The organism is Emticicia sp. BO119, assembly GCF_013912375.1.
Classification (GTDB): domain Bacteria; phylum Bacteroidota; class Bacteroidia; order Cytophagales; family Spirosomataceae; genus Emticicia.
In genome coordinates this window covers 403,701-461,371 of the sequence record NZ_JACETV010000001.1, presented here as the reverse complement: position 1 = coordinate 461,371, position 57,671 = coordinate 403,701, and the positions used below count along the sequence as shown (strand labels likewise).

The 57,671-nt window shown below is 38.2% G+C and carries 53 protein-coding genes (1 of these 53 only partly in view); 29 read left to right on the top strand and 24 right to left on the bottom strand.

Features of this window, described 5'->3' with window-relative positions:
• Window positions 1–197: 197 nt before the first annotated feature.
• On the top strand, window positions 198–761 hold the full coding sequence (locus tag H1R81_RS02020) for a DUF3575 domain-containing protein (protein ID WP_181839005.1): 564 nt from the start codon (window positions 198–200) through the stop codon (window positions 759–761).
• A gap of 71 nt (window positions 762–832) precedes the next feature.
• Here H1R81_RS02020 and H1R81_RS02015 read toward each other — a convergent pair whose 3' ends face one another.
• The 3 genes from H1R81_RS02015 to H1R81_RS02005 all read right to left on the bottom strand — a co-directional run bounded on the left by H1R81_RS02015 (window position 833) and on the right by H1R81_RS02005 (window position 3,499).
• Window positions 833–1,573 carry a LytTR family DNA-binding domain-containing protein gene (locus H1R81_RS02015; RefSeq protein WP_181839004.1) on the bottom strand — a complete coding sequence of 247 codons (741 nt, stop codon included), beginning with the start codon at window positions 1,571–1,573 and terminating at the stop codon, window positions 833–835.
• 53 nt (window positions 1,574–1,626) lie between these two features.
• A complete protein-coding gene (locus tag H1R81_RS02010) occupies window positions 1,627–2,721 on the bottom strand; it encodes a sensor histidine kinase (RefSeq protein ID WP_181839003.1) in 1,095 nt (364 codons plus the stop codon).
• Between the two features lie 142 nt (window positions 2,722–2,863).
• Complete coding sequence (locus H1R81_RS02005; RefSeq protein ID WP_181839002.1) at window positions 2,864–3,499, bottom strand: histidine phosphatase family protein; 636 nt, start codon at window positions 3,497–3,499, stop codon at window positions 2,864–2,866.
• Window positions 3,500–3,665: 166 nt separating this feature from the next.
• Here H1R81_RS02005 and H1R81_RS02000 point away from each other — a divergent pair, with 166 nt between their 5' ends.
• From H1R81_RS02000 to H1R81_RS01990, 3 genes are all read left to right on the top strand, one after another.
• Window positions 3,666–4,091: a hotdog fold thioesterase gene (locus tag H1R81_RS02000; RefSeq protein WP_181839001.1), complete on the top strand. Its 426-nt coding sequence runs from the start codon at window positions 3,666–3,668 to the stop codon at window positions 4,089–4,091.
• An 86-nt stretch (window positions 4,092–4,177) separates the two neighbouring features.
• On the top strand, window positions 4,178–5,023 hold the full coding sequence (locus tag H1R81_RS01995; protein ID WP_181839000.1) for an outer membrane beta-barrel protein: 846 nt from the start codon (window positions 4,178–4,180) through the stop codon (window positions 5,021–5,023).
• 116 nt (window positions 5,024–5,139) lie between these two features.
• Window positions 5,140–5,883: an ankyrin repeat domain-containing protein gene (locus H1R81_RS01990; protein WP_181838999.1), complete on the top strand. Its 744-nt coding sequence runs from the start codon at window positions 5,140–5,142 to the stop codon at window positions 5,881–5,883.
• A gap of 117 nt (window positions 5,884–6,000) precedes the next feature.
• Here H1R81_RS01990 and ftsH read toward each other — a convergent pair whose 3' ends face one another.
• A complete protein-coding gene (ftsH, locus tag H1R81_RS01985; protein ID WP_181838998.1) occupies window positions 6,001–8,055 on the bottom strand; it encodes an ATP-dependent zinc metalloprotease FtsH in 2,055 nt (684 codons plus the stop codon).
• Between the two features lie 95 nt (window positions 8,056–8,150).
• On the bottom strand, window positions 8,151–8,561 hold the full coding sequence (gene rsfS / locus H1R81_RS01980; protein ID WP_181838997.1) for a ribosome silencing factor: 411 nt from the start codon (window positions 8,559–8,561) through the stop codon (window positions 8,151–8,153).
• Between the two features lie 159 nt (window positions 8,562–8,720).
• Between rsfS and H1R81_RS01975 the strand changes: the two genes are divergently transcribed.
• Window positions 8,721–9,479, top strand: a complete 759-nt coding sequence (locus tag H1R81_RS01975; protein ID WP_181838996.1) for a biotin--[acetyl-CoA-carboxylase] ligase — start codon at window positions 8,721–8,723, stop codon at window positions 9,477–9,479.
• Window positions 9,480–9,614: 135 nt separating this feature from the next.
• Here the strand turns inward: H1R81_RS01975 and H1R81_RS01970 are convergent, their stop codons facing one another.
• The 3 genes from H1R81_RS01970 to hisS are packed head-to-tail and all read right to left on the bottom strand — an operon-like array spanning window position 9,615 to window position 12,425.
• Window positions 9,615–10,022 carry a thioesterase family protein gene (locus H1R81_RS01970; RefSeq protein ID WP_181838995.1) on the bottom strand — a complete coding sequence of 136 codons (408 nt, stop codon included), beginning with the start codon at window positions 10,020–10,022 and terminating at the stop codon, window positions 9,615–9,617.
• On the bottom strand, window positions 10,022–11,059 hold the full coding sequence (gene mltG, locus H1R81_RS01965; protein ID WP_181838994.1) for an endolytic transglycosylase MltG: 1,038 nt from the start codon (window positions 11,057–11,059) through the stop codon (window positions 10,022–10,024). Before mltG ends, H1R81_RS01970 begins: the two co-directional genes overlap by 1 nt.
• Before the next feature lie 4 nt (window positions 11,060–11,063).
• Complete coding sequence (hisS, locus tag H1R81_RS01960) at window positions 11,064–12,425, bottom strand: histidine--tRNA ligase (RefSeq protein WP_181838993.1); 1,362 nt, start codon at window positions 12,423–12,425, stop codon at window positions 11,064–11,066.
• Between the two features lie 211 nt (window positions 12,426–12,636).
• Here hisS and H1R81_RS01955 point away from each other — a divergent pair, with 211 nt between their 5' ends.
• Entirely contained in the window at window positions 12,637–12,780 is a 144-nt protein-coding gene (locus H1R81_RS01955; protein ID WP_181838992.1) for a hypothetical protein, read from the top strand.
• Window positions 12,781–12,841: 61 nt separating this feature from the next.
• Here H1R81_RS01955 and H1R81_RS01950 read toward each other — a convergent pair whose 3' ends face one another.
• Together H1R81_RS01950 and H1R81_RS01945 are read right to left on the bottom strand one after the other, a co-directional pair.
• Window positions 12,842–13,693, bottom strand: coding sequence for a hypothetical protein (locus H1R81_RS01950; RefSeq protein ID WP_181838991.1), 852 nt, complete (start codon window positions 13,691–13,693; stop codon window positions 12,842–12,844).
• 174 nt (window positions 13,694–13,867) lie between these two features.
• Window positions 13,868–14,221: a hypothetical protein gene (locus tag H1R81_RS01945; RefSeq protein WP_181838990.1), complete on the bottom strand. Its 354-nt coding sequence runs from the start codon at window positions 14,219–14,221 to the stop codon at window positions 13,868–13,870.
• Window positions 14,222–14,319: 98 nt separating this feature from the next.
• On the opposite strand from H1R81_RS01945, the gene H1R81_RS01940 reads away from it, so the two are divergent.
• The 7 genes from H1R81_RS01940 (at window position 14,320) to H1R81_RS01910 (ending at window position 23,093) form a co-directional block, all read left to right on the top strand.
• Window positions 14,320–15,087, top strand: a complete 768-nt coding sequence (locus tag H1R81_RS01940; protein WP_181838989.1) for a class I SAM-dependent methyltransferase — start codon at window positions 14,320–14,322, stop codon at window positions 15,085–15,087.
• 173 nt (window positions 15,088–15,260) lie between these two features.
• Complete coding sequence (locus tag H1R81_RS01935; RefSeq protein ID WP_181838988.1) at window positions 15,261–16,013, top strand: SDR family NAD(P)-dependent oxidoreductase; 753 nt, start codon at window positions 15,261–15,263, stop codon at window positions 16,011–16,013.
• Between the two features lie 29 nt (window positions 16,014–16,042).
• Complete coding sequence (locus tag H1R81_RS01930; protein WP_181838987.1) at window positions 16,043–16,804, top strand: SDR family NAD(P)-dependent oxidoreductase; 762 nt, start codon at window positions 16,043–16,045, stop codon at window positions 16,802–16,804.
• 31 nt (window positions 16,805–16,835) lie between these two features.
• Window positions 16,836–17,660, top strand: a complete 825-nt coding sequence (locus tag H1R81_RS01925; protein WP_181838986.1) for a DUF5672 family protein — start codon at window positions 16,836–16,838, stop codon at window positions 17,658–17,660.
• 96 nt (window positions 17,661–17,756) lie between these two features.
• A complete protein-coding gene (locus tag H1R81_RS01920) occupies window positions 17,757–18,935 on the top strand; it encodes a glycosyltransferase family 9 protein (protein ID WP_181838985.1) in 1,179 nt (392 codons plus the stop codon).
• On the top strand, window positions 18,928–20,184 hold the full coding sequence (locus tag H1R81_RS01915; protein WP_181838984.1) for a glycosyltransferase family 1 protein: 1,257 nt from the start codon (window positions 18,928–18,930) through the stop codon (window positions 20,182–20,184). The genes H1R81_RS01920 and H1R81_RS01915 overlap by 8 nt, the downstream gene beginning before the upstream one ends.
• A 47-nt stretch (window positions 20,185–20,231) precedes the next feature.
• Complete coding sequence (locus H1R81_RS01910) at window positions 20,232–23,093, top strand: PVC-type heme-binding CxxCH protein (protein ID WP_181838983.1); 2,862 nt, start codon at window positions 20,232–20,234, stop codon at window positions 23,091–23,093.
• Window positions 23,094–23,144: 51 nt separating this feature from the next.
• Here H1R81_RS01910 and H1R81_RS01905 read toward each other — a convergent pair whose 3' ends face one another.
• On the bottom strand, window positions 23,145–23,555 hold the full coding sequence (locus tag H1R81_RS01905; RefSeq protein ID WP_181838982.1) for an OsmC family protein: 411 nt from the start codon (window positions 23,553–23,555) through the stop codon (window positions 23,145–23,147).
• Window positions 23,556–23,747: 192 nt separating this feature from the next.
• Here H1R81_RS01905 and H1R81_RS01900 point away from each other — a divergent pair, with 192 nt between their 5' ends.
• The 3 genes from H1R81_RS01900 (at window position 23,748) to H1R81_RS01890 (ending at window position 26,109) form a co-directional block, all read left to right on the top strand.
• Entirely contained in the window at window positions 23,748–24,428 is a 681-nt protein-coding gene (locus H1R81_RS01900; protein ID WP_220275153.1) for a lysoplasmalogenase family protein, read from the top strand.
• Between the two features lie 143 nt (window positions 24,429–24,571).
• The gene (locus H1R81_RS01895) at window positions 24,572–25,246 is read left to right on the top strand and encodes a lysoplasmalogenase family protein (RefSeq protein ID WP_181838980.1); all 675 of its coding nucleotides are present in this window, start codon (window positions 24,572–24,574) and stop codon (window positions 25,244–25,246) included.
• A 188-nt stretch (window positions 25,247–25,434) separates the two neighbouring features.
• The gene (locus tag H1R81_RS01890) at window positions 25,435–26,109 is read left to right on the top strand and encodes a lysoplasmalogenase family protein (RefSeq protein ID WP_181838979.1); all 675 of its coding nucleotides are present in this window, start codon (window positions 25,435–25,437) and stop codon (window positions 26,107–26,109) included.
• On the opposite strand, the gene H1R81_RS01885 is transcribed toward H1R81_RS01890, so the two are convergent.
• Both H1R81_RS01885 and H1R81_RS01880 read right to left on the bottom strand, forming a co-directional pair.
• The gene (locus tag H1R81_RS01885; protein ID WP_181838978.1) at window positions 26,088–26,462 is read right to left on the bottom strand and encodes a VOC family protein; all 375 of its coding nucleotides are present in this window, start codon (window positions 26,460–26,462) and stop codon (window positions 26,088–26,090) included. The two genes, H1R81_RS01890 and H1R81_RS01885, sit on opposite strands and share 22 nt — an antisense overlap.
• 111 nt (window positions 26,463–26,573) lie before the next feature.
• On the bottom strand, window positions 26,574–27,062 hold the full coding sequence (locus tag H1R81_RS01880; RefSeq protein ID WP_181838977.1) for a cytochrome c: 489 nt from the start codon (window positions 27,060–27,062) through the stop codon (window positions 26,574–26,576).
• A gap of 145 nt (window positions 27,063–27,207) precedes the next feature.
• Here H1R81_RS01880 and nuoL point away from each other — a divergent pair, with 145 nt between their 5' ends.
• The 3 genes from nuoL (at window position 27,208) to H1R81_RS01865 (ending at window position 32,419) form a co-directional block, all read left to right on the top strand.
• Entirely contained in the window at window positions 27,208–29,268 is a 2,061-nt protein-coding gene (gene nuoL, locus H1R81_RS01875) for an NADH-quinone oxidoreductase subunit L (protein WP_181838976.1), read from the top strand.
• Between the two features lie 33 nt (window positions 29,269–29,301).
• A complete protein-coding gene (locus H1R81_RS01870; RefSeq protein WP_181838975.1) occupies window positions 29,302–30,879 on the top strand; it encodes a NuoM family protein in 1,578 nt (525 codons plus the stop codon).
• 76 nt (window positions 30,880–30,955) lie between these two features.
• Window positions 30,956–32,419: an NADH-quinone oxidoreductase subunit N gene (locus H1R81_RS01865; RefSeq protein WP_181838974.1), complete on the top strand. Its 1,464-nt coding sequence runs from the start codon at window positions 30,956–30,958 to the stop codon at window positions 32,417–32,419.
• A gap of 2 nt (window positions 32,420–32,421) precedes the next feature.
• Here the strand turns inward: H1R81_RS01865 and H1R81_RS01860 are convergent, their stop codons facing one another.
• Window positions 32,422–33,501, bottom strand: a complete 1,080-nt coding sequence (locus tag H1R81_RS01860; protein WP_181838973.1) for a hypothetical protein — start codon at window positions 33,499–33,501, stop codon at window positions 32,422–32,424.
• A 209-nt stretch (window positions 33,502–33,710) separates the two neighbouring features.
• On the opposite strand from H1R81_RS01860, the gene H1R81_RS01855 reads away from it, so the two are divergent.
• The 5 genes from H1R81_RS01855 to H1R81_RS01835 all read left to right on the top strand — a co-directional run bounded on the left by H1R81_RS01855 (window position 33,711) and on the right by H1R81_RS01835 (window position 39,165).
• On the top strand, window positions 33,711–35,069 hold the full coding sequence (locus tag H1R81_RS01855) for an amidohydrolase family protein (RefSeq protein ID WP_181838972.1): 1,359 nt from the start codon (window positions 33,711–33,713) through the stop codon (window positions 35,067–35,069).
• Window positions 35,069–35,422, top strand: coding sequence for an antibiotic biosynthesis monooxygenase (locus tag H1R81_RS01850; protein ID WP_181838971.1), 354 nt, complete (start codon window positions 35,069–35,071; stop codon window positions 35,420–35,422). The genes H1R81_RS01855 and H1R81_RS01850 overlap by 1 nt, the downstream gene beginning before the upstream one ends.
• 147 nt (window positions 35,423–35,569) lie before the next feature.
• Window positions 35,570–37,129, top strand: a complete 1,560-nt coding sequence (locus H1R81_RS01845; protein WP_181838970.1) for an acyl-CoA carboxylase subunit beta — start codon at window positions 35,570–35,572, stop codon at window positions 37,127–37,129.
• 128 nt (window positions 37,130–37,257) lie between these two features.
• A complete protein-coding gene (gene hemH / locus H1R81_RS01840) occupies window positions 37,258–38,283 on the top strand; it encodes a ferrochelatase (RefSeq protein ID WP_181838969.1) in 1,026 nt (341 codons plus the stop codon).
• 93 nt (window positions 38,284–38,376) lie between these two features.
• Complete coding sequence (locus tag H1R81_RS01835) at window positions 38,377–39,165, top strand: hypothetical protein (protein WP_181838968.1); 789 nt, start codon at window positions 38,377–38,379, stop codon at window positions 39,163–39,165.
• A gap of 60 nt (window positions 39,166–39,225) precedes the next feature.
• Here the strand turns inward: H1R81_RS01835 and ggt are convergent, their stop codons facing one another.
• A complete protein-coding gene (gene ggt / locus H1R81_RS01830; RefSeq protein WP_181838967.1) occupies window positions 39,226–40,920 on the bottom strand; it encodes a gamma-glutamyltransferase in 1,695 nt (564 codons plus the stop codon).
• Window positions 40,921–41,239: 319 nt separating this feature from the next.
• Here ggt and H1R81_RS01825 point away from each other — a divergent pair, with 319 nt between their 5' ends.
• Window positions 41,240–42,022, top strand: a complete 783-nt coding sequence (locus H1R81_RS01825) for a DUF4344 domain-containing metallopeptidase (protein ID WP_181838966.1) — start codon at window positions 41,240–41,242, stop codon at window positions 42,020–42,022.
• Window positions 42,023–42,066: 44 nt separating this feature from the next.
• On the opposite strand, the gene H1R81_RS01820 is transcribed toward H1R81_RS01825, so the two are convergent.
• Window positions 42,067–43,263 (bottom strand): DUF6515 family protein, encoded by a 1,197-nt coding sequence (locus tag H1R81_RS01820; protein WP_181838965.1) that lies wholly within the window; start codon window positions 43,261–43,263, stop codon window positions 42,067–42,069.
• Between the two features lie 1,101 nt (window positions 43,264–44,364).
• Between H1R81_RS01820 and H1R81_RS01815 the strand changes: the two genes are divergently transcribed.
• A complete protein-coding gene (locus tag H1R81_RS01815) occupies window positions 44,365–45,606 on the top strand; it encodes a dicarboxylate/amino acid:cation symporter (protein ID WP_181838964.1) in 1,242 nt (413 codons plus the stop codon).
• A 100-nt stretch (window positions 45,607–45,706) separates the two neighbouring features.
• Here H1R81_RS01815 and H1R81_RS01810 read toward each other — a convergent pair whose 3' ends face one another.
• Genes H1R81_RS01810 through H1R81_RS01795 form a run of 4 tightly spaced genes read right to left on the bottom strand, consistent with a single transcriptional unit; the run spans window position 45,707 to window position 50,082 of the window.
• A complete protein-coding gene (locus H1R81_RS01810) occupies window positions 45,707–46,876 on the bottom strand; it encodes an aminotransferase class V-fold PLP-dependent enzyme (protein ID WP_181838963.1) in 1,170 nt (389 codons plus the stop codon).
• The gene (locus tag H1R81_RS01805) at window positions 46,869–48,143 is read right to left on the bottom strand and encodes an FAD-binding oxidoreductase (RefSeq protein WP_181838962.1); all 1,275 of its coding nucleotides are present in this window, start codon (window positions 48,141–48,143) and stop codon (window positions 46,869–46,871) included. Before H1R81_RS01805 ends, H1R81_RS01810 begins: the two co-directional genes overlap by 8 nt.
• Before the next feature lie 23 nt (window positions 48,144–48,166).
• Window positions 48,167–49,168 carry a 4-hydroxyproline epimerase gene (locus H1R81_RS01800; protein ID WP_181838961.1) on the bottom strand — a complete coding sequence of 334 codons (1,002 nt, stop codon included), beginning with the start codon at window positions 49,166–49,168 and terminating at the stop codon, window positions 48,167–48,169.
• An 8-nt stretch (window positions 49,169–49,176) separates the two neighbouring features.
• On the bottom strand, window positions 49,177–50,082 hold the full coding sequence (locus tag H1R81_RS01795; protein ID WP_181838960.1) for a dihydrodipicolinate synthase family protein: 906 nt from the start codon (window positions 50,080–50,082) through the stop codon (window positions 49,177–49,179).
• A 390-nt stretch (window positions 50,083–50,472) separates the two neighbouring features.
• On the opposite strand from H1R81_RS01795, the gene H1R81_RS01790 reads away from it, so the two are divergent.
• The 3 genes from H1R81_RS01790 (at window position 50,473) to H1R81_RS01780 (ending at window position 54,567) form a co-directional block, all read left to right on the top strand.
• Window positions 50,473–51,339: an AraC family transcriptional regulator gene (locus H1R81_RS01790; RefSeq protein WP_181838959.1), complete on the top strand. Its 867-nt coding sequence runs from the start codon at window positions 50,473–50,475 to the stop codon at window positions 51,337–51,339.
• 172 nt (window positions 51,340–51,511) lie between these two features.
• Window positions 51,512–51,877, top strand: coding sequence for an Hpt domain-containing protein (locus tag H1R81_RS01785; protein ID WP_181838958.1), 366 nt, complete (start codon window positions 51,512–51,514; stop codon window positions 51,875–51,877).
• Window positions 51,878–52,095: 218 nt separating this feature from the next.
• Window positions 52,096–54,567, top strand: coding sequence for a PAS domain-containing hybrid sensor histidine kinase/response regulator (locus tag H1R81_RS01780; RefSeq protein ID WP_181838957.1), 2,472 nt, complete (start codon window positions 52,096–52,098; stop codon window positions 54,565–54,567).
• Here H1R81_RS01780 and H1R81_RS01775 read toward each other — a convergent pair.
• The 4 genes from H1R81_RS01775 to sufC all read right to left on the bottom strand — a co-directional run.
• The gene (locus H1R81_RS01775) at window positions 54,552–55,247 is read right to left on the bottom strand and encodes a DUF4412 domain-containing protein (protein ID WP_181838956.1); all 696 of its coding nucleotides are present in this window, start codon (window positions 55,245–55,247) and stop codon (window positions 54,552–54,554) included. The genes H1R81_RS01780 and H1R81_RS01775 overlap by 16 nt on opposite strands.
• A gap of 146 nt (window positions 55,248–55,393) precedes the next feature.
• Window positions 55,394–56,722, bottom strand: coding sequence for a Fe-S cluster assembly protein SufD (gene sufD, locus H1R81_RS01770; RefSeq protein WP_181838955.1), 1,329 nt, complete (start codon window positions 56,720–56,722; stop codon window positions 55,394–55,396).
• Window position 56,723: 1 nt separating this feature from the next.
• On the bottom strand, window positions 56,724–57,104 hold the full coding sequence (locus tag H1R81_RS01765; protein ID WP_181838954.1) for a RidA family protein: 381 nt from the start codon (window positions 57,102–57,104) through the stop codon (window positions 56,724–56,726).
• Between the two features lie 15 nt (window positions 57,105–57,119).
• Window positions 57,120–57,671 carry the 3' portion of a Fe-S cluster assembly ATPase SufC gene (gene sufC / locus H1R81_RS01760; protein ID WP_181838953.1) on the bottom strand. It continues 213 nt past the right edge of the window, so the window shows 552 of its 765 coding nt (coding positions 214–765); its start codon lies off the right edge, out of view; its stop codon occupies window positions 57,120–57,122.

Sequence of the window (57,671 nt, the reverse complement as noted above, 5' to 3'; positions counted from 1 at the left end):
TTTCAAAATTGGAATAATCCAAAAAATTCAAACCAGTTATTGAAAATTCTACCAGAATTGTATCAGAAATATCAAATAATCTGTGTAGATACATTTGTTTAAAAGATTGTTTGGTTATTCTTCTTAAAGTCCAATTTTACTTGATTTATGATTATTTTTCTATCTTTATGATATATCCCCATTGAAAATGCTGTGATATGAGAAAATTGTATATTATCCCTATTCTACTATTTATATTATTGCAAAACAACCTGGGCTTTGCTCAAGAAAAAGGATTTATTCTCAAAACCAACCTGCCCAATTACTTTCTGGCAGGAGGTGCAAATATTGCATTTGAAAGAGCTATAACAGCTACTCAATCCTACGTAATTGATATTGGCTATGGAGATTACCGTTATCTGGATTTTGATAACGTAAAAGATAAATATTATCAGATAACTCTTCAATTAAGAAGATACTATACCAATGAAAGTTTGAAAGGCTTTTTCGTATCCCCATACTTAAGATACCGAATCAAGGATATAGATCAAAATCGGATTGAATTTTTATTTGTACAAATACAAGAAGGAAAAGACTTTGTAGCCCACAGTCTGAATGGTGGATGCTCCATTGGTTATCAGAATTTTATATTCAAGAAAATATCACTTGAGTTAAATCTCGGTGCCGGCTTAGGAGTTTATATATTTTCTAAAGGTTATAACTATCCTTCCCTGATTCGAGCCGATGGATTGGCCGCAATCTCGGCTGGGTATAAATTTTAATGCGCATATCTACAAACAAAACAGCCCCCATCTTCAAAAAAATGGTAGCTGTCTTTCATTTATAAAGTCCCCTACAAACTCATCAAATCCTTAAACTTAATAGCCTGACGGCGGGAGATCTCTATTTTTTCGGGGTTTGATGTTTTTTCGGCATGTTTCAGTGTAACCAATAAACCGCCCGAGAACCACGGTTCTATTTTATCAATCCATGCCAGATTAATAATATGTTTGCGATTGGCTCTGAAATAAATTTTAGGATCAAGACGCTCCTCAAGGCTATTCAACGATTTCAGAATCATCGGTTTCTGATCATCAAAATGCAAACGCACATAATTGCCCATCGACTCAAACAAACGTACTTTGCCCAATTTTACAAACCAGCACTTTTCGCCGTCTTTCACAAATACCTGATCGCTCTCCCCTAATAGTTTAACACCTTCTTTACGCTCTATTTCATGCAATTGTTCTTCTTCTACACGTTGAATAGCTTCTGCTAAGCGTTGCGTATCAATTGGCTTCAATAAATAATCAAGCGCATTAAACTCAAAAGCTTTCAGGGCATATTCGTCATAAGCAGTAGTAAAGATTACCTCAGGTACTTTTCCCTCAATTGCCTCCAGGAGTTCAAAACCATTTTTACCAGGCATCTGAATATCCAGAAACAACAACTCCGGTTGCAATTCATCAATCATATTAAGGGCTTCTTCGGCATTTGCTGCCTCTCCTATTATATTAATTTTAGGAAAGTTTTCTAACAAACGACGCAATTCATTACGTGCTAAACGTTCATCATCTATAATAAGTGCTTTCATCGTAAATTTTGACCGGGTCGCCGGTGCGATGAGTATTTAATTGGTGAATAAAATTAGTTGGCAGTTAAGGCTGGTGCAGCATTTTTTGTTTCCGATACGCTCCGCGCCTCAGCACTACTGAGTGGAATCATAATTTCAGCACAAACTGTCAGGCTATCTTCCTGATAGATTTTAAATGATGCCTCGCTTCCATAGAGCAAATCTAAGCGTTGTGCTGTATTTTTCAAACCAAACCCCCCGGATTCCGACTTCGATTCTGTACCTTGCAATTGACCGGTATTCCGTATTTTAATGTATAGCTTGTTATCCGTTATACTGGTATTGATTTCAACAAAACCCCAGTTAATGGCTTTTTGTACGCCATGTTTAATCGCATTCTCGACCAATGTCTGTAGCATCATAGGAGGTACCTGAATATTCTGGGTTTCAGGAGCTATATCCCATTTCATCTGTAAACGTTCTTCATAACGTACTTTCTCCAAAGCCAGATAGTCTTCAATAGTCCTTAGTTCTTCCTTAAGGGCTACTGTCTTGCGTCTGTCTGCCAAAAGCGAACTCCTGAGAATATTAGATAACTGGGTAATCCCTTGCTGAGCTCTTGTGGGGTCTTCAAGCACCAAGGCCCTGATACTATTAAGAGCATTGAACATAAAATGTGGATTCATCTGTGCCCGCAGAACCTTCGCTTCTGTTTCTTTGATCGAAGATTTTAATTTTATTTCTTCAACCTCACGCTGCCTGCGTTCTTCTGAGTAATTATAGAACATATATATCAATGCCCAAACTAAAATAGGCTTGGCTAAATTGATAAAATATTCAATCACCAGTACAGGTTTTTCGTTCAGGAGCTCTCCAACGTATTTAACATCTAAAGGAACATTAAGGGCTACAAGAATAACCGTCATAGCAAAGACACTTAATCCTACCCTTATTGCCAGTTGGGGCAGGTGAAGTACACCCCAATTAAATCTTTTTACAACTAACCTGAAAAGGTGTGTAAGAATAATAGATAAAACAGTATTGGCCAAGGCATTCGAAATCATAGAACTGTCGTAACCAAACTGAAGAGTATATTGAAATATCTCATTAATATTATACAACGACCAGCCTACAATCTGAAAAAACCAGTATAATTTATTTTTATTCATTAGAAATTAGGCTCTGTTTTAAAAGATTCATTAGTATTTTAAAACTGAATAGCTTTTCAAATAACATAAAAATAAAGCAAAAAGAAGCGACACATGTTTTTTCTACATCAATGGAAATATGCTTCTATAAACGGAAGTATCTTTATTCAGCTAATACCATCAGGTGTGCAACATCATTACTTACCTCTACAGTAAAGGCTTTAGTTTCGTAAGAATAATTAAGTTTATACAAACATAGATTGCTATGCTCAAAATCATCCATAGATGAAAGCGGAAGACCAAGCAGATGTGTTAGTAATATCCTGATAGCCCTTCCATGCATAGCTACTAATATCAACTCTTCCTCTGGCCTGGATAATATCACTTCAAATGCAAGTCTTTGTCTGGCAGCTACTTCCTCTGGAGTTTCTCCACCTGCCGCAGCCGGAATATTGGTTTCGCCTTTTTTCCACCGCTGCAAAACATCTAAATAAAACTCATCTTCCTGATAATCCGGAGCTTTTCCCTCTTTCTCTCCCCAGCTTATTTCGTTCAATCCTTCAAGGCTCTCAAAAACAATACCTGAGTCAATAAAATGCTGCACACTCTGAACCGTGCGGCGAAGCCTCGAAGTGTAGATTTTATGAAACGATAGATGTTGATAAGCATCAAAAAAAGCCCGTGCCTGTGAAAGCCCTAACTCGTTAAGGTCTGAATCTACGCCACTTCCTTGTACAATTCCCATGCGGTTATATTCAGTTTCCCCATGACGAATCAGATAAATTGTTTTTGTCGACAAAATGGTAATCTTTAGTTTAATCAAATAAAATATTGAATTATCTAAAACAAAACTTAGTTTTATCATTCAATAAAAAAAGGTCTTCAAATTTACGAAAATTCCTAACCAAATATTGCACTTTTTCAGGATTTTTTAAGAAAACCAAATACCCTTAAAACTTATTATCATGTTCAAAAAGCATCTTGATTTCGAAAAATTGAAAACATTAGGCACAGATTCGATGAGTGACCACCTCGGAATTGAATTTGTAGAAATCGGAGAAGATTTCATAACTGCCAAAATGCCTGTCAACAATCGTACAACCCAACCTTTTGGCATTTTACATGGTGGTGCATCAGTTGCCCTTGCCGAAACATTAGGTAGTATTGCCTCATTCCTTACCTTGGATGACCCTGTCAGGCAACAGGCGGTAGGTCTTGAAATTAATGCCAATCATATTCGTTCTGTTAGTAGTGGGGGCTGGGTATATGCCCGTGCTATTCCGTTGCACTTAGGCAGAACTACACATATCTGGGATATAAAGATTACAAATGAAGAACAAAAATTGGTGTGTGTGGTCCGGTTTACTGTAGCAATTATAGGTGGTAAATAGCCAGCCTTATGGCTTGATTTTTGCGCAATTTGGTTTATTGCAAGCAACTGTTACATATTTATTATTTTCACTACTCCCATTCATTTATGAAATTACGCTTATTAGCTCTATTGAGTTTATTATCTACCTCTCTATTGGCACAAGTACCCAAAGATACAGTAGTAGTGCCTAAAGACTCATTGAAAGTTACACCTTTTGTGATTAACGATGAAAAACCCGAGAAAAAACGTAAGAAAAAACCACAGCCAGACACAACCCGTAATTATACTGAAGAGTATAACCGAGATAATCTTGGGTTTCAATGGGGTATGAGAGCCGGTATTAATTTTAATAGTTTTACAACCAAAGAAATAACAGTAACGAGAGTGGGTGCCAACGGCAACCCGACAGTACCTTTTAATAATGACAATATATTATCGAATAGTGAAATGGTAATGGGTTACCTGGGAGGAATCTTTATTCGTACCACTCGGGGGTCATTCTACCTGCAACCAGAAGTATTTTATAATAGAAAGGGAGGCAAATTCGATATTCTGCAAAGCGATGGTAAATTATTTAAACGTGTAAATTCCACATACTCGGTGATCGATATACCCGTTCTCCTTGGAATACGATTCAGACAAGGACGTATCTTTGCTGGTCCGATGCTTGAGTTTCCGGTTAACTTTAATAATGAACTGTTATCCGCTGTAAAAACCTATAGAATAAAAGATGAACAAAATAATGAAATTGACTTCAAAAAAGAATTATTTAAACGACCTTCACTGGGTGTAAGTGCCGGAATAGGTTTTGAATTCAATCATTTCTTTATTGAGGGCCGCTTTGAAATTACAAGCCCTGTTAATTATAATATCAGCTATAACAACGATGCCTCAAAAAATCTCCAGGTTTCTTCACGCTCTTTAGTGTTAGCTATTGGATTTATAAAATAAAATCATTGAGTTTGCTCAGTTTTTAAATACATTTTGTATATTAAAAATTTATTATCAGACTATTAATGGTTATCATGCAATCTGTCTTTTATTAGTTCCACATAAATGCAGAACCTATGAACTACTTAGAAAAAACAGTAAATGCTATTGAAGAACACTCCATTGTGGATTTAAGGGACTGCTTTAAGAATGGAATCAACCCCAATGATTATTTTGGAAACGACCCGCTTATTTTTGAGTTAACAAGCGAATATCTGAGAAGCCCCAGATTTAAAGAATGTGTAAGGGTATTTGTAGATTTTGGATTAATTTTTGACGACCAACTCTTATTAACAGTTTTATTAGACGATGCACCTGCACTTGAAGATTTATTAAACGAAAATCCTGCATTAGTTAATAGCCGATATACGCTACGCTGTGCTTTTACACCATTACACGAAGTAACTCTTCTTCATATTTGTGCCGAATTTAATCATGTAGACTGTGCAACAATACTTATTGGCAGAGATGCAGATATAAATGCCCGGGCAGGTTTTGACGAAAATGGTTTCGGAGGTCAGACCCCCGTTTTTCATACTGTAAACCAGATTCACAATCAATCGTCAGAAATGTTAGCCTTACTTCTTTCTCATTCAGCCGATTTAGAAGTCACATTAAAAGGATTGATATGGGGAAAAGATTATCCTTGGGAAACATTCATACCTGGTATTAATCCCTTGAGTTATGCTATGATGGGGTTGCTTCCACAAATGCATCGAAATGAATCAGACATAGCCGAAACTGTATCCCTGTTAATGAAATCAGCCTTTAACATTGATTATACCTTACCCAATATTCCAAATCATTACCTGAGAAGTTAAGGATCATTTAAGAAAGATTTTGAAGATGAACAAAAAAAATCTCCCTTCAAATAACAGTCTGTTCGTCAAAGAACTTCCATTATCTGAAGGGAGAATACAGGTTCAGAAAGACCAGCTTTAAACTTCTTCTTCTACTTTCTTTTCGTTTTTGCCACTCTTTTTCTCCTTGGCTTTCTCAGCCTCTTTTTCCTTGATATGATTATCGCTGTCGCTATCCATAAATTCCTGATAGCTGGTTAGTTTCTCAAAAGGCCTTTTACCAATCAGTTCTACTAAATCAGACTGATAAATAATTTCTTTTTTCAACAATTCCTGAGCGATTTTTTCTAATTCTTCACGCTTCTCAATCAAGAGGTCTTTTGTGCGCAAATAAGCTGTATCAATCAGTTTTTTCACCTCTTCATCAATAATTTTGGCCGTTTCTTCTGAATAAGGCTTTGTAAATGAGTATTCACCTTGCCCCTTAGAATCATAGAAAGATACATTTCCTATACGGTCGTTCATACCATAAACGGTTGTCATGCCATAAGCACTTTTGGTTACTCTTTCAAGATCACTTAATGCTCCGGTAGAGATTTTACCAAAAACCACATCTTCTGCCGCACGGCCACCCAAAGTCATACACATCTCGTCAAACAGTTGTTCAGTACGATATAAATATTGCTCTTTTGGCAAGTATTGAGCATATCCTAAAGCGGCAATACCACGAGGAACTATACTTACTTTTACCAGAGGATTAGCATGTTCCAGAAACCAGCCCGCCACTGCATGACCTGCTTCATGGTAAGCCACAATTTCTTTCTCTTCCGGCGAAATCAATTTGTTCTTCTTCTCCAATCCACCTATCTCACGGTCAATCGCATCATGGAAGTCAGTCATATCAATCGCAGTTTTACCACGTCTGGCAGCTAACAGTGCGGCTTCATTACAAACATTGGCAATTTCGGCTCCTGCAAAACCCGGAGTTTGTGCTGCTAATTTTTTAATATCTATAGAGTCAGATAGTTTCAAAGGTCTCATATGAACTTTGAAGATAGCTTCACGACCTACCAGATCAGGAGTATCAACACTTATCTGACGGTCAAAACGACCCGGACGCATCAATGCTGAGTCTAATACATCAGGACGGTTAGTAGCTGCAAGAATAATAATACCGGCATCAGAACCAAAACCATCCATTTCAACAAGCAATGAGTTCAGGGTATTTTCACGTTCATCATTGGCACCCGGCATTGCTCCACGTCCGCGCGAACGGCCTACGGCATCAATCTCATCTATAAAGATAATACAAGGTGCCTTCTCTTTAGCTTGCTTGAATAGGTCACGCACACGAGCCGCACCAACCCCAACAAACATTTCAACGAAATCAGAGCCTGACAACGAAAAGAAAGGCACACTGGCTTCTCCTGCTACGGCTTTTGCCAGAAGGGTTTTACCAGTACCCGGAGGGCCTACTAACAAAGCCCCTTTCGGGATTTTACCCCCCAGTTCAGTATATTTTTTAGGAGTCTTCAGGAAATCAACAATCTCCTGTAATTCTTCTTTCGCTTCTTCCAGACCAGCCACATCTGTAAAGGTAATTTTTACTTTACTGTCGGCATCAAATAAGGCGGCTCTTGATTTACCTATATTAAAGATAGCCCCACCAGGGCCACCGCCACCGGCCATACGGCTCATTAAGAAATACATCAGACCCAAAACCACAATAAATGGCAACAACTGCCATACCATTGTCATAATATCCTGACGCTCAATACTTTCTGGATATAGAGTCTGGCGATAATTATCATCTACTTGTGGAGATTTTAAAAATTCTGTATAATCTCTCATAAAAGACTCAACAGATACTACGTCGAGTTTAAGGTGTGGGCCTGTTAAAGTAAAACGGTTATTACCTAATTCTTTTCTGTATTCAGGTTTTTGGAGTGCTTCACGGGTAAGGGTGATTTCAACTGTTCGGTTTCCTTCAACAACTGCTACACTTTGTACATCTTTCTGCAAAATCATCTGTTCAAGCTCTTTATACTTGATTGTGGCAAGCGTTGCCTGCCTTGAATAAAGTAAAAAGCCTACAATACCAATAATAATAGCCGCTACAATCCACCCCTGCAAACCTCCTCCACCACTATTTTGTGGTTTTCTTCTTGGAGAGTCATTACTGTTTTCTGCCATGTTTTTATTTTTTCAAAGTTTAACGCAATTATTATTAATACAGAAAACCTTTACATAAAATTGCTTAAACTGTAAAGGTTAACGATGTTCAAACATCAATCTATCAGTATTTGTTTTAGGGGTTCCGGTTCCATACTTTCAGCTATTTCGGTCAGTTCAGCATCACCCCATAGAGACTCCAGGTCATAAAATTTACGACGGTCTTTTCTGAAAACGTGAGCAACCACATCAACATAATCTAACAAAATCCATTCTTTATTCTGTTTCCCCTCCTGATGCCAAGGGTGTAATTTTGAAGCTTTAAATATTTCCTCGTCTATTGAAGTAGCAATCGCATCAATTTGTGTATCAGTATTTCCTGAACAGATAACAAAAAAATCAGTAATTGCATTTTTTACATTTCTTAAATCCATCACTACAATATTGGCCGCCTTTTTTTCTAACATCCCATGTACTACTAAGCGACATAATTCTTCACCTGAAAGTTCTTTATTTTTTTCTGCCATCTTTTAATTTTGCACGAAATATGCCATTTTTAGACACCTTTAACAGGATATATTGATAGCATATTTCAGAATAGTATTATTATTTAATTAGCTAAATATAGATATTAATTACTATAATTTAATATTATTTTATAGTGAAACCGCTAAATTAATAAAAAGTTGAACAATTTTCAGCCCAAAACCTTATTTATTGGCAAAAATCTCATTTATCTGCCAAGTTGTCATTCTACTAACGATATAGCTGCCGAAAAAATTCAAAAAGAACCAGTTTTTGACGGCACTCTTGTCATAACTTCTGACCAAACTGCCGGACGTGGACAACGAGGTAATGGCTGGGAGGCTCTTCCTGGCCAAAATATTACGATGTCTGTCATTCTGAAACCCGGTTTCCTGAATGTCAGTTCACAATTTAATCTGAACATTGCTGTTTCCTTAGGAGTGAACGAGTTTTTGACAAAATATGCTGTTGATGGTTTAAGCATCAAGTGGCCAAATGATATTTATATAGGTAACCGAAAATTGGGTGGCATTCTGATAGAAAATACGTTGTCGGGTAGTCGGTTGAGCTATTCAATTATTGGTATCGGGCTGAATATCAATCAATTAAATTTCAATAACGATAAAGCCATCTCTTTAAGATTAGCTACCCGGCACGACGAATTTGATTTGGATTATCTCGTAGAAGAATTATGTATTTGCCTTGAAAAATATTACCTGCAATTAAAAAATGGTCAGGCAGCCAATCAGAAAAAACAATACCTGCAAAATCTTTATCGCTATCAAGAACCACACTATTTCAGTAAAAATGGTAGCAAATTTATGGGTAAGATTGTAGATATTGCCAACAGCGGTCAGTTGATGCTTGAAGTGGAGGGAGAAATACAGTATTTTGATTTTAAAGAAGTGGCGTTTGTCTGAACTTTGATATACCCGATTTTAAATGATTTACTGAATCCTGCTCTTCAAATGATAAAATCAGCATCACAAGAATAAATTGAAACTTAATATCACACAAGAATCAGAACAATCAGGTAAATCAAAGTTCAGACACAATTACCCAAAATAAGGCTTTAGCAAATCAGTAATGGCATCCGGACAAGTAGTAATTCGGTTATTTGCCATCTTTACAAATACCAGCGTAGTTTCTCCCGTGTTTAGCAGTACTTTTTCTTCATTATAGATTTCATAATAGAAAACGATGCGTGCCCGTGGCATTTCTCTGATAATGACACGAATCGTCACCAGATCATCATATTTTGCTGGTTGAATATACCTTGACTTGCATTCATACACGGGCATCATGACACCCATCTCTTCTAAAGTACGATACCGCAAGCCCAAAGAACGAAGTGCTTCTACCCTACCGATTTCATACAAACGTGGATAATTTCCATAGTACATATACCCCATCTGGTCGATGTCGGCATAACGAATGCGATACTGCCAGTCAAACTGATACATTAGTGAATCTTAGCTTTATTGAGTGCTTCCTGATACATACGGGCATAATTCAAATGCTCACTGTAGGTCTCTGCAAAATTATGATAACCCGAAAAATCTTCCTTAGCACAAAAATAGATGTATTTATGATGCTCATAATTCAATACAGCATCTAATGCAACCGGCTCTGGTAAAGCAATTGGCCCCGGAGGTAAACCCGGATTCCGATAGGTATTATAGGGAGAATTAATTGTCAGGTGCTTTTCCATGATGCGCTTAATACTGAAATCACCTACGGCAAATTTCACAGTCGGATCCGCCTGCAAAGGCATACCAATCGCCAGACGATTGATATAAGAACCCGCAACCCGAGGCATCTCATCTTTCTTATTGGTTTCAGACTGCACAATAGATGCCATAACAGCCACCTGAACAGGTGTCATATTAATTGCCCTGGCCTGTTGCAGTTTTTCAGGTGTCCAGTATTTCTTATATTCATCATGCATTCTATCCAGAAACTTATCTGGCGTTGTTGTCCAGCGCACAAAGTAAGTGTTAGGCAAAAACATACACATAATAGTGGTAGTATCAAAGCCATACTTGGCACAGACTTCCTCGTCTTTCAGCCTTTTCAATAACTCTTCATTGTTGAACTCAAAACGACTTCCGATTTTCTTGATTAAATCTGATTTCAGTCGGATATTATTAAAAGTCAATCTCACATCATCTTGCAGTCCTCTTTTTAGCTTCGAAAGTGTTTCTTTATTTCCTGCATTAGGTTTAATTTCATAACGACCCGGTTTCACGTTTTCAGGATACTTAGTCCATTTAGATAAAAACTGAAACGAAATCTCGTCATGTATCATGTTATATTTATGCAGCGAGTCTACCACATTTTTGTAAGTTCCTCCGGTTGGTATATATAATACAAAAGTTTTTTCACCTTTTACGTTCAGGTTGGCACTACTGGCCACCTGCCAGAAGTAAAAAGATAAGGTTGCCACAACAGTTGTTACAATGACAAGTGTGTAAGCAATGATTTTTCTGTTTTTAAGCATATCGCTATTTCAAATTTTGTACAATATTTTCTATGGTATATTTGTTCTGGTCGCCCGATTGCATATTTTTTAAAGTAAGTTCTCCTGTCAACATTTCTTCAGAACCAACTACGCAAACATACGGAATTTTCTTACGGTCGGCATATTCAAATTGTTTTCTTAATTTGGCATGGTCAGGATAAATCTCGGCATTGATACCTGCATCACGTAGTTTTTTCAACAACGGCAACGAATATGCTTCAGCTTCTGCATCAAAGTTAGTCAAAAGTACCTTTGTCGTAACCCCATTATTATCAGCAAATAAGTCAAGCTCCTCCATGACATCATAAATACGGTCGACACCTAAAGAAATGCCTACACCTGAAAGACCCGGCAATCCAAATGTACCTGTCAGGTTGTCATAACGCCCACCACCCGAAATACTGCCCATCTGCACATGGTTTGCTTTTACTTCAAAAATTGCTCCGGTATAATAGCTCAATCCACGTGCCAGAGTAATATCCAACTGGATTTTAGGATTCTGGAGGCCAAACGCTCCTACCAGATTCCATACTTTGTCTATTTCTTCTATGCCCTTTAAGCCTGTTTCAGAATCTTTTAGCCATAATTTCAAGCCATTAATAACCTCAGTAGTATTGCCCTGTAAATTAAAAATTGGTTGCAATTTCTCAATTACCTCTTCTGAAAAACCTCTTTCCCGCAATTCATCTTCTACTTTTTCCTTACCTATTTTATCTAATTTATCAATCGCTACGGTCAAAGGTACTTCACTGCCTTTCATACCAATAGTTTCGGCAATGCCAGATAAAACCTTACGATTATTGATTTTTATAGTAAAATCTGAAATACCCAGATTCTGAAAAATTTCGTGCAACATCAATACGATTTCAGCCTCGCAAATCAATGAATCCGTTCCCACCACGTCAGCATCACACTGATAAAACTCCCGGTAACGTCCTCTCTGCGGACGGTCAGCGCGCCAGACTGGCTGTATCTGATACCGTTTAAACGGAATAGCCAGTTCATTACGATTCATTACCACATAGCGTGCAAACGGCACAGTTAAATCATAACGTAATCCTTTTTCTGAAATTTTATGAGTAAGTTTCTTTGAACCTTCGTCTAAATCCTTTTGTGATAAGTCCTTCGAGAAATCGCCTGAGTTTAAAACCTTAAAAAGCAATTGGTCTCCCTCATCGCCGTATTTACCCATCAGTACATTCAGGGTTTCAAGACTTGGGGTTTCTAAAGGTTGGAAGCCAAATTTTTGGAAAGTATATTTGATGGTATCAAAAATAAAGTTTCGCTTTACCATCACTGATGGCCCGAAATCACGTGTTCCTCTAACTAAACTGGGTTTACTCATTTGTAATATATCGCTTTGTAATAAATCTCAGAAAATTTTCGCCACAAAATTAGTGGAAAAAACTTATTGTTAATTGTTAAATATTAATTGAATTTCTTAACTTTGCACCCTGATTCGAAATCACAGCCTGAAAAGGCGATTGTATCATATAATCTTTTAAATACCTCTCGGCTCTTTTCGCAGGGCGTTAGAGAACAAAATACCTAAAAAAATGGCAGTAACAAGATTAAAACGCAAAGCAAAGAGAAATCAAGCGATAGCAAAAAACAGAATAGCCGAAATCAAACGTCTATCTTTAAAAACAGATGTTCAGGCAGTTGATGTTGAAGCATTAAAAGCAGAATTTGCAAAATAATTTATATTGATTCTTGCTAAAAAAGAAAGAAACTGCTTTTTTGAGGCAGTTTCTTTCTTTTTTATATCTCTTTAAATAACACCTGATCTTTGTCTGGAATGGTCTTCTTCTTGATATACAGAATCGGTAGTTTGGGGCTGCAATAAATAATACCCGTTTGCTTGGCTGATAAAAATGCTGTCGTAGTTTCATGCCATGCCATTACGGCCGCTTCGCAGTGAATACCTTCTATATACCTTAAGAAATTAATATGAGTCTGCTCCTGCTCAACAATAAAATTAAAGGTAATAGTAGAATCAAAAAAATCCTGATATTCTTCAATCAGCCTCCGTTCTTCTTCCAATTCTTGTTTGTCTTTGGCAAATAAAACAAAATTCAGAAAAATACCGTAGTGAGATACAAACTCATGAAAAGTATGAAGAAAAGAAAAACTTGATTTCTGAACCTTTTCAACCAAAATACTAATATTACTCGGAAAGCTCAGATCTACGTTAGGTGGAACAATAACAATCCCGGCAGAAATATTCATCATAATAGCTTGAGCATTTGGCCCCAACCGCCAGGAATCAGGCTTGTTTGTTGCCCCCGTAAACACAGTGCCAAAATTTTCTTTGGCATGCAAAAGCTGTAATTCTTCCAAAAGATCGTTATGAGCAATATGAATTTTAATTGAACTCTTAACACTTTTGTTCAGGTAGTTACGAGCCTGAACTAAAATCTTATCGATCTTTTCTCGTGCCTGTTTTTCATCAATTGTGCCTTCAAGGCAGTGAAAAATGGTATATTCGCTTAAAATATCCCTGGTCAGAAGAAACAGATAAGAGATGACTTTTTCAGAAAACTCACCTAAGTCAACCGCCACAAGTGTTCTCCTCGGTTGGGTATCAGGCAATTCAGATTGAGATAAATTCATTAGTAGCAAACTTCACTTAATCTGACTGATAAAACTTTATGAGCCAGACTTTTTAAAATTTTTTGTGCAAACGTAAGGATAAATACTAAAAATAAAAGTTTTGAGTACTAAAATACCCAAAACTTGTTAATTTACTTCAATAAAATGTTAAAATAGCACAATAAGTGCCAAATATTATTCTGTTTTGGGGCTTTCTATTTTCGTGATAGTCAATACCTTTCTATTCTTTCTGTTTCTATCTTTCAATATATTCTTAATCAGTTTACGGTTTTCAATTTTCATTCTGAAAATAATGGCCTGCCCAAATAAAGCCAAACCCGAATTAACCATAATAAGGCTATACGTACCTAACAAAAACCATTGCAGAAAAGGTGCATTAGTATGCTTCAGATGACCTGCTTCGCTCAACACGCTAAGCCCGTAGCCTACCAGCATCATACCAACGGTAGCTGATAAAAACCACTTTACACGAAGAGGCATATTTTTTATTAACCTTTTTCCCGGAGGTTTCCGTTTTTTTATTTCCATAATTTATCGAATCTTTATGTATATTGGTGTAAAAACAACAACAAAAATAATTAATTTTGGGCTTAAAATACAACGATATACTCTCATAAGTTTAAAGCATGGGCAAAATTATTAGTTTCTTACTTCGATTTATTCCAAGAAAATACCTGCAATTATTCAGCCATATACCACTTAAAGTCTATACAATTATTTTAAAAGGAAATACCGTCGAGTGTCCCGTTTGCGATGCTAAATTAGATAAATTCCTACCTTACGGTCGTCTGTCTTCAAGAAAAAATGCCCTTTGTCCAAATTGTCTGGCATTAGAACGTCACAGACTTATGGCATTGTATCTGCGTGAGAAAACTGATTTTTTTACTGCACCTCATCTGAAAGTACTACATGTTGCACCTGAATATTGTTTTATCGATCGTTTTGAAGCCATGAAAAATCTTGACTACATTACGGCAGACATTGAATCTCCTTTAGCTAAAGTTAAAATGGATATTCATCAGATCCCTTTCGAGGCCAATACTTTTGACGTAGCATTCTGTAACCACGTAATGGAGCACGTAGAAGATTATCATAAAGCCATGTCAGAACTGTACAGGGTCCTGAAACCAGGAGGTTGGGGAATCATCCAGTCACCTCAGGACTGGACAAAAGAGCATACTTTTGAAGACCCAACCATTACTGACCCCCGTGAGCGTGAACGTGTTTTCTGGCAGAACGACCACCTGCGCCTGTTTGGCAGAGATTATGGAAGAGAATTAGAAAAAGCAGGCTTTAAAGTAAAAGAAGATGATTTTGTACTGAAAATGCCCAGAGAATTAGTAGAACGATACGCGCTTCCAGCCGGAGAAATTATTTACTTTTGTGAGAAATAATTGTCATGAACTATGATTTAACCCCGCAGCGTCAGCTGATTAAATGATTTAACTGATGATATGTTAATGAATCATTCAGAATCATTTTTAAATCCGGAAAGTTCATACAAGTCATTTACTTTCAAAAAATCAATGCAATCAGATAAATCACAGTTCAGACACATTCAGCCGCTATGAAATTCAAAGACAAAGTAGTAATCATTACAGGTGGTAATTCAGGTATAGGCAAGGCTGCTGCCATTTTATTTGCTCAGGAAGGGGCCAAAATAATGGTTGCCGATTTAGCTGATGCCTTAGACATTGAATTAGCAGATAGTATAAGCAAATCAGATGGGGAGGTGAGGTTCATAAAAGTGAATGTAACGAAACTCAGTGATATTCAGGAAATGATTGAACAGACCATAAGTGTTTGGGGTAAGTTTGATATACTGGTTAATTCAGCAGGAGTATTGGGGCCTCGCATTCGTACTGAGAAATACCCGGAAGAAGATTTCGATAAAATTATAGATGTAAATGTAAAAGGGCTCTGGTACTGTATGAAAGCGGCATTACGCTATTTTATAGAGCAGCGCAGTGGTACTATTGTCAATATCGCATCGGTGGCAGGTCATTTAGGTATGGTGGGGCATATTGCCTACGCCGCAAGTAAACACGCTGTAGTTGGAATGACCAAAACTGCTGCCATTGAGTTTGCCAGGCATGGGATCAGAATCAATGCTGTTTGCCCGGGCTTTACCCAGACACCTATGTTAGAAGGCGCAGATACAGATGCAGCCTATTTAGAAGCGTTGCAATATGCAACGCCGATGAAACGCTTTGGCAAACCAGAAGAAATTGCCAGTGCCATTTTGTATTTAGCAGCAGACGAAGCTTCATTCATTACAGGTCAGAGTGTCATTGTTGATGGCGGTCTGATTTTACAGTAAAATTATTCTACCCTATTCATAAAGAATGTATGAAAAACGTTTTTGATTTAACAGGTAAAGTAGCCCTTATTACCGGAGCAAGTAAAGGAATCGGAGAAGCGATTGCAAGGATATTTGCCGAATATGGTGCTAAAGTAGTGATCAGTAGCCGGAAACAAGCCGACCTCGATGAGTTGGCAAACGATATAAAGGCAGCAGGAGGCGAATGTACAGGCATTGCAGCCCATGCCGGTGAAATAGCTCAGTTAAAATTATTGGTTGAAAAAACCATTGATACTTACGGAGGCATTGATATTTTAGTGAATAATGCGGCCACTAATCCGGTTTACGGGCCATCATTAGATTGCCCGGAAAGTGCTTTTGACAAAATCATGCAGGTAAATGTAAAAGCCCCTTTTGAATTATCAAAAATGGTACACCCAATCATGAAATCTCGTGGTGGAGGGAGCGTCATCAATATTAGTAGTATAGCCGGACATACCCCCGATCCGGGTTTAGGTATTTATAGCGTCAGTAAGGCTTCTCTGAATATGCTCACTAAAGTATTGGCCAAAGAATGGGGCGAAGATGGCATCAGGGTAAATGCTATTTGCCCTGGTCTCATCAAAACTAAATTCAGTCAGGCCTTGTGGGATAATGAGAAAACATTATCACATTTTACTAAACGCTTGCCTATAGCCCGTATGGGAACAGTAGAAGAAATCTCGCCAATGGCACTATATTTAGCCTCATCGGCTTCTGCTTATACTACTGGAGGTCTGTTTTCTATTGATGGCGGAACAATTATCTGATATTAAGTTCTGAGATTAATCTTTATTCGTTTTGGAAAAGACAAGTGTTTGTGTAATTATACCCATTTATCAGGAGCAATTAAGTTCTTACGAAGCCATTTCACTTGAGCAGGGTGTAAGAGTCTTAAATAAATATCCTGTTATAATAGTTAAACCTGCTTCTCTGAATATCAACCATATTTTGCAAAAATATCCTCAGCTAAAAACCGAAAATTTTGACGATGGGTATTTTAAAAGTACCTTAACTTATAACAAATTGTTACTTTCAGAGGAATTTTATGCACGTTTTTTAGCTTATGAATATATGCTGATTTATCAGTTAGATGCCTTTGTATTTAAAGATGAATTAGCCTACTGGTGTAGTTTATGCTATGATTACATCGGTGCTCCCTGGCGTATTGAGATAGATTTTGATGCTAAATGGAAGGAATGGGTCTGGAATCTGAAAAAGAAAATTGCCATCTGGTTTAATCTGAAAGAAGAACGTTATGGCAAATATGGGCCAAAAGAAATTATCATGAAACGAGGCGTGGGCAATGGGGGCTTCTCTTTAAGAAAAACTAAAAAACTATTGAGCCTGATTCCTGAAAACCGTAATAAGATTGAAGAATACCTGGCGTTAGCCAAAACTCATCCGGCATATAATGAAGATATGTTCTGGTGCATTGAGTTGAACCGATATTATCCAAAATTAAGTATCCCCGACTGGCACACGGCACTCAGATTTGCAGTTGAGCACATGCCCGAAAAAGCTTATCATCTTAATAGTGGTTTACCATTTGGCTGTCACGCCTGGGATATTTACGAAACCGAGTTCTGGAAAAAACACATCAGGGAATTTGGCTATAAGTTATAACTATTGAGTGAATGAGAGATTGATTGAATAGCTGCCTTGTGATGATTTATAATCACTGACTCTTTCAATCATTCAATTCTTATTTAAAGAAACTATATGAGAAAATACTGTGGAACCCCACGGGAGACTATTCCATTTACAGTAATGGATTTTTTCGTGGATATATACGCAAAACTTTTTTTTAAGAAACGAAGGAGAAATACTGATATTCTCTCTCCTAAACGTATTCTGATTGCATCATTAGGCCATTTGGGCGATGCACTCACAGTTACATATATGTTCCCTTTAATCAAGAAAAGGTATCCTGAGGTAAAAATTGATCTTTTAGCTCCTAAATGGTGCGAGGCCGTTAATCTGCATAATCCCTATTTAGGCCGCACCATTTATATCAATCATTATCAGACCAACCGCAGGAAAATTTCACGCTGGGAGAAAATAAAAGACCATTTCCGGACATTCAGGGAAGCTCTACCCCTATTGAAACAAGAATCTTACGATTATTATATTGACATACGCTATAGCGATGCCGTGGCACATTTTGTACTGCCATTTATTAAAGTCGGGAAAGCCTATGGTTTTGCCCGCAGAGGTTTAGGTGGTTTGTTAGACAAAGAATTTGATGTTCCTGTCAATGAATTTCACCATTTTGATATGTATTTTATGCTCTTGCATGAAATAGGTATTAAAGGCACTTTGGCAGACGTTGAACCTTACTTTCCGGTTTCTCCTGGCACAACCATTGAAAAGATAAAACAGAAAATAACTTTGCCTAAAGGTTCTTACCTGATGGTATTTCCTGAATCAGGCGGTGAGCACAAACAACTTTCACCTGCTTTCTGGGCATCGGTTCTGACTGAAATTTTAGAAAAAACCGGATATTATATCCTGCTTTGCGGGCAAACCGGGGTTTCAAAACAAATATGGGATTTAATTAATATACCAACATTCAATCGAGTGATTGATACTTCAGGTAAAATTAATATACATGAAATAGCTCTTTTGTCTCAAAAAGCCACATTTGCCCTTACACTCGACTCGTTCCCCGAGCATTTGTGTTGCATCTTTTGTAAAACAATTTCCGTCTATAAAGGCACAGGTTATCCGTTTTTCCCATTGGCAAATTTTCCGGTATATTTAATCCACAATCATCAGCCAAGTGTAGGATTACCCTTCGGAAGAGATAATGTAACATTACTATATAAAGAGGAAGTAGAAACCTCTGAAACAAAAGAATTAATTGTAAACAGGATAAATGAGATAATTATACATGAGTAAAATTGTTTTAGATAGTTCCGTTCTTGGTTTAGGGTTCTTCCATGAGCAATCACGTACAGGCGTTTATCGGGTAGCCGAAAACCTGTTAAAAGGGCTATCCGAAAGTAACACTACCGAGTTGTCTTTGGCCAGTACCGAACACTTGCCCGAGACTTTAGCCTATCTCGAAAAGTTTTATCCGAACATTTCTTTACCAGTAGTCAATAAACCCGAAGACCTCAGATTAGCGACATTTGAAAACAATATTGTTTCTGCCTTTACCTACAGGTCTCTACCACAGAAAATAATCAGAGAGGTTTTCACTCGTCTGCGTAGAAGATTTAAACCTTTCTATCAATTTGATACTGCATCTTTAAGTACCTATAATATATATCATTCACCATTTCTGCCAATTCCGCAAGAATTAAAAGGAGCATCAAAGCCTAAAAAAGTAATTACCATTCATGATTTAATACCCCACTTGTTTCCTGAGTACTTCGGAGCATGGAATATTAATATGATGAAAAAAATTCTTGAAAGTATTGATACAGACACCTACCCCGTTTGTGTATCAGAAGCCACCAAAAACGATTTATGCGAAGTAACAGGTATTTCACCTGATAGAGTTTTTGTAGCACATCTGGCAGCATCAGAAGATAAATTCTATCAGGTTCGTGACAACGAAGAAATAGAAAGAATACTAAAAAAATACAACATAAATATTCATAAAAGATACCTGTTATCTATAGCAACACTTGAGCCCCGAAAGAATATTGAGCGCACCATCAGGAGTTTTCTGAAACTGATTCAACAAGAAAAAATAGATGATCTGAATCTGGTGCTTGTTGGAACAAAAGGCTGGGATTTTGAAACTATTTTTGATGAGATTAAAGCCAATCCACTTCTGAAAGAAAAAATCGTTGTTACTGGCTTTGTAGCAGACGAAGATTTAGCTGCTTTATACTCAGCTGCCTTAGCCTTTGTGTACCCTTCTTTATACGAAGGCTTTGGTTTACCCCCTTTAGAAGCCATGCAATGTGGCACACCCGTAATTACCTCAAACAAAAGTGCAATGCCGGAGGTGGTAGAAGATGCGGGTTTTTTGGTTGAGCCAACCGACGAAAATGCTATTGCGGATGCTATGCTGAAGCTCTATACTAATAAAAATTTACGTATTGCATTAAGCAAAAAAGCCATTCTTCAGGCTCAGAAATTCTGCTGGAAAAAATTTACTGAACAGCATATTCAGATTTATCAGCAAATTTCCTAAATTTAAAACTTGTATAGACAAGTACTCATTCAACCCCTTAATAAACTATGTTCTTCTCTAAGAAAGCCTCTGCTATCTTTTCGGTTAGCGTTGCCTTAGTGTTGGCTACCGCTTTTGCACCAGACCCCGATGAAGATAAAAACAAACTCTATGTGCCCGACGACTTAGAAGCTACCCTTTGGGCTGAAACCCCGATGCTGCATAACCCAACCAATATGGATGTAGACTATAAAGGGAGAATCTGGATAACAGAAGCTGTTGACTACAGGAATTTTAATACCAAACCTGGTGAACGAATCAATAATGAACAAAAAGGCGACCGTGTAGTGATACTGGAAGATACCGATGGAGACGGCAAAGCAGATAAATCAAAAGTTTTTGTCCAGGATAAAGACCTCGTGGCTCCACTTGGTATCGCCGTAATAGGTAAAAAAATTATCGTCTCTGCTGCACCCAAACTGATTGTATTTACAGATGAAAATGGCGATGATATTCCCGATAAAAAAGAAGTTTTACTAACAGGCTTTGGTGGTATTGATCACGACCACTCTTTACATTCTGTTACTGCCGGGCCGGATGGTAACTGGCATTTCAATACAGGTAATGCAGGGCCACATATTGTAACAGATAAAGGTGGCTGGACACTCCGCTCTGGTAGTTCTTATTACGGTGGAACCCCCTATAACAAATCAAATCATGGCAATCAGAAATCAGATGATGGCAGAGTCTGGGTTGGTGGATTAGCCTTAAGAATAGATACCGAAGGAAAAAACCTGAAAGTAATGGGGCATAATTTCCGTAACAGCTACGAAGTAGGTTTGGATTCTTATGGCAATATGTGGCAGAATGACAACGACGACCAGGTGATTACCTGTAGGGTAAGCTATCTGATGGAAGGAGGTAATGCAGGCTATTTCAGTGCAGATGGTACACGCTTCTGGCAGGCTGACCGCAGACCTGGCCAAGATATGTTTACCGCTCATTGGCACCAGGATGACCCCGGTGTACAACCTGCCATTGATAACTCAGGAGCCGGTTCACCAACAGGAATTGCTTTTTATGAAGGCGATGCTTTAGGTGAACAGTACCGGGGCACTTTATTAAGTTGCGAAGCAGGCCGGAATGTAATTTTCTCTTATCAGCCAACTATTAAGGGGGGGGGCTTTCAAATGCAACGGCATAATATGATTAGTTCTTTCCCAAAAACCGACGACCACTATATATGGCACGACGAAAGCCAGGATGTCCGTAAATGGTTTCGCCCAAGTGACGTAGTAGCTGGTACTGATGGAGCTATCTATATAGCCGATTGGTATGACCCTGTAGTAGGCGGCCACGCCATGCACGACAAAAAAGCCTATGGTCGTATTTTCAGAATTACCCCTAAAGGCAAAAAACTTAACCCTCCGGTTATAGATTTAACAACAGTACAAGGCCAGGTAGAAACCTTAAAGAATCCTGCCATCAATGTACGGAACCTGGGCTTTGAAGCTTTGCGGAAAGGCGGTAATGTTTCAGAGGTTAAGAAATTATTGCAGGATAAAAATCCTTATGTACGGGCAAGGGCAGTATGGTTATTAGCCAAAATGGGTGATGATGGCATAAAAGAAGTAGAAAAAGTATTGGATAATGAAGATGTTAGTCTGAGAATCACGGCTTTCAGAGCATTGCGGCAGGTGAAAACAGATATTTTACCCATTGCTGATAAATTGTCAACCGATAAAAATACTGCTGTCAGACGAGAAGTTGGCATAGCCTTAAGAGATTTACCTTTAGCCTCAATTAAAGGCATTGTGAATAATCTGATAAAAGGCTATGAGGGTACCGATCGTTTTGAGATAGAGGCTATCGGGCAGGCATTAGATGGTAAAGAAAGTTCATATTATCAATCCATCAGACCTACATTACCCAAAGACCCAATTTCCTGGAATGAAGCAACTGCCAGCCTTATCTGGCGTTTGCACCCTGTAGAAGCTGTTAACGATTTAAAACTAAGAGCAAGTGCAAAGAATTTAAGTGAACCCCAAAGAAAACAAGCCATGACAGCCTTAGCCTTTATCAAAGATAAACGGGCTGTTACCGCTATGTTAGAACTGACTAAAAACCCATTGAAAGAGGTAGCCGATCAGGCTTTCTGGTGGATAAATTTTAGAAAAACTAATGATTGGGCAGATTTAATGGACTGGGAGAAAGCAGCCAATACTCAGATGTCAGCCCAGCAAAAACAAATGATTGCATTAGAAAAACAAATGCTTGATAAAAATCTGATACTGGCAACAAGAGAAAATGCGGCAGAAAAAATGGCTAATGACATGATTGGTGGTAAAATGCTCCTGAGCCTGGCAGGTGAAAATCGGATACCCAAAGAAGTAAGGAATGTAGTAGCAGAGCATATTTTTAATAACCCTGACAAATCTATCCGCATGATGGCAAGTGATTATTTCGTACGCCCAAGTGGGAAGGAAATATCAGTTAACTTAGCCCTTGAAATGCCCTCAGATAGGAAAAAAGGCTATGAGGTTTTCAGGAAAAACTGTGCTACTTGCCACAAATTCGATAAAGAAGGGGCTGAAATTGGTCCAGAACTCACCCTGATTGGTAAAAAATTTGATAAAGCAGGTTTGCTCGATGCCATCGTGAACCCGTCAGCCAGCATGGCATTTGGGTATGAACCTTTGATTGTAACCACCAAAGATAAAAATACCTACTATGGATTTTTGGTAGGTGACGGCGCAACCCTTACGCTGAAAGACGTATCAGGGCAATTAACCGCTATCAAAAAGGCAAACATTGCCAGCCGGAAACAACTCAAAAACAGCCTGATGCCTGAACCTTCTTCAATGGGTCTGAAAGAAAAAGATTTATCAGATCTGGCAGGTTATTTATTAAAATTGCCTTTGGAAGAATAAAACAAAACCCGCAATATTTCAATATATCGCGGGTCTTTTCTTTTTTACTGCTTATGCCAATGTAGCGTCAACAGTTATTTTGGTATTCAACAATTTAGAAATCGGGCAATTTGCTTCGGCATCAGCTACTAATTCATCAAATTTTTCTTTTGAAATCTCCGGTACTTTAGCATTCAGTGTCAAATGAGATAAAGTAATTTCACCATTTTCAAAAGTAATTTCACATTTGGTTTCCAGATTTTCAGGCGTAAATCCAGCACCAGAGAGATTAAAACTTAATTTCATCGTAAAACAACCGGCATGCGCTGCGGCTACCAATTCTTCCGGATTAGTACCTACGCCTTCGGCAAAACGAGAGTTAAATGAGTATTGTGTCTGATTCAAGACCGTACTTTGAGTAGTAAGGTGTCCGTTACCTTCTTTACCAGTTCCTTGCCAAACGGCAGTCGCGTTTCTTTTCATTTTGTTGAATTTTTAGAGGTTCAAAACTTGCATTGCAAAAGTAAGACTTTTACAATTTCAGTGTTAAAAAATCAGATAAACTTATTGCAAATTATTCCTAATCAATATCCTGAAATCTGGAACGATTTTTTCAATATTTATTCAAAAAACCAGTATTTTTGTTTAATCTTTGCTTCATTGTCCATTTCAGAAATGCCATTTAAATTAAAACTGATATATATACTCTGTTGTTTAATAGATGCCATAGCCTTTACGTTTCATAATAAATGGCTCACTCCTTTTGGTGCCTTACCAGTACTTTGTTTACTTACTTTCTATTACTTAAGCAATAATGGAACTTACAAACTCAAAGATTATACTTATACTTTAGGGCTTACATTCTCTGCCATTGCAGATTTTGTATTTGAGTTCAGAACCATCATCGCCAAAGTAATAGCAATGGTTCTTTATGTATTTACTTTTTCATTTTATATTGCCATTGTTCGCAAAGAAGCAGTTTTTAGTACCTCCCCTAAAGAACTATTAAAGCTGATACTCAATCTCATCTTGATTATGTCTCCTTTTTTCTTCGTTTTTTCAAAAGTACCTACAGATTATTTCTTCTCTTCTATCATCTATATGGTATTTCTATCGCTGCTTTATATCAATGCACTCCTAAGAAAAACCAATAAAAGCAGTTATCAGTGGTTTTTGGCAGGAACTTTAGGCTTTGTTTCATTAACAATTACCGACATCTATTTTGCCTTTGTCATAAAAGTTCCCCATGGTGATCTTATCAACAAAGTGCTCTATCAATTTGCCCAATATGCCATTTTTCTTGGGGTTATTAAAACAAACAAGAGTTTTAATACATTTTCGGCCGCCAATGAGTAATATTAATAGTTTCAGACTTATTTCTTTACCATATACTGTAAGACCTTAAATGGCTATTAATCAGAACTTTAGTCTGATATTTTTGCAATTGGCAAAAAAGAGGTATTTTTGCTCTACAATTGCTTCATTTGCCTCTTTCTGAAATGCCCTTTAGATTAAAACTCATTTACATACTCTGTTGTTTGGTCGATGCTGCTGCTTATATCCTTTATAAGGACGAGCTAAGTTTTCTGAGTGCCTTACCAGTTCTTTGCCTTCTTTTTTTTTACTACGCACAACGTAAAGGTCAATACAAACTAAGAGACTATACCTATAGCATAGGGCTTGGTCTGGCCGCAGTAGCAGATATCATTCTTGAGTTAAGGAGCACAACTGCAAAAATCCTTGCTTTGGTTATGTACATGCTTAGTTACTCCTTTTATATTGCCACTGTTCGCAAAGAAGCAGTTTTCGGATCTTCAACTAAAGAATTACTCAAAATAATAGCCAATATGGTACTACTGATTTCTCCGGTACTCATAGTATTTTCCGACATTCCATCCGATTATTTTTTTGCTTCGATGATTTATATGGTATTTCTGGCTCTTTTGTATATCACAGCCCTTTTGCGTAAAACCAACAAAAGTAGTTATCAATGGTTTCTTTCAGGTGCACTTTCATTTGCCATTCTTACCATTTGCGAAGTATATTTCTCCTTTATTATTAAAATACCTTATGGCTCAATCCTCATAAAAGCGATCTACAGTTTTGCCCAATACGCTACTTTTATGGGTGTTGCCAGAATCTATAAAAGTTTTTATCCTTCTATTTCAAAGTAAAATTCGGTTTTCTTAGTTTTCAGGCATACATTTTGAATACAGATTTATAGTTTATGTTTTCGGTACCATAAACCTCTGTTCTGGAAATATTTAGATTATTAACCTTATTTCAATTTTTTTGGAATACTTTTTCAGAATCTGAAAAACAATTAGTTTTGTTTAATAAATTTGTCGATTTTCAAATCCTGATGCCTTTAAGATTAACTCTCATATATATAACCTGCTGCCTGATTGATATAGTAGCCTATATATATCACAGAGAATGGTTTGGTATTGCCAGCTCGTTTCCGCCACTTTGTCTACTCATATTTTTCTTTCTGCAACGCCATGGAGGATATAAGTTAAGAGATTATACTTATACATTTGGCCTGCTCTTGGCCGCTGTTGGTGATATAACCTTTGAAATCAGAACCAACAATGCCAAAGCTTTATCATTACTTTTTTATATGCTAAGTTTTTCTTTCTATATTGCCACAGTCAGAAAAGAAACTGTTTTTACTTTTTCATCTAAAGAACTCCTGAAAGTCTTCCTCAATTTACTACTGATTACAACTCCGTTTCTTATTATTTTTTCAAAGCTTCCTTCCAATTATTTCTTCTCTTCTATACTATATATGGTTTTTCTATCATTGTTTTATATTACAGCATTGCTTCGCAAAACCAATAAAAGCAGTTATCAGTGGTTGTTGGCCGGAGCCTCACTATTTGTACTTTTAACTGTGTGCGAAGCATATTTCTCTTTTATCATCAAAATACCCTACGAAGCTGTAATCAATAAAGTAACTTATGGCCTGGCTCAATACGCAACTTTTATGGGAGTTATTAAAACTTATAAAAATTTTTATCCCGGAAGCGAAAATTGAGGGTTATAAATAAATCCGATTACATTTCCCCATAAATCTTTTACCGCTCCTACAATAATCCCCCCTCCTACTTCTGTAGGTTCTTCATAGCTTGTTGCTCCTTTAGCTATAACATGGCTCACAATATCTTCCACATCATCAACACCCCAATAAGTAACTACACCATCAGTTTTACCTTCGTTTTTTGCATCTGGTTGTAAGCCCAATTCATAGCCACTCACATTGAACCCTACATAAAATGGCTCGTCAAAATAAGGGGCAATACCAAATACATCGCTGTACCATGCTTTGGCTTTATCAATATCGTCTACTTTGTAAATAGTTGTCCGAAGACCTTGTAATGGAGTTTTCATAGATTTGAATTATTTAGTGATTGAGCGATTGAGTGATTTTTAGACTTCAAAAATAAGAATCTATTTCAGCAAATTTACTTGCCGATATATTAATAAAGAAATACCCCTTATTTAAGGTAAAACTATATCCCGTCTGCCTTCCTCAATATAATTCAGAATTGCATCAATATCTTCATCTTTTAAATTTGGGAAGGTGGACATTTGCGTTTTATTATATCTGTTGAATAATTCAACTGCATATTTATCTTTACTTGCAATTACTTTAGGCGAGTTCCTAATCCATTCTCTTATCCATTTTATATTTCTTCTTTCCTCTATACCCTGTAAACCTGGCCCTACCATAACTTCTGTAGTAATCGTATGACATTGAGCACAGCTTCCCTTAAACATTTCCATACCTTTAGTGGCAGATTCGGATAGTTGAATGTTTTCGGTGACTGGTGATTCCAATACATGATTGACAGAAGATTGTTGAGGCGGATTATCCTGATTGATATAATAAAAGGCGGTTGCTGTAAAAATTATTATTGAAAGAGCGTAGAGGATAGCCAGAGTTTTGAACAATTCTAAAACTTTGATAATTGTTTTTTGTATATCCATTTGAGAAGTGTTTTTAGTCAAAGAGATAACATAACTTTCAGAAATTTAGTGCTTCCGAATTTATAAAATAAAGACAAATTTAGGCTTCATCTTTGCTTTATAACTCATTACGTAAGATATTTGCAAAAATACCCTCTTTATCTGAATGTCTGCCGAGCAAGTTATATTGATTAACCTATTGTTATACTTAGTAGGATTTTCGTTTTTAATATTCAAGCGAAACACTTTAAGTGAACAATCTGTTGGTTTTCTTTCGGTAACACTCAATGTGATAGGTGTCCTTTTCTCAATGGGTATCCGTCTGAGCGATATAATGGGTGATGTGATTCACTATGATTGGTTTTATATAGGTGATACACGCTTCAGTATTGATATTATCTTCAACGAACTCACTTTTCTGATGTATTTCCTGGTGCAGTTTATTGCATTATGGGTTCAGGTTTTTTCTCTCAGATATATGGCCGGAGATCCGAGCTTCGGAAGATACTACGCCTATATCAATCTGTTTATTCTGGCAATGGTCGGTATAGTAGTATCCGGTAATCTGCTCATGATCTATATGTTCTGGGAGCTGGTAGGGGTTTGTTCTTATTTATTGATTGGATTCTGGTACGAAAAGCAATCGGCTACTAACGCCGCTAAAAAAGCCTTTCTCGTCAACCGGGTAGGTGATATAGGTTTTTTAGTGGGCATTTTTCTGATTTACCGATATTTCGGTACTTTCGATATTGCAATAATTATAGAAAAAGCCAGACTCATCCCGTCGGCTTCTTTTAATAATCCCCTTTTAACAACCATTGGTTTATTGATTTTCTGCGGTTGCATTGCCAAGTCTGCTCAATTACCGTTACAGATATGGCTACCCGATGCAATGGAAGGCCCTACACCGGTTTCGGCATTGATTCATGCCGCTACAATGGTGGCAGCCGGTATTTTTCTGATGGCAAGGATTTTCCCGATTCTGACTCCAGATACCCTTTTGGTAATGGCCGTAGTAGGAACTCTTACAGCGTTTTTCGGAGCCTGTTCGGCATTGAATCAGTATGATATTAAAAAATTACTTGCCTATTCTACTATTTCACAGTTAGGCTTAATGGTAATCAGCTTAGGAATAGGTGCAGTCAATGCAGCACTTTTTCATTTGGTTACCCATGCGTTTTTCAAAGCTGGCTTATTTTTATCCGCAGGAGCAGTAATCCATTATACGCATCACCAACAGGATATGCGACATATGGGCAACCTGCGGAGGCAGATACCAATTATTTTCTACTGCTACACTATTTGTGCGGCGGCACTGGCAGGTATCCCTTTATTTTCCGGTTTTTTATCAAAAGATGCTATCATTGTAGCCGCTTTTGAATGGGCCGCCAATCAGCCTTCTCAAATTTATTTTGTTATTCCGGCTGTTTGTCTGATAGTTTCAGGCATGGGCGCTTACTATATGATGCGTCAGATATACCTGGTATTCCTTGAAAGAGAAGACAATCCGCTTGAATTGATTTCGTCAGGTGCAGTAAGTTTCTATAAAAACGTAGCTAAACGTATTGAGGGGATTGTAAAAGTGGAAGACGATGATAACGAAGATGATAAGTTAACAGTTGAGGCATTTTATGAAGCCATTTCTGTAATTGGTCCAATGGAGTTAGCCGTTATTATTATGGCTATTGGTTCTATCGGGTTTGTTTTTTCTTTGAACCCGTTTTACGCAGAAAGCAGCTGGTTTTTTGATACTTTTCCGCATGAATCTAAAAACTACCATTGGATTGCCTATGTGGCCATTTTAGTTTCCCTCAACGGGGTTTTATTAGGCTATATTTACACCAAAGAAGAAAGCAACAGATTAGACAAATACAAAACCCAGCCAGACGGATTTATTGCCAGATTAGTATTCCGGAATTTCTACCTGAGCGAATTGTATCAGGCTGTACTTGTAAATCCGATGGTATGGATAAGCCCTGTATTACATAAATTTGACGGCATCATTATTGATGGATTTGTGAATCTGATGGCTAAACTTTTCCTGAATATCTCTATGGCTGTTAGATGGATTGAAGAAAATGTGGTAGATGCAGCCGTTAACTTCCTTGCAAATCTGACTAATAAATCGGGGCATTATACCCGGCAGATCCAGAACGGCAAAGCCCAGACCTACATTATAACCATTTTTGTTTGTCTGGTTTTAATCATTGTCTTATTAATCATATAACCTAAAACAAATTCTCGTTCTGAGGATCGTGGCATGAATAATATTTTACTTTCAACACTCATTTTTCTTCCGGTTATTGCGGCAGCATTAGTGTTGTTATTGCCCAATGCTTACAAAGATTCGTTCAAATGGATATCAATTCTTGTGAGCATTATTAATCTTTTAAACATCTTTACACTTTATAATACTTTCGACCGTAAGCTTACCTCTTTCCAGTTCTTAGAGCAATATGAATGGATCAGAATGGGGCTCGGTAGCTTAGGTACACTCTCTATTGACTATATCTTAGGAGTTGATGGCATTAATATGCCAATGGTTTTACTTTCAGGTATTATATTTTTAGCAGGTTCGGTGGCGTCATTTACTATCGAACACCGCCCCAAAGCTTACCATGCCTTATATCTTTTGCTAACAGGGAGTGTTATAGGTTGTTTTGTAGCACTTGATTTCTTTCTGTTCTTTATCTTCTTCGAGTTCATGCTATTACCCATGTATTTCCTGATCGGCATTTGGGGTGGTGAACGAAGAGAGTATTCGGCCATTAAATTTTTCATTTATACTTTTGTAGGCTCTATTTTTATTCTGATCGTGATGATTGGTCTGACCATGTCCGTCAGCGATACTTTCTTTTCACAAGAATTAAATACCGTTGTGCATACCTTTGATTTCAGGCTTTTAGCTGATTTCAAAAACTATATTTCAGGCTCTTTACTATCGCCTGACAACAGTCAGGATATGTTTGGTATTCCAGCACGTTTATTTGCTTTTATATTGTTGCTCATTGGCTTTGGTATCAAGCTACCTGCTGTACCACTGCATACCTGGCTGCCCGATGCCCACGTAGAAGCACCTACACCTGTATCTGTAATTTTAGCTGGTATTTTGCTGAAAGTCGGTGCCTATGGTTTTATCCGAATCGCCTATGGGTTCTTTCCTGACATTGCTTTCGAATACACCCATATAGTAGCCGGCGCCGGAGTGCTGTCTATCATTTATGGCGCATTCAATGCACTGGCACAGGAAGACCTGAAAAAAATGATAGCTTACTCATCGGTTTCGCATATGGGTTTTGTACTCTTAGGCTTATCTTCCTTAACTGCCGAGGGAGTCAACGGAGCCATATATCAGATGTTCGGACACGGTATTTTGTCGGCTATGCTATTCCTGATTGCCGGAGTTATTTATGACAGAACCCACAACCGGCTGATTGAGAATTTCAGAGGACTTTCTTCTAAAATGCCCCTCTATACAATGGCCGTTACAATTGGGTTCTTTGGTGCCTTGGGCTTACCTTCTCTGCCGGGTTTTGTTGGTGAGTTTTTTACACTCATGGGTGGCTTCCAATCAAAGGTATTGCCTGATTGGGTTCCTATGTTAGCTACTTTAGGGCTGGTACTATCGGCAGGATATTTTCTTTGGACGCTGCAAAAGATGTTCTTCGGCAAATTCTGGGTAAACCGAAACCATGAACACCACATGAAGGATTTAGACATCCGGGAAATAGCAATGCTTTATGGCCTTGCTGCATTAGCAGTTATATTTGGTATTTTCCCGAACCTGATTTTCGATATTAGTGGCGAGACCGTCAAACTATTTTTAGACAAATTTTAACCCCAAAAGTATTTTATACTTAAAAATGACAACTAATATCGGCGCAATGAGCTGCTATTAGTACAAACCACAGGTAATGCTCGAAAAACTTTCACATATTCTATTCAGTACAAGACTGTTATTGCCGGAGTTGGTCTTTGCAGGGGTATTTTTAATCATTGTTGCAATTGTTGCTTTTTCAAAAAAATCCCATCAGAGCCATAACCTCTACAATACAATTACTATAAGCATTCTTATAACTATCAGCTTTGTATTTTATGTGTTTCTGAGTTTTTTAGAACAATATTTCGACTCAGGAGTAATGCTATTCCACAACCTTATATACCTTGATAAATTAGGCATTTTCTTCAAAATTATTATTACTATTTCTGCAATTGCAGTAATCCTGCATTTGTGGGTTGTAGGCTACAAGGTAGTAGGCGAATTTTATGCAATTTTCCTCGCATTAATCTTAGGGCTTTTTGTACTGAGCATGACAACCCACTTGCTGATGCTTTATATTGCCTTAGAAATGGTTTCTATCTGCTCATACATTGTAGTAGCTATCAATAAATCAAAATCTAATGCCGAGGCAGGCATTAAATACTTACTTACAGGTGCTACCAGCTCGGCAGTAATGCTTTACGGGATTTCACTCCTATATGGTATGACAGGCACATTAAATTTTGGCACTCAGGAATTTGCCACTTTCTTGGGGCAGAATCCACAGTGGGTAGGTAATGTAGCAGCTTTCATGACCATTGGTGGTTTATTATTCAAACTTTCTGCAGCCCCTTTTCATAGCTGGACTCCCGATGTCTATGAAGCCACTCCCACTCCTATTGTAGCCTTTCTTTCAATTGCTCCAAAAGCAGGGGTTATCATTGTAATGATCCGTTTCCTGAGTGGGCTGAGTATTGATTTCAGATTGATTTTAGCAATAGTAATTGTAGGCTCTTTATTTATCGGCAATTTATCTGCTTTATGGCAGAATAATACCAAGCGTTTGCTGGGATACTCCACCATCGCACATGCCGGTTTTATGTTAGTCGGCCTTTTAGCCCTCAATCAGTTTGGCGTACAATCGGCTATTTTCTATGTAGCAACCTATATGTGCATCACGCTTTCGGCCTTTCTTTTAGTAGATCTGCTCGCTCTTAAAACTGAAAGTTATGAATTAACAAGTCTGAAAGGACTAGGACAAGAAAATATCTTCTTGGGTTTATCGGCTGTAGTGATTATGATCGCCTTGGTAGGTTTCCCTCCTACCGTAGGCTTTACAGGAAAACTCCTCATATTCACTGCCTTATGGGAATCTTATCAGGACACAGGAAATCAGCTTTTATTAGTCGTTCTGATTATCAGCTTACTAAATACCGCAATTTCTGTTTTTTACTACTTGAAAATCCCGTATTACATGATTTTCAAAGACCCGATGGGAAGTGCCAGACGTTATGCCCTTGATATACCCAAAAGATTTTTTTTATTTATCTTTATCTTCCTGCTCGTATATCTTTTTATAAAGCCTGACCTTGTAATGACCATGATCGAAATGCTTTAGCATTACTTCAATTTCGTCAGTTTCATAACCAGAGAATCTTTCTGGTACATACCCAGCATGATCATCGTGCTATCATTCACCTGATAATTCAGTTTAAGCGAATCAACTTTATTATCAGCATTTTGCAACGCAATCTTTACCAGATGTTTAGGTTCATCTACTTCATACTGCCCGAATAAATCTTTTTTCTTATTAAACTCATACGGATTATATTTAATTAACAAACCATAACGCCATTCAAAATAAATCTTTGACCACACCGAATCCATCGTAGCAACCGATGGGACAACTTTCTGGTTGTGCATTGTAATTTCATCTATCTTCCATATACCATTAATAGGAGTTTTAGGCTGAATACTAAGCTTAAGCAGATAAATATGCAGAAAAGCCCCTCCAATGATAATTACTCTCAATAAATTCAGTAATACAGTTTTTTTATTAAAATAGAAATACTCTTTATAAGACAAAAAGGCATATACTAACTTATCAACATCTAAAAACATCAGAAAAATCAGGATAAAAGTATAATGCAACGAATTATAATAGGCCAAAGGAGAAATCTCATAGAAGTGATCAATGAAATCAATATTGACTAATATTGGCAACAAGATAAAAGTCGCTAACAGGCGGGTTTTACGAAAAATCAAAAGAATTGACCCCGCTACCTGCATTGCACCCAAAATAAAAGCAAAGGTTTGTGAATAACCAAAGTATGTCCACGTAAGCCAGAAACCGTTTAATTCTCCAACAGGCATTTCCAAAATAAAATTAGGAGCCTGAAATTGTGTTTTTAATAATTTGGCCGCTCCATAAGTAGTTATCTGATGCGCCACATAATAAGTAATAATCGGCTGAAACCATTGGTGTAAATCTACCTTTTTGATAAACCTGTGCCATACAAAAGATAATCCCGCACTCAAAGCAAAAAGTACCCCGCAAACAATCCAGATCAGGGTAGCATTGGTAACAACCTGCATTTGTAAGCCTGTGAAGAAGTCAAAATATTGCGTAAGACCAATAAGAACCAGTAGCAAAAAAAAGATCTCGAAGAATTTCAGGAAGTAGGATCTGTTAGATTTCATGTGTGGCTATGATTTGATTGAGGCGCGAAAATTAAGCCAAAACCATTTAAAATTCAAATTTCGGTCAAAGTTTTGATTGAGCGAAGGTTTCGGAAATATTACCCCGAATTTACTGTATTTTTAATTAATTCTGGTTCAGAACACTCCGGCAACCATTAATTTTTTACCTATATTGCACTATATTTTCTAACCAACTCACATCTATAACTATGAAAAAACAACTCTTATTTATCCTCCTGTTTATCTCATTTATTAGCCAGGCGCAGCAAACGGTTGACTCCCGCCAGCAAGAAATAGTTTTTACAAATGTATCGGTGATTCCTATGACTTCCGAAACAGTGCTCAACAATCAGACAGTTGTAGTTAAAAATGGTATAATAACCCATATAAGCTCTAAAGTTAATTACGATAAAAACGCCTTGATTATTGATGCCAAAGGAAAATACCTGATGCCGGGTCTGGCCGAAATGCACGCCCACGTACCACCAATAGACGATATTCAACCTATGAAAGATGTACTCTTGCTCTTTGCTGCAAATGGGGTCACAACCATCAGGGGGATGTTAGGCCATCCACTGCATTTAGAATTACGAAGCAAGATTCAGTCAGGTGAAATAGTAGGACCTCGATTATACACATCCGGGCCATCTTTTAGCGGAGCAAGTGTCAAAACGCCGGAAGAAGGCATCGAAAAAGTACGAAGCCAGAAAAAAGTCGGTTACGATTTCATGAAAATGCATCCGGGCATTACCAAAAATAACTTTGAAGCAATTGTAAAAACAGCCAAAGAAGAAAATATGCCATTTGGCGGACACGTATCTTTTGGTGTCGGAGTATGGCGTTCCGCCGAAGCAGGCTATGCTACCATCGACCATTTAGATGGTATCATTGAAGCCATGATGCCACGTCTGGATACCTTAACCGAAGCCGAAGCAGGGTTGTTTGGTTTATACGTAGGGCATAATGCTGACGTATCAAGATTAGATAAGATTCTGAAAACCATCAAAGATAACAATGTATGGATCGTGCCAACCCAGACTTTGGCCGAGCACTGGCAATCACCTGCCCGCACCACTGAAGGCTTATTATCGTGGCCGGAAATGAAATATATGGATAAATCAACGCTTGACGGCTGGGCAAGAGCTAAAAACAGCACCATGAAAAACCCACAATATAAACCCGAATCAGTACTGAAATTTATAGATGTCAGACGCCGGATTATCCGGGAGTGTCAGCGTCAGGGAGTTGGTTTACTTTTAGGCTCTGATGCTCCACAGGTATTTAGTGTGCCTGGCTTCTCATTGAAACATGAATTGAATTACTTGGTTCAGTCAGGCTTAACACCTTATCAGGCACTACAAACAGGAACTATTAATGTAGGCAAATTTTTCAAAAACGATAATCTTGGGGTAATTAAAAAAGGCGCAGTAGCTGATCTGGTATTGTTAGATGCCAATCCTTTAAAAGACATCACAGCCGTTGGCTCGGTACAAGGGGTAATGCTCAACGGACGTTGGCTGGCAAAAAATGAGATTGACAAGACACTAAAGAAACTCGCAAAAAACTAATGAAAACATTCTTTCTTTTCATCGGCTTTCTGTGCTCTCAGCATTTATCCATTGCTCAGGCAACAGAGAAAAAAGTATTGGAATTAGTAACCATAGAGATAAAAGAAGATACAAACAAAGAATTTGAAGCAGCTATCGTCAAAGCAAAGACTATAATCAGTCGTGCTAAGGGCTTTATCTCCTATGAAGCTAAACACTGCCTCGAACAGGAAAATAAATATATTTTTCTGATCTACTGGGAATCAGTAGAAGCACATATGAAAGGTTTTCGGGAATCTGACCTATACAAAGAGTATAGATCGTTTTTATTACCCTTTTTTAAAAACCCGCCTTCGGTTCAACATTTTAATTAACACATAAGTATTGGCTTATAATGCCGCAACGCATCGCAGCCATATTTTCACCCTAAACAAGTCAACCTAAATAAAAATGCTTTCATTCTGTACATTTTTATAACAGTTTTCTTAGTTTTGCTCAACTCATAAGACACTGAACCCGGTATGTCATCAAAATCGAATCTCGGAAAACTCCAAATACTTGACCGTAAAAATGCTGAAGCAGAGCAAGGTGGCGGAAAAAAAAGAATAGAAAGTCAACACGCAAAAGGAAAACTCACTGCCCGCGAAAGAATAGAACTGCTGTTAGATGAAAGCACCTTTGAGGAAATCGGCAAGTTTGTAATGCACCGAAGCAAAGATTTTGGACTCGAAAAGGAATATTATTTAGGCGATGGCGTAGTAACCGGCTATGGTACTATTGCAGGGCGGCTGGTATATGTTTTTGCCCAGGATTTCACAGTATTTGGTGGCTCCCTTTCAGAAACCTATGCCGAAAAGATTTGTAAAATAATGGACATGGCCATGAAAAACGGAGCGCCTTTGATTGGCTTGAATGATTCAGGTGGTGCGCGTATTCAGGAAGGTGTCAATTCATTGGCAGGATACGCCGATATATTTTATCGTAATACCCTGGCCTCAGGTGTCATTCCCCAGATATCAGCTATTATGGGGCCTTGCGCAGGCGGAGCAGTGTACTCTCCTGCCCTTACAGACTATATTTTCATGGTTGAGAATACCTCATATATGTTTGTTACAGGCCCTAATGTTGTAAAAACTGTAACCCACGAAGACGTAACCTCAGAAGAATTAGGAGGAGCCATCACTCATGCAACCAAATCGGGTGTAACTCATTTCGTAGCTGCTAACGAAGTACAATGTATCAATGATATAAAAAGATTATTCAGCTATATCCCTTCCAATTGTGAAGATCTGCCACCCTTTGCAAATTACTCTTCAGACGGGAATGAAAAGCGCACCAGATTAGCAAATCTACTCCCCGAAAACCCTAATCAGCCTTACGACATCAGAGAACTGATAGAAGAACTGGTTGACACAGATAGTTTTTTTGAAGTGCATAAAAATTTTGCCGAAAATATTGTCGTAGGTTTTGCGCACATGGGCGGGCGTAGCATCGGCATAGTAGGCAATCAGCCATCAGTTTTAGCTGGGGTTTTAGATATCGATGCCAGCATTAAAGGAGCAAGATTTGTTCGTTTCTGCGATTGTTTCAATATCCCGCTTCTGGTTCTGGAAGATGTTCCCGGATTTTTACCCGGAACAGACCAGGAATGGAATGGCATTATTATGCATGGGGCAAAACTTCTGTATGCTTTCTGTGAAGCCACCGTTCCGCGCATCACTGTTATCACCCGTAAAGCCTATGGCGGTGCTTATTGCGTGATGAACTCAAAACACATTGGCGCAGATATGAATTATGCCTGGACATCGGCCGAAATTGCAGTTATGGGTGCAGCTGGTGCAGCCGAAATCATTTTCCGAAAAGAAATAAGCGAAGCCGAAGATCCTCAGGCAGAGTTGCAGAGTAAAGTAGACGAATATACCGAGAAATTTGCCAACCCCTACAAAGCCGCACACAGAGGCTATATTGATGAGGTAATAAAACCGGAGGATACAAGAGAAAAACTCTTGAAAGCCTTTAAAATGCTCGAGAATAAGGTAGATACCCTGCCAAGAAAAAAGCATGGAAATATTCCATTGTAAAAATTGGCATTGCCGAAACGTTTTATTCAGAATTGTAGTTAGCCTTAAGAATACGATTACTTATTTACACTTAATTATATAATTCTTCGAAAAGCCCCTACGCTTTTCAAAAATTTGTTAGCACGATTATGCTTGGAAAAACCGGAGTATTAATAGTAAATTTAGGTACACCTGACACTCCGAATGTACCTGATGTAAGAAAATATCTGCGCGAGTTTTTGATGGATGCCAGAGTAATAGATATACCCTATACAAACCGTTGGTTTTTAATTAATCTGATTATTGCCCCCTTCCGTTCGCCTAAATCAGCTAAAGTTTATCGCGAATTATGGACAGAAAAGGGTTCTCCGCTGAAAATCTATGGCGAAAGCAACGAAAAACAACTGCAACAAGCATTGGGCGATGAATATGTTGTCAGATTAGCAATGCGCTACCAGAATCCAGGTATAGAAAAAGGGTTGAAAGAATTACAACTGATGGGTTTAAGCAAAATCATTGTTGTGCCGTTCTTCCCTCAGTATGCTTCGGCTTCTACTGGCTCGGTCTATGAAGAAGTGATGCGGGTAATAAGCCAGTGGCAGATAATCCCTCAACTGAAATTTGTCAACTACTTTTACAATCACCCAAAATTCATCAAAGCATTTGCTGATAATGGTCGTAAATACCTTGAGAAAGGTAATTATGAGTACGTGGTGTTCAGCTATCATGGCTTGCCCGAGAGGCAGATGATTAAGTCCGACTGTACCGGAAATACCTGCAAACTTGGCAGTTGTTGTGATACTATTCATGCTTTTAACCAACATTGTTACAGAGCCTCCTGCTATGAAACCACTCGTTTGCTGGTAAAAGAATTAGGTTTAAAAGAAGGAACATATACTACCAGTTTTCAGTCACGTTTAGGAAAAGACCCCTGGATTCAACCTTATACAGACAATGTGGTAAAAGAATTAGCCCAGAAAGGTATAAAAAGAGTATTGGCCTATTCTCCGGCTTTTGTAGCAGACTGTCTCGAAACAACCATTGAAGTAGCCGAAGAATATAGAGAAATGTTTGAAGAACACGGTGGCGAACACTGGCAGTTAGTAGAAAGCCTTAACGACTCTGAAGTATGGATTGATTTACTGACCGATCTGGTAAAAGAACAGGAAAATTAGACTATAGAATTATTGATACAAAGGCCTATGCAAAACAAAAGCATAGGCCTTTTGGTTTTACGCTTAAAGTCCACTCACTGAAAACCAAAGCTTATGCATCTTATTTCTATCTGGGCAGGCCGTAACACCAGAAAGGCTATCTCACTTATCGTTATTTTTGAATTTGTTAAAAGTATTATCGGATTCAGCATAGGCCATAATTTCTTACCCGGTCTTTCCACTTCTTTTATCGAAACAGCCGTATTAGGTCTGGTTTTTCTTATCACATTTGTGCAGGCTAATTATAAATATCAGTCGCAAAAGCTCAACAAAGAGGTGCACCGTAGGCTTCGGCTCACCAGCACCGGTTTGCTTTTTTTAAGCAGTCTTTTTCTCTCTATCCTGTTAGGTAATCAACTCAGAGGCTTAGGATATTCTACTAACAGCTTTTTTGCTGCTAAGGCAGCAGTTACTATACCCTCAGATAGCATCCACACAACTACTACTTCATTAATAGTACAAAAGAGCAATCGTCCTTTAAAACATAAATTCCGTTTATTTTCAAAGAAAACCGCCGATGACGACCCATACAGTAATCGGCGTATCGGATATGTATTATTATTTTTATTAAGTCTTGTGCTCACCTACATTGGTGTTTATTTAACCTGTGGGGTTTTATGCAGTGGGTATGGAGTACTGGCACTACTGATATTCTTAACAAGCCTTGGCGTGCTTTCAGGGGGCATTTACTTCCTTATCAAGGCTTTCAGTCATCCTGTGAAACCAATTTCAACAATGTCAGGGAATGAAAAAAGAAAAGAACGTCGAAAGTTCTTGTTGACATGGGGGATACTCAGCCTGGCAACAGCCATATTCTTATTAATTACAAATTCATCAAACTAAACTAAAAAAAGAATCCTGTTCTGGAATTACCACACAACAGGTTTCTTTTCCTTGATCTATTTAAAAACCGGCCGCATGGCCGTCTTTTCGGGGATCAGATGCCCCTGTATAAGTTTTCCGCTCAGGATCATACCTGATAGCCTGATAACCTCCATACAAACCCAGAATATAGCCGACCTTATGCCCCTTTTGCATGAGTCCTCTTACTGTTTCATAAGAAAACCCCGACTCCATAGTAATCATTCCTCCATCAGTCATTTTCTCTCCTGTAGGTTCAGATGACCCCTCATGGTTCAAACGGGGGGCATCGCCCGCTTCTTGAAGATTCATACCAAAATCTATCACATTCATTACAATCTGTACATGTCCTTGTGGCTGAAAAGCTCCCCCCATTACGCCAAAACTCATATATGGCTTTCCATCTTTGGTAATAAATGCCGGAATAATAGTATGAAACGGGCGTTTATGTGGTGCATAAGTATTGTTCTCTCCTTCGGTCAGGCTATACATCTCACCTCTGTCCTGAAACATAAATCCCAGTCCATCAGCCATCATACCAGAGCCAAAACCTCTGTAATTACTCTGAATCAACGCTACCATGTTTCCCTCCTTATCAGCTACAGTCAGAAAAATCGTATCCCCATCTTTCAATGCGGGGTTTCCGGCTTCATAACTGGCTGCGGCTCTATCAGGGTTAATTAATTTACGTCTTTCAGCAGCATATTCTTTAGAAATCAATTGTTTAACCGGAATTTTAGCATACTCAGGGTCAGCATAATATTTGGCGCGGTCTTCAAAAGCTAATTTTTTGGCTTCTGTAAACAAATGTACATGTTCAGTACTTCCATAACGTATTTTTGAAAAGTCATAACCCTCCAGAATATTCAGCATTTGCAATACACATATTCCTTGCCCGTTAGGTGGCAGCTCCCATACATCATAACCCCGATAATTGGTCGATACAGGGTCTACCCACGTCGAAGTATGGTCGGCAAAATCTTTAGCTGTCAGAAACCCGCCATTCTTTTTCATAAAGCTTTCTATTAACTGCGGTATTTCACCTTTATAAAAGGCATCACGCCCTCCTTTAGCAATTTTTTCGAGAGTATTGGCCAGATTAGGATTTTTGAAAATATCACCCTTTTTAGGCACCTGCCCATTCGGATAATAATGCTCCTTTACATTCGGATACATACCGTACAAACGAGGCACAGCCGCCAAAGAAGTGGCTAACTCACCATGCACCGGAAAACCGTTTCTCCCGTATGAAATGGCATGAGAAAGAATTTTTTCCATTGGTAGCTTACCGAATTTCTTATGCAATTCAAACCAGCCATCTACACAACCCGGTACATTAACAGGTAAGGGGCCGGTAGAAGGTAAATGCGTTAATCCACGCTTTTTTAGTTCAGCTAAGGTAAGGCTGTAAGGAGAGCGACCCGAAGCATTCAAACCATATAATTTCTGGGTTTTGGCATCCCACACAATCGCAAATAAATCCCCTCCAATGCCGTTCATATGAGGTTCTACTATACCTTCCATCGCATTGGCTGCAATTGCGGCATCAATAGCAGTACCTCCTGCACGCAGAACTTCAATTGCCGCCTGAGTACTCAGCGGATGAGAAGTGCAAGCCATCCCATTCTGGGCAATTACCTCTGAACGGGTAGCCCGGACATTGCCGTAAACACGGTCTTGCGCCCGAACAGAATGAACAACTGATAGTATCATAATAAATAAGGTAATTTTTTTCATAGTGGTTTTTTGTTGATAATGAAACCGGGTAGTTAAAATTGTTTGATTTTAGGTGAATGGTCAAAACAAATATACTATTTTTCTTAATTGCTTCAGTTTCTCAGTATTGAATAGATTTCTAAAAATCTACTATATAAATATTTTAGGTAGCATCGGCTTTTAAGTTGAATCATCTCTGGCTATTAACTTAATTTAACAGAGATTCTTTAAAATATCCTTTACATTGGTGTCATTATTGGTTTTTTTTACGTTTTTATTGAAAACAAAGATTTTCTGCTAAATCAAAAAGGCGAACCTCCGGTCCGCCCTACAATTCGATATGAAGTTTCTGATTGTCAGTTTTATAAGTTGTTTGTCTCTTACAGTTTTCTCTCAACAGGCAAAAACAAACGACTATGGAGATGTAAAGGTGGTCTGGAACGACCATATCAAAGATTCTGTTTTCAGTGATTTTCAGGAGGGCATCAAGCGTACTAAAATATTAGACGCAATTGCCAATGATATAAACGGTTATTTAGCATTGCCCGAAGACCTCTACATTACCTTTGATGAATGCCAGAGCAGCAACGCTTTTTATGACGAGCATACCAAAAAGGTAACCATCTGTTATGAAATGGTGTCGTACTTATATGAGTTGTTTAAAACAAAAACGAACAATCCGGCACAATTGAGAGAAATGGTAATTAATACTACCTTGTTCATTTTTTATCATGAAATGGGTCATGCCCTCATAGACCTGATGGATTTACCCGTAACCGGAAAGGAAGAAGATACGGTTGATAATTTTTCAATCTTTCTATTGGCAGATGGCAGCAAAAAAGGTTCTCTCGCAGTATTAGACGGAGCCATTGCTTTTTATCTGATGGGAGAATCAGAAAAGAACATTCCTTTGAAAAACCTGGAACTATGGGACGAGCATTCGCTTGACCACCAACGTTTTTATCATATTATCTGTATGCTCTATGGCTCAAATCCGATACAGAACCAAGCCTTAATACGCGAGAAAATGCTGCCATTATCCATGACAAATCGCTGCATTGAAGATTATCAGAAGATCAAAAAAGGCTGGCTGAAAGTATTAGAGCAGTGGATAAAAAAATAGGGATATGCCATCTGGCATATCCCTGCGTTTAGATGTAAAGCAACTTAGTAATTGATTTTAATTACCTCATACCATATCTCACCTTCATACACTACAGCTTTATACTGCACACCGTCTACTATATAATAGGTTTCTCCATCTATTATTACTTGCTCATATCCATCAGGAATACTCTCTACCAATGCCCCAACCGGAGGTGGCACTACTTCGTACTCGTTCCCGATAGGTCTGTAATAAGTACCATTATAGTAATGGTAAGGACGGCCGAAGAATGTATAAATCTGACACTCTAATGGCAAGATGCCTATTCTCAAACCAATCGGAGGAAACGACACTACATAAGTATCTCTGTAAGGTCTGTAATAAATACCGTTATAATAACGATAGCTGATACCACCATAATACACAGGCAAGCAAGAAGTGGGCAATATCCTTACAACACTATTCCGGCGTGGCAGATTATAGTATCTCCAGCTTGGGCTGCCATATCGGCCATCAAATCTTCTGCTATTGTTATCATATCTTCTGTTGTCGTAGCCTCTGCGGTCGTATCTGTTATTATCCCGTCCATTCCGGTTGCTATAGTTATCATCTCTACCGCCTCTACCGTTATCCCAACCGCTCCTGTTGTTATTATCCCTTCCACTACGCTCACCGTAGGTTCTGTTTCTGTCACCATCGTTACCTCTATTACTTCTGTCTCCAAAAGATCCACCTCTGTTATTATCATTGGCTCTACTGCTACTGCCACGGTCATTATCCGATCTCGGAGTTTCTACTCTTCTGCCCTCCATTCTCACATCAGGCCGCGTTTGTACTCTATCAGGTCGGTTCAGACTAATTCCACTCCTATCTTCTCCACCTCTTGAACTTCGGCTTGGTGAGGAACTTCTGCTTTCTACTCTTGGTGATGCTCCCGGAGTTGACATTCGACTTCCTCTCGACTCACTCCGGCTGTTTTCAGAACCCCTGCTTTCAAAACTACGGCCTTCATTCCCTCGGCTCATGGCAATTCTATCATTGCCATTGCTTCGTTCTGAAGACCTTCTTTCAGAGTTTCCACTCCTCTCACCTCTGCCATTGCCGGCATGTCCACCCTCTCTTTCTCCTCTCCTGCCTTGGGCAAAAGTATCAATAGTACCAAGGCTCAAACCTGCCATCAACAAAATTGAGGCAGCAATACCTCCCCTCTTCATTGAGAAGAGCGCAGATTTTATTGTATTTTTTTCTATTTCTTTCATTTTCTCCTTATTTATAGCTTTTAGATGCTAATATTACGTAAATGGTTTAATCTGATTTATATCATTAACAATCATTAACAATATCCAATCTTTAAACAAAAAAATCCTATCCGCTTTATCAAAGATTTATTAGTTTCTAAAACAAAAAAACATGGCTAATCATAAGAATAACGCTGATAATGAGCCAATTATTCAATTTCTGCCATAATACAACACATTCCCTGTTTTCTTTTACCATCATTGATAAAAATCAGAGGCTATCTGCAAACTACCAGATAGATAGTCCATCAAATAATTAAGTTTAAAATAGTAAAAACCAGTAGTCACTATCCAACAAAAAAGCCATCTTAATAAAGATGGCTTTTTGCTACAACCCTAACCACTATGATGAAACAAAATTCTACTTCAAAAATTTATTGCGTTGTCCAAAACCTCTGCTCAATCCAGTTGAGTGATATAGTACATATAGTCCTAATAACAACAATACTCCAACTAAAAGGATTTGTAGCGGGTAAATCACGGCTATATTGTTGAGACTATTTCCGATTTCTAAAAGCGTAAACATTTTTTCTATATATTATCAAGTTGAATGAACAATACAAAGTTCTGAAACTCTTCTTAAATATTTTAGAGTAAAAACCCCTGATCTCTATAGGTGTTATACGGTATTTTTTAGAAATTCATTCAGAATACGATAAAACGATGGGAGTCTGAATAAAATAGGTTAGTACGAAACACCTAAATATAAAGATCATAGAAGCAAACTTCTACTCTCAGGTTTCAAAATTACTATTACTTAGACGTAAAATTTCTATGAATGTTACAGAATATACGAAAATTTTTATTCTACGGTTGTTTATGGCCTTTTAATCAAAAAAACTTTTTTTTTAACTGCTCTCAAATCACTCAAAATAAAAAATTTGAACTAAAATGCTTAAATAAATTAACATTCATCATACCAGTATTTTGACTACTTATATTTTTTAACCATTATTGTAAGAAATAAAAAACCGGATTATGCTCTACTCCCTGAAGAGTGAAAGATTCCGAGCCATAACCTAAACAATACTTCTCTTGGGGGAAAGAGAAAACAACTTCATTATGAAACTAAATATTACCTGGAAAATTTTTATAGGCATGACCTTGGGTATCATCATTGGCTACCTGATGAATGTCTATTTAACCTCCGACCCTGAAGCACTTGCCTCCTATAGTGTGTACCTCAACTTGCTGAGCAAAATCTTTTTACGTTTGATAAAAATGATTATCGGGCCACTGATTTTCTCAATTCTGACAGTTGGTATAGCTAAATTAGGCGACTTCAAAACCGTTGGGCGTATCGGAGTAAAAACTTTAGGGTATTTTTATTTTGCCACTATTCTATCACTCCTTACAGGTCTGGTTGCTGTTAACGTGCTTAGACCTGGTAAACTGATGGAAATACCTTTACCTGAATCAGGAGCTGACACAGGAATAGAGTCAAAAAAGATGACATTGGAAAACTTTTTTACACACCTTTTTCCTCAGAGTTTTTTTGAAGCATTAGCTACCAACGAAATCTTGCAGATAGTAGTGTTCTCCATATTTTTTGGCATTGCCACAGCCGCTATTGGTAACCACGGCAAAGTCATTATCAAAGGTTTAGATGCAGTAGCCGAAGTAATGTTCAAAATAGTAGAATACGTAATGGGTTTTGCTCCCTATGCTGTCTTTGGTGCAGTAGCTGCCGTTATTGCCCAAAAAGGGTTAGGTATTTTAGGTGGCTATCTATATCTGATTATATGCTTCTTTGCCACTCTGGCATTTTTTATACTGGTCGTCCTGCCAATCATCTGTCTGTTTGCCAAAGTACCCTACTGGAAACTACTGGCTTATGTTAAAGACGCCCTGTTCCTCTCATTCAGTACGGCAAGTTCCGAGGCCTCAATGCCGTTGCAGATTGAGCAGTTGAAGAAATTCGGGGTATCCGAAAGAATTGTAAGCTTTGTCTTGCCTTTAGGGTATTCTTTTAACCTTGATGGCTCTATGATGTACATGACCTTTGCCACCGGATTTATTGCTCAGGCTTATGGTATTGATTTATCGATAGGCCAGCAGATTACGATGTTGCTGACTTTGTTGGTAACAAGTAAAGGTATAGCCGGAGTACCCCGTGCATCGTTGGTGGTTATTGCCGGTACAATGTCTTTATTTAATCTGCCTGCCGAGGGTCTGATACTTCTATTTGCAGTAGATTGGTTGCTTGATATGGGTCGTTCGGCTACCTCGGTCGCAGGCAATGCGGTTGCCACTGCTATTGTAGCCAAATGGGAGAATGAGTTTACTCCTGCTCAGTCAGCTTGATAGTATAGGAAAATTTATACGCATCAATAAGCGTTCTGAACATAACCGATCTGGTAGAGCCAGGGCATTGCCTTGGCTCTGCTTTTATACTGATTTGATATTACCTCAAACACCGCTCCAATATCTCAACCAAAGCCCACATATCCTGCTCGGAATTATAAACGTTCGGTGATACACGGATTGCTACTCCACGATTGGAAATAATGATTTTATTATTCAATAATTGTTCAGTAAAGCCCTGGTTATCGATTCCCTGAGGCAGGCTGATACCCAACAAATGGTGTCCTCTATAGGTTTCCGGCTCAAGGCTGCAACCTAAACCAAGCAAAGCTTCTAAAGGTTTTTGCGTGATACTCCGGCAATGCTGCTGGATACTATCTACCCCCCAGTCAAGAATTTGTCTGATCGAATCTTCTAACATCGGCAACTGGATAAACTGCGAATATTCTCCTGCATTATATCTTTGTGCAAACGGGCGATAAGCCCTTTCATAACGAATCAATTGGGCAAACTTCTCACTATCCATGCGGTTCAACCATGATTCTTCAACTGGGATACCTTCATCGAAGAATTCACCAAAATAGGCTAACCCTATACTATATGGCCCTAAAAGCCATTTATATCCGGCGCAAATGACGGCATCAGGCTGAATTTCCTTCACATCAAAACTCATAGCTCCAACAGATTGTGTAGCATCAACTATCATTAATGCCCCTACTTCTTTGCAACGTTTTGAGATAGCAGCAAGGTTGAACTTAACCCCATATATCCAATGAATATTAGGCACCACTACCATGGCTGTCTCATCGGTGATTTCATTCAATACCTTCTCATTCCATAATTGCCCCCGGTTCTCTGAAGTATCAGGTTTCGCGACTGTATGATAGCTTAATGAAAGTTGCCTGCAAACCCTTTCAAAAGCATACACATTATTCGGAAATTCATCCTGAATCAGGATAATATGCTTTTTGGTTGAAATACCGGCCAGACGGTGCAGGTTATTTGCCACTACAGCCATCCCATACGACACTGCCGAAATAATAGCCACTCGTTCTGAGTTGTCAATATTAAGCAATCGGGCAAATAGTTTCTGTACCCTTTGAGCTGGTTCAAAATGGCTTTGTGGATTAATAGTAAAAGGTCTGCTGGCTTTCATTAACATACCTTCCGTGCCTTTCTCTATCGAAGTTCTGAGCATAGGAGCATAAGCCGCTCCGTTCAGATAGGTGATGCCTTCTTCTAAGGCAAATAAGTGTTTCTGGTTAGTCATATCTTTCCGGCTTATAAAGAGAAATATCTATGCTTGTCTTTTCATCGTCAACTATCTCCTGTACTAATTTCCCTGTGCCTGGTGCAAGGCTCAGACCCATCATGGCGTGTCCTGATGCAATAATTAGGTTTTTGTATTTTCTGGTACGCCCGATATAAGGCAATCCATCAGGTGAACAAGGTCGTAACCCTGACCAAACTTTTTCTTGTCTGGGTACTTCTATCGGATAGTCAGGAAAGAACTCTGGTACAGCTTTAATAATACCCCTTACCCGATTCATATTAATATCCTGATTTATCCCTCCAATCTCCATCGTCCCACCAAAACGAATCAGATTATCTGCCATTGGGGTAATAGCTACTCTTGCTTCCAATAAAATCGAAGGAATATTCAGTTTTTTCCCATCCCGTTGCTCAAGCGTAATGCTGTATCCTTTACCCGCCTGAAGAGGCAGATTAATATTTAATTGCTTGGCTAAAATCGGCGACCATGAGCCGGTAGCAATTATCAGTTCTTCTACTGCAACCCTTTCACCAGATTGCGTCCTGATACTTTTAATCCTACTGTTTTCTACCTCAAAGTCTGCTACTTCAGTATTATACAAAAACTCAACGCCTTGCTTTAGCAAAAGGTCTTTCAGTTTCTTTACCAGCGCATTCGGGTATAAATGAGCATCACCAGGATAATAAACCGCCCCTGCTACATCGGGTTTAACTTCCGGTTCAACCTGATGCAGTGTAGCTACATCTAATACCCGGGCTTCAATACCCAATTTATTGGCGGTTTCGGCAACCTCTGCTTCTTCATCAAAGTTATGCTCAGTTTTACAAAGCATCATCAAGCCACGTTCTTCAAAAGAAAAATCATTTGTCTCCTCTTTGGCAAAATCCTGATAAAGTTTTTTGGCCAAAAGGCTTATATCTCTTAAAGCAGGCATTGCCTGTTCAACCTGTTTAGGGTTTGCCGCTTTATAAAACTTCAATCCCCACGAAATCAGATCCCAGTTCAGGCGTGGCTTAACATAGAAAGGGCTTTCAGAATTAAACATCCACCTGATTCCCTTTTCAATCATACCAGGCACAGCCAATGGTATAAAATGGCTCGGTACAATCATGCCTGCATTGCCATACGAACAACCATCTGCCCCATCAGTGCGCTCAATTATGGTTACTTTATGTCCTTTCTGCTTAAGGTAATAAGCCGAATATAGCCCTATGATACCGCTGCCTATAATCACCACATTCGGCAAACGTGTTTTTGTAGCCATGAATATTGTCTGTTAAAAATGTCTTATATCACCTGAAAACCAAAAGCATAAGGATCATCCTGATCATCAATTGTAATAGTATTATTACCGTAGATTCTTGCCCATCCTTCAATACTTGGATAAATCGCATCAAAATCTCCTACTTTGGTAGTACCTTCAATCCGGCCAGTAAATTTACTACCAATAATACTTTCGTGTACAAATTCATCACCCGGTTTAAGCTTACCTTTAGCTGCCCATTGTGCCATCCGTGCCGAAGTACCTGTGCCGCATGGCGAGCGGTCTATAGCTTTATCACCATAGAAAACCGCATTACGTGCCGTTGAGGTCGGGTCTATGACTTTTCCTGTCCATTCAATATGGCTCAACCCGTTGATAGTCGGGTTTTCAGGGTGTACAAATGTATGTTTTTCATTAATCCGCTCTCTCAACACTCTTGCCCAGGCAATCAGTTGGTCAGCTTTAAAATGCTCTAAACCAGGGAAGTTCTCCTGTACATCAACAATCGCATAGTAATTTCCCCCATAGGCCACATCTACTTTTAATATACCTAAATCAGGGCATTCTACTTCAATACTCTCAGCAGCTAAAAACGAGGCAACATTGGTTAGTTTCACCGATTTCACCTTGTTGCCCTCCTGCTTGTATTCAATCATTACCAAACCTGCAGGAGCTTCCATTCTTACAAAGCCAGGCTTCTTTGGTTGAATCAACCCATGCTCAATAGCAATCGTAATCGTACCTATTGTACCATGCCCGCACATTGGCAAGCAACCGCTGGTTTCAATAAACAATACGGCCACATCATTTGCTGGGTCATGCGGTGGGTATAATATACTGCCCGACATCATGTCGTGTCCACGTGGTTCAAACATCAATCCTTTCCGAATCCAGTCATATTCACGTAAAAAATGTTGTCTTTTTTCAGACATATTCTTACCTTCCAGAATCGGCCCCCCTCCGGCAACTAATCTTACCGGATTCCCGCAGGTATGGGCATCTATGCAAAAAAAACTCTTTACCATATCATTAATCAGAATTGAGGTAATACTGGTCTGGTAGCCAACGAATCGTTGATAATTTTCAATACACGTTCACGTTCTTCGCCTACCAAAGGTAATCGAGGCTCGCGTACCCACTCAGTACCCAATCCGGTAGCAACTTCGGCTAATTTTATATTCTGTACAAATTTAGTAGAAACATCTAAGTGCATAAGCGGAAAATGCCAGCGATAAATCGCTCTTGCTTCATCAATACGTCCTTGCTTTACTAATTCGTATATAGCCACAGTTTCACGCGGGAACGCATCAACCAGACCTGCCACCCAACCATCAGCGCCCATTACCAGACTCTCAAACGCCAGATCATCAACACCAGACAAAATCCTGAATCTGTCACCCAATGCATTGATAATATCAGTCATATACCGAATATCACCCGTTGACTCTTTCATGGCTTCAAAATGCGGGTTCGCTGCCAGCTCCCTGAACATCGGAATAGAGATAAAGGTCTTGTAGGCTAATGGATTATTATAGGCCATTACTGGTAAATCAGTAGAGTCGGCCACTCTATGCAAATAATGCAGGGTTTCTCTGTCATCAGCAGGATAACGCATAGGAGGTAGTAACATAAAGCCTTCTGCCCCTGTTTGTTCACATTCTCTGGCAAAAGCAATGGCTTCACGGGTGATACATTCGGCAATACAGATTACTAAAGGTACTCTGCCTGCTATGGTATTTTTAGCAGTTTCAAGCAAGGTCAGCTTTTCGTCTTTGGTTAAAGTACCGTTTTCACCCAACGAACCACAAATAATAATGCCATGCACACCTGCTTTGATCTGTTCGTCAATGTTAAACGAGAAGGTTTTCAGGTCAAGACTTTCGTCCTGAAAAAAATTAGTAGTTACTGCCGGATAAACACCTGTCCACGAAGGTTTCATATTATGAGTATTTGATAATAAATGATTCGGTTTTTACGATACAAAGCTAAAGAAGACAGTCTGTAAAAACCTATGCTCGTTTCACCAGTAGTTATACTTTTTTACCTAAAAAAATTGTTTGGTATTTAATATAAGGGTAAATTAGTATTTATTTTGAATAACTGAAATCATATCCGGTAAATCTTTAATTGAAAAAGGTTGTGTTACTATGGGCACAACCTTTTCAATCAGTAAAGCAATTATTTGCCAGGTTAGTCAAGAATTTTAAGAATAATTCCATTAATTGATTTTGCCATATAATTAGACTCCACTATTAATTAAAATACAAGTTTGGTACAAATAGAAATCCTTATTTATTAATTTACTCATTCACTAACACAGTTTTTTTAAATGAAACCCCTGCTCTTCCGGATTCCCAAGACCGAAACCGAATCTTTTCGTGTACAGGTTGACGACCTCCCCCATTTTTATGACACTCTCCATTTTCATCCTGAATGGCAGATCACCCTTATCTTAGAAGGAACCGGAACACAGTTTGTGGGTGATAATGTAGATAGATTTCAGCCGTATGATATGTATTTTTTAGGTAGCAACCTCCCTCATGTTTTTCGGAGTGATGCTGAATATTACACAAATAATCTGCGTGCTTATTCCATTTCTATCTATTTCAGAGGTGATATTTTAGGCGAAAACTTTTTTGATATTCCAGAAACCAGACACCTGAAGAGTCTGCTCAATGAAGCCTCCAGAGGATTCAGAATAAGAAACAAAGAAGCCAATGATTTAACAGTTTTGATTGAATCAATCGCAAACAAAAATGGGTTTGAAAAGCTCCTCACCTTTCTTGAAATTCTGAATGCACTTTCAATATCAGCTGAGAAAGAATACCTTTCGGGTATCACCTATCAAAGCACGCAAAAAGAAACTGATAACCAACGTATAAACGATATATTTGAATTTCTGATGCGTAACTATGAAAGAGAGATCAGCCTTGAAGAAGTAGCAGAAATAGCCAATATGACCCCCAACGCCTTCTGCCGTTTTTTCAAGCTACGAACCCGCAAAACCTTTTCAGCATTTCTTAACGATATTCGTATAGGGCATGCCTGCCGGATGCTACAAGCTGGAGATACCAGCGTGCTGGAAGTTTGCTATGCCAATGGATTTAACAATGTTTCTAATTTTAACCGACAGTTTAAAAACCGAACCAAAATGACACCAAGTGCCTATTTGCGTAAGTATGATGCCAATACATAAAATTAAATTTTATACCTTTGCACAAGTTTAATAACTAAATCTCTCACATGGTATAGTTTTTGACCAAGCTATATTATCATACTCTCTGACTATTTTTGCTTAGCTAAAAAAAAGAATTTTATTTTTTTGCAAAAATTTAAAAAGGATACGATACGTCCTGTACTAACAAATTATGTTTGAGACTCATCAATTTAATCCGACTCTTGATAAAGAATTTCTCTTAGAAAATTATGATACGCATGAGTATCTTGTAGAGGTTTTTGGCGATTTTTTAGAACTCATGCCCGAAGAAGTAGAAGAAATCAAATCAGCACAAAGTGAAAAAGATAAGGATAGAGTGGTTAAGAAAATCCATGCGATAAGTTCTGCTATTGGTTTTGTGGGTGGAACCAACTTATCTGACAAAATGAAAAAATTTGAAGTTAAAGCTAAAACAGACCCGGATTTTGATATCTCTAATGAGGAATCAAGCACCCTTGTCAATGAAATAGAAACTTTTATCGGTATTATTCAGGAAGAATATAACCAGCTTAGTTAAATAGAAATCTGCCCTTATTTAAAATCTTCATCGTGCCTTGATGGTCTATCATCAAGGCTCTTTTCTTCATAAAACTTAATCCCTCTATTTTAATTTAATCTTAACAGGAAAAATAATTATCGAACGGTATCATTCTGATTTTCACTATTTGCTGGCTTGATTTTTGCTCTATTTGAGACAAATAAGATGTCTTATATTTTCCGGTAACTACACCTACAATGAGCCTTCAAAGCAATACACAGATGATAGATATAGACGAACAAACAATCTGGTCGAATAAATACGTCAGGTTTTTTAAATCTACTATTGGTATTCATAATACTATCGACAACATGATGGGTGTATTGTTACAGTCATTGAAAAAATTAGACATCGCAGAGAAAATATATTACGTGCATTTTCTTCCGGCAAATGTTGCCGAAATAGCCTATAGCACAGATACTACCCTTATTGGATTGAAAATTCCATTCAACAAAACACAAGAATTTACCAATCAAACACTTAAAGTCGTTGAAGATAACGCATCTGTATTCAGTTTTGAAAAAACAGCTAAAAAAGTTATTGTACAGGCTATTAAAACCGACCACACCACAGGGCTCCTGGTAAAAGTTTGTGATGAAGACGCCAATATCAATAGTGCTTATCGTTATTTTTCATTGCTTTGCAAAATCAGGTTTGAAGAAATTGTTTCTACCTATCAGACAACTACAGATTTAACAGAGCTCAATATCAGATTTGAGTCTATTCTAAGTAAAAGTCCGATACCGATTGTTTTTGTTGACGAAAGCGCCAATGGGGTATTTATGAACACAAAGGCCTACGATTTGTTTGGTTTTTCTTCAGATGAACCTATTACTTCGCAAAAAATTGCTGAAGGATTTAATAATCTGATTAACAAATTACAGAACAAGGAAGAGGTACAAAGTAAAATGCAGGAATTAATGTTCTCCAATTCGATTGACAGATGGAGATGGAAATTCGGAGCACCTATTAATCGTACATACAACGTCATTACCCAGTTGATTCACGTCAACCGATATACTGGAAGAATCTGGATTTTTGAAGATGTAACCATTGAAGAACAGGTAGAAGAACGCCTTCAGGTAATCAATCATCAGTTGATTCATTTAGCAGAAAAAGAAAGACGTGATAACGTAATGAAAACTACTTTCCTGGCTAATATGAGTCATGAAATCCGAACTCCGATGAATGGAGTAATAGGTGCCGTTAGTTTACTCGAAAACACAGTTTTATCTAACGAACAATTTGAACTGGTAAATATTATCAAGAAAAGTGGCGAAAGCCTGATTTCTCTGATTAATGATATATTGGATTATTCAAAAATCGAAGCAGGAGAGTTAATGATTCAACCGGAAGTATTCTCTTCGGTTGAATTGTTCGATGATTGTATTGATGTATTCTATGCCACTGCGCTCGAAAAATGTATTCAGCTGAGAGTAATGCTCAATCCAAATGTACCTGTGTACATTAAGGCAGATAGAAATCGATTAAGGCAGATAATTCTGAATTTCGTTTCTAATGCTGTTAAATTTTCGCCTAATGGCAGTTGGGTAACTATTAAGGTTTCATCCAGAAGCATTGATGGAAAACCTGCGTTATCATGCAAAGTGATAGACCAGGGCAAAGGTATTGAGGCCAGCGAACAGGAACTGATATTTGACCGCTTCAAACAACTAACCAACAAACATTCTGGCGGCACAGGCTTAGGATTAGCTATCTGTAAACGTCTCACCGAAATGATGGGCGGAACCATTGGAGTAAAGAGCAAGTTACACGAAGGCGCAGAGTTTTTCTTTGAAGTACCGTTTGAAAATACCGATTCAAAGCCTATTCTGTTAGGAGATCTGTTTACGAAATATGCCAATACTGAGGCCTCTATCTGGACTGTTGACTCTCCTCAGGCTGTTGAAACATTTGAACAGTATTTTAAAGACAAAAAACTGCAATTAACTTCCTTTGACTCGCCTGAGAAATTCTTTGAGACACCCCAAACACCTCCGTCAATGATACTCGTTGATTCGATGCAAATAAAAGGCGAATTAGAGAAAACTATCAAAGTATTCAGAGAAAATGGAATATCAGAACAAATACCTGTTATTGTGATGGGTTATAGCCACGAAAAAGAAACAAAAGAATACGAGAAATTTGGCTATAGTGATATGATCATTAAACCATTGAAGTTGAAAAACCTGATGAAAATGGTTGAAAAATGGATATTCAAGACCATAGTTCCACAAACAATTCAGAAACCGGAAGAGACCAAACCACAAAAAATTCTGACCGAACACACTGTATTAGTTGTTGAAGACAATGAGTTTAACCAGAAAATACTGAAACGGATTTTGGAAGGTGTAATGGACGATTTCGATATTGTTGATACCGGAGAGAAAGCAGTGGCTGAATCGAAGAAAAAGAAATTTGATTTGATTTTTATGGACATTCAGCTGCCAGGTATTAACGGCATCATGACCTCAAAACTCATCAGAGAAACCTATCATGATACAGATCAACCTTTTATTATTGCTTTGACCGCCGATGTATTTCTAAAAGACTCTACTGCTTTAGAAGAGGCGGGTTTTGACGATTATCTGCCAAAACCTTACCGTCAAAAAGAGATTTTAGGTAAAATTGAGAATTACCTGCAACGACAGTCTCACATGGTTTTATAACCTGCAGTTGAAAATCTGATAGGTTTTGTACTAACTTCTGTACAAACCATACCAAATTTTTCTCCGGTTTTCTTCTTAGTTCCCTGAATTTCAAGGGGCACACCTTTCATATCGGCTGGCATGGGTGTTCCTGTGCTTTTTCCCAATTGTTGAGCCATGATCTTATAGAAATTCGTCGAGTTAATCGGCAACTTATCTGTCATCCAGACTGAAGTATTATAATCAGCATTTTCCGTGACCCATTCGTCACATTTATAACCTAAAACTATTTTGGTTCGTCCTGTTCTCTTTGGTACCGAAACCTTAAGTTTCGAGTCATTCATGGTCTTGTTTAAATCAAACGGAATACCCATTATCATCTTCTGGTCTTCCATAAACATAATCATTGACTTCTCAGTATAATCTATTACTCCACGCATATTCGATCTTTGCCCCATATTCATTGAAACACCAAAAATATTTTCATTACCCACCGGAAAAAACCATGTTTGCTCACCTTTATAAGGCTTACCTTCATGATTTGCCGTTACCTGAAACTTAAGCGAACCTGCAAAATTATACTCAGGTTTTGGTTTTATTTTATTGCCCCTACTCATAGCTTTGGCAATGTCCTGAGCACTTTGAGCATGAACAGATAGGTTCATTAAAGCTACTAATACTGTATATAGAATGGTTTTCATGCTAAAAAAAAGGTTTTGTGTAGAAACTAAACTTATTATTAAACGAACACAGCAGACCGATGTTATGAATTATTTATTGAGTGGAGGATGAATCAAAAAAAAATCCTCATTCTGTAATGAGGATTTCAAAAGTATTCAGATATTGATTATTTTCCTAAACCAGCCAATTTATCAACTATCAATCCTTCAAGATATTCTTTGATCGAATCGATTTTTATTTGAGACACCACATCTTCTGCAAAGGCCAGTAACTGTAAACGAATCGCTTCTTTTTTTGGAATCCCACGAGACTGCATATAGAAAATCGCTTCATCATTCAATTTCCCAGTGGTTGTACCGTGCGAGCATTTCACATCATCAGCCCATATCTCCAACTGTGGTTTCGTATTCATGGTTGCTTCATCAGTAGTTACAACGTTGCGACAATTCTGATAGGCATTGGTTTTCTGAGCATCCTGTTGCACAAATATCTTACCATTAAAAACCCCGGTTGATTTATCCATCAGGATTCCCTTATATAACTCATTGCTCTGACAATTGGGTTTTCTATGGTCAACTAACGTATGATTATCAATATGTTGTTTACCACTTGGCAAATATAACCCATACATATGGCTTTCTATATGCTCTCCATCTAAAACAATATTCAGATTGTTTCTCACAAACCCCCCGTTTACAGTAACCGTTGCAGCATAAAAATAGCTTCGGTCTTGCTGATAAACCTGTGTAGTACCAATATGATGGGTTTTATCACTTTCATTCTGTACTTTATAATAATCTGCTCGTGCATCTTCAAAAAGCACAAACTCTGTAACAGTATTAATAAAATATCTGTTATCCCCAATGGTACGGTAGGCTTCAGCTATTTTTACTTCAGCATTTTTCCCTACTACAATCAGGTTTCTGACTTGCGACCCTACATCTTCTTTGCGGGTATCACCAATAAAACGTAAAATAACAGGCTCTTCTAAAGTCTTGTTATCTGCTATATGAACTACGACACCATCTTTAGCTAAAGCAGTATTTAAAGCCGTGAATGCATCATTTTTGTAGTCAGCATACTGCCCAAAATAGCGATTGATTACCTCTGGCATTTTTTCTTGTGCCTCAGCAAAAGGTACTACCTGAAGATAATCTCCCGGGCTTTCGATATGCGATAATTCTGCATGAAACACACCATTAATAAAGTATAGAACATTACCTTTAAGGTGTGGCAGATGTATCTCTTTTAAGTCTTTATTGCTGAAATCAGAACTTGCCTCGAAATTGAAGTTTTGTTTAGCAAGGCTTGAAACATTGCTGTACTTCCATTCCTCATGGCGGATAGTCGGGAAGCCCAAATGAGCGAAATTTTTCATGGCTTCGTTCCGTAACTGATTGATAGGCAATAAGCTTTTACCATTCAGTTGCATTTGCAAAGTCTGAAAATCAGCAAGTAATTGATTTTTTAAATCTGTATTTTCTATAGAACTCATCTTATAATTCTGCTACTGCTTCTAATTCTATTTTATAGCCAAAGTGTAATTCTTTTACCGGAATAATCGACCGTGCAGGTCTATGACTCCCAAAAAACCCGGCATACATATGATTGACAATCCCCCAGTGATCTCCGTCTACAATATAGGCAGTTGTTTTTACAACCTTATCTTTACTACTACCAGCCTCAACAAGAATCTGTATCAGATTATCAAAAACTACAGCCAATTGTTCTTCAATCGTGGCATCAATGGATAGTTTTTCGGAGGTTTTTATTCTGATAGGTAAAATGCCTGAGGTAAACACCAAATTATTGCTTACAATTGCTTGCGAATAATGGCCAACAGGCTTGGGGCTGTCTGGTATCTGAATGATTGTCATAAGTAGTGGGATTAATCAGGCCACCTCAAGAGAATCAACCTCTGCTTTAATCCAGTCGTAACCTTTTTCTTCCAGTTCAAGTGCTAATTCTTTAGTACCCGATTTCACTATTCTTCCTTTGTATAATACATGTACAAAGTCAGGCACTATATAATCTAACAAACGCTGATAGTGAGTCACGACAATAAACGAACGTTTTTCATCTCTCAGCTTATTTACACCTTCGGCTACAATTCTCAAGGCATCTATATCAAGGCCCGAATCAGTTTCGTCAAGCACACATAATTGTGGCTCAAGCATTGCCATCTGAAAAATCTCGTTACGTTTCTTTTCTCCACCCGAAAAACCTTCATTCAGTGAGCGTCTCAATAAAGTATCGTCAATCTTTACCAATTTTGCTCTTTCCTTCATTTTTTTCAGGAACTGCGCCGCATCTAAAGGCTCCTGGCCATTATATTTACGGATTTCATTTATTGCAGTCTTGAGAAAATTGACCGTAGTTACACCTGGTATTTCCACAGGGTATTGAAAAGCCAGAAAGATACCCTCTGCAGCTCTTTCTTCAGG

Excerpts from the sequence above, each read along its gene's own strand:
- ggt (WP_181838967.1), bottom strand. The coding sequence starts at position 40,920 with ATGAAAAAAATTACCTTATTTATTATGATACTATCAGTTGTTCATTCT.
- H1R81_RS01870 (WP_181838975.1), top strand. The coding sequence starts at position 29,302 with ATGAATAATATTTTACTTTCAACACTCATTTTTCTTCCGGTTATTGCG.
- rsfS (WP_181838997.1), bottom strand. The coding sequence starts at position 8,561 with ATGGCAGAAAAAAATAAAGAACTTTCAGGTGAAGAATTATGTCGCTTA.
- H1R81_RS01935 (WP_181838988.1), top strand. The coding sequence starts at position 15,261 with ATGAAATTCAAAGACAAAGTAGTAATCATTACAGGTGGTAATTCAGGT.
- H1R81_RS01955 (WP_181838992.1), top strand. The coding sequence starts at position 12,637 with ATGGCAGTAACAAGATTAAAACGCAAAGCAAAGAGAAATCAAGCGATA.
- H1R81_RS01895 (WP_181838980.1), top strand. The coding sequence starts at position 24,572 with ATGCCCTTTAGATTAAAACTCATTTACATACTCTGTTGTTTGGTCGAT.
- H1R81_RS01970 (WP_181838995.1), bottom strand. The coding sequence starts at position 10,022 with ATGTATCAGTTTGACTGGCAGTATCGCATTCGTTATGCCGACATCGAC.
- H1R81_RS01765 (WP_181838954.1), bottom strand. The coding sequence starts at position 57,104 with ATGACAATCATTCAGATACCAGACAGCCCCAAGCCTGTTGGCCATTAT.
- H1R81_RS01815 (WP_181838964.1), top strand. The coding sequence starts at position 44,365 with ATGAAACTAAATATTACCTGGAAAATTTTTATAGGCATGACCTTGGGT.
- H1R81_RS01790 (WP_181838959.1), top strand. The coding sequence starts at position 50,473 with ATGAAACCCCTGCTCTTCCGGATTCCCAAGACCGAAACCGAATCTTTT.
- H1R81_RS01775 (WP_181838956.1), bottom strand. The coding sequence starts at position 55,247 with ATGAAAACCATTCTATATACAGTATTAGTAGCTTTAATGAACCTATCT.
- H1R81_RS01930 (WP_181838987.1), top strand. The coding sequence starts at position 16,043 with ATGAAAAACGTTTTTGATTTAACAGGTAAAGTAGCCCTTATTACCGGA.
- H1R81_RS01900 (WP_220275153.1), top strand. The coding sequence starts at position 23,748 with ATGCCATTTAAATTAAAACTGATATATATACTCTGTTGTTTAATAGAT.
- H1R81_RS01800 (WP_181838961.1), bottom strand. The coding sequence starts at position 49,168 with ATGGTAAAGAGTTTTTTTTGCATAGATGCCCATACCTGCGGGAATCCG.
- H1R81_RS01785 (WP_181838958.1), top strand. The coding sequence starts at position 51,512 with ATGTTTGAGACTCATCAATTTAATCCGACTCTTGATAAAGAATTTCTC.
- H1R81_RS01945 (WP_181838990.1), bottom strand. The coding sequence starts at position 14,221 with ATGGAAATAAAAAAACGGAAACCTCCGGGAAAAAGGTTAATAAAAAAT.
- H1R81_RS01860 (WP_181838973.1), bottom strand. The coding sequence starts at position 33,501 with ATGAAATCTAACAGATCCTACTTCCTGAAATTCTTCGAGATCTTTTTT.
- hemH (WP_181838969.1), top strand. The coding sequence starts at position 37,258 with ATGCTTGGAAAAACCGGAGTATTAATAGTAAATTTAGGTACACCTGAC.
- mltG (WP_181838994.1), bottom strand. The coding sequence starts at position 11,059 with ATGCTTAAAAACAGAAAAATCATTGCTTACACACTTGTCATTGTAACA.
- H1R81_RS02015 (WP_181839004.1), bottom strand. The coding sequence starts at position 1,573 with ATGAAAGCACTTATTATAGATGATGAACGTTTAGCACGTAATGAATTG.
- H1R81_RS01850 (WP_181838971.1), top strand. The coding sequence starts at position 35,069 with ATGAAAACATTCTTTCTTTTCATCGGCTTTCTGTGCTCTCAGCATTTA.
- H1R81_RS01995 (WP_181839000.1), top strand. The coding sequence starts at position 4,178 with ATGAAATTACGCTTATTAGCTCTATTGAGTTTATTATCTACCTCTCTA.
- H1R81_RS01845 (WP_181838970.1), top strand. The coding sequence starts at position 35,570 with ATGTCATCAAAATCGAATCTCGGAAAACTCCAAATACTTGACCGTAAA.
- H1R81_RS02000 (WP_181839001.1), top strand. The coding sequence starts at position 3,666 with ATGTTCAAAAAGCATCTTGATTTCGAAAAATTGAAAACATTAGGCACA.
- nuoL (WP_181838976.1), top strand. The coding sequence starts at position 27,208 with ATGTCTGCCGAGCAAGTTATATTGATTAACCTATTGTTATACTTAGTA.
- H1R81_RS01920 (WP_181838985.1), top strand. The coding sequence starts at position 17,757 with ATGAGAAAATACTGTGGAACCCCACGGGAGACTATTCCATTTACAGTA.
- H1R81_RS01810 (WP_181838963.1), bottom strand. The coding sequence starts at position 46,876 with ATGACTAACCAGAAACACTTATTTGCCTTAGAAGAAGGCATCACCTAT.
- H1R81_RS02020 (WP_181839005.1), top strand. The coding sequence starts at position 198 with ATGAGAAAATTGTATATTATCCCTATTCTACTATTTATATTATTGCAA.
- H1R81_RS02010 (WP_181839003.1), bottom strand. The coding sequence starts at position 2,721 with ATGAATAAAAATAAATTATACTGGTTTTTTCAGATTGTAGGCTGGTCG.
- H1R81_RS01910 (WP_181838983.1), top strand. The coding sequence starts at position 20,232 with ATGTTCTTCTCTAAGAAAGCCTCTGCTATCTTTTCGGTTAGCGTTGCC.
- ftsH (WP_181838998.1), bottom strand. The coding sequence starts at position 8,055 with ATGGCAGAAAACAGTAATGACTCTCCAAGAAGAAAACCACAAAATAGT.
- H1R81_RS01780 (WP_181838957.1), top strand. The coding sequence starts at position 52,096 with ATGAGCCTTCAAAGCAATACACAGATGATAGATATAGACGAACAAACA.
- H1R81_RS01940 (WP_181838989.1), top strand. The coding sequence starts at position 14,320 with ATGGGCAAAATTATTAGTTTCTTACTTCGATTTATTCCAAGAAAATAC.
- H1R81_RS01885 (WP_181838978.1), bottom strand. The coding sequence starts at position 26,462 with ATGAAAACTCCATTACAAGGTCTTCGGACAACTATTTACAAAGTAGAC.
- H1R81_RS01990 (WP_181838999.1), top strand. The coding sequence starts at position 5,140 with ATGAACTACTTAGAAAAAACAGTAAATGCTATTGAAGAACACTCCATT.
- H1R81_RS01880 (WP_181838977.1), bottom strand. The coding sequence starts at position 27,062 with ATGGATATACAAAAAACAATTATCAAAGTTTTAGAATTGTTCAAAACT.
- H1R81_RS01855 (WP_181838972.1), top strand. The coding sequence starts at position 33,711 with ATGAAAAAACAACTCTTATTTATCCTCCTGTTTATCTCATTTATTAGC.
- H1R81_RS01835 (WP_181838968.1), top strand. The coding sequence starts at position 38,377 with ATGCATCTTATTTCTATCTGGGCAGGCCGTAACACCAGAAAGGCTATC.
- H1R81_RS01865 (WP_181838974.1), top strand. The coding sequence starts at position 30,956 with ATGCTCGAAAAACTTTCACATATTCTATTCAGTACAAGACTGTTATTG.
- sufD (WP_181838955.1), bottom strand. The coding sequence starts at position 56,722 with ATGAGTTCTATAGAAAATACAGATTTAAAAAATCAATTACTTGCTGAT.
- H1R81_RS01905 (WP_181838982.1), bottom strand. The coding sequence starts at position 23,555 with ATGAAAAGAAACGCGACTGCCGTTTGGCAAGGAACTGGTAAAGAAGGT.
- hisS (WP_181838993.1), bottom strand. The coding sequence starts at position 12,425 with ATGAGTAAACCCAGTTTAGTTAGAGGAACACGTGATTTCGGGCCATCA.
- H1R81_RS01795 (WP_181838960.1), bottom strand. The coding sequence starts at position 50,082 with ATGAAACCTTCGTGGACAGGTGTTTATCCGGCAGTAACTACTAATTTT.
- H1R81_RS01950 (WP_181838991.1), bottom strand. The coding sequence starts at position 13,693 with ATGAATTTATCTCAATCTGAATTGCCTGATACCCAACCGAGGAGAACA.
- H1R81_RS01890 (WP_181838979.1), top strand. The coding sequence starts at position 25,435 with ATGCCTTTAAGATTAACTCTCATATATATAACCTGCTGCCTGATTGAT.
- H1R81_RS01805 (WP_181838962.1), bottom strand. The coding sequence starts at position 48,143 with ATGGCTACAAAAACACGTTTGCCGAATGTGGTGATTATAGGCAGCGGT.
- H1R81_RS01820 (WP_181838965.1), bottom strand. The coding sequence starts at position 43,263 with ATGAAAGAAATAGAAAAAAATACAATAAAATCTGCGCTCTTCTCAATG.
- H1R81_RS01825 (WP_181838966.1), top strand. The coding sequence starts at position 41,240 with ATGAAGTTTCTGATTGTCAGTTTTATAAGTTGTTTGTCTCTTACAGTT.
- H1R81_RS01915 (WP_181838984.1), top strand. The coding sequence starts at position 18,928 with ATGAGTAAAATTGTTTTAGATAGTTCCGTTCTTGGTTTAGGGTTCTTC.